The sequence below is a fragment of the Micromonospora alfalfae genome, from assembly GCF_022230925.1.
In the GTDB taxonomy this organism is placed as follows: Bacteria; Actinomycetota; Actinomycetes; order Mycobacteriales; family Micromonosporaceae; genus Micromonospora; species Micromonospora alfalfae.
The window spans coordinates 170770-228440 of record NZ_JAKKFH010000034.1; the positions used below are offsets into that span (position 1 = coordinate 170770).

Annotated in this window: 51 protein-coding genes (2 of these 51 only partly in view); 9 read left to right on the top strand and 42 right to left on the bottom strand. The window is 70.3% G+C overall.

All coding sequences use genetic code 11. From position 1 onward, the window contains the following. Window positions 1-1217, top strand: the 3' portion of a protein-coding gene (locus MED01_RS26480; protein ID WP_238671234.1) for an MFS transporter. The gene continues 28 nt to the left of window position 1, outside the view; the window shows 1217 of its 1245 coding nt (coding positions 29-1245); its start codon lies beyond the left edge, outside the window; the stop codon is at window positions 1215-1217. Window positions 1218-1328: 111 nt separating this feature from the next. On the opposite strand, the gene MED01_RS26485 is transcribed toward MED01_RS26480, so the two are convergent. From MED01_RS26485 to MED01_RS26575, 19 genes are all read right to left on the bottom strand, one after another. Next, on the bottom strand, window positions 1329-2696 hold the full coding sequence (locus MED01_RS26485) for a glycoside hydrolase family 6 protein (RefSeq protein ID WP_238671235.1): 1368 nt from the start codon (window positions 2694-2696) through the stop codon (window positions 1329-1331). A 159-nt stretch (window positions 2697-2855) separates the two neighbouring features. Beyond that, on the bottom strand, window positions 2856-5735 hold the full coding sequence (locus MED01_RS26490; protein WP_238671236.1) for an AfsR/SARP family transcriptional regulator: 2880 nt from the start codon (window positions 5733-5735) through the stop codon (window positions 2856-2858). 96 nt (window positions 5736-5831) lie between these two features. Next, window positions 5832-6809: a carbohydrate kinase family protein gene (locus MED01_RS26495; protein ID WP_238671237.1), complete on the bottom strand. Its 978-nt coding sequence runs from the start codon at window positions 6807-6809 to the stop codon at window positions 5832-5834. 14 nt (window positions 6810-6823) lie between these two features. After that, complete coding sequence (gene ahcY, locus MED01_RS26500; protein ID WP_238671238.1) at window positions 6824-8269, bottom strand: adenosylhomocysteinase; 1446 nt, start codon at window positions 8267-8269, stop codon at window positions 6824-6826. A 105-nt stretch (window positions 8270-8374) separates the two neighbouring features. Beyond that, complete coding sequence (locus tag MED01_RS26505; protein ID WP_238671239.1) at window positions 8375-9838, bottom strand: peroxidase family protein; 1464 nt, start codon at window positions 9836-9838, stop codon at window positions 8375-8377. Window positions 9839-9992: 154 nt separating this feature from the next. Further along, window positions 9993-11378, bottom strand: a complete 1386-nt coding sequence (locus MED01_RS26510; RefSeq protein ID WP_238671240.1) for an acetyl-CoA carboxylase biotin carboxylase subunit — start codon at window positions 11376-11378, stop codon at window positions 9993-9995. A gap of 4 nt (window positions 11379-11382) precedes the next feature. Further along, complete coding sequence (locus MED01_RS26515) at window positions 11383-11820, bottom strand: acetyl-CoA carboxylase biotin carboxyl carrier protein (protein ID WP_238671241.1); 438 nt, start codon at window positions 11818-11820, stop codon at window positions 11383-11385. Next, window positions 11807-13468 (bottom strand): acetyl-CoA carboxylase carboxyltransferase subunit alpha, encoded by a 1662-nt coding sequence (locus MED01_RS26520; protein WP_238671242.1) that lies wholly within the window; start codon window positions 13466-13468, stop codon window positions 11807-11809. The genes MED01_RS26515 and MED01_RS26520 overlap by 14 nt, the downstream gene beginning before the upstream one ends. Next, window positions 13465-13935 (bottom strand): SRPBCC family protein, encoded by a 471-nt coding sequence (locus tag MED01_RS26525; RefSeq protein WP_238671243.1) that lies wholly within the window; start codon window positions 13933-13935, stop codon window positions 13465-13467. Before MED01_RS26525 ends, MED01_RS26520 begins: the two co-directional genes overlap by 4 nt. A 4-nt stretch (window positions 13936-13939) precedes the next feature. After that, the gene (locus MED01_RS26530; RefSeq protein ID WP_091394916.1) at window positions 13940-14197 is read right to left on the bottom strand and encodes an acyl carrier protein; all 258 of its coding nucleotides are present in this window, start codon (window positions 14195-14197) and stop codon (window positions 13940-13942) included. Next, window positions 14194-14658 (bottom strand): cupin domain-containing protein, encoded by a 465-nt coding sequence (locus MED01_RS26535; RefSeq protein ID WP_208646634.1) that lies wholly within the window; start codon window positions 14656-14658, stop codon window positions 14194-14196. The genes MED01_RS26530 and MED01_RS26535 overlap by 4 nt, the downstream gene beginning before the upstream one ends. Further along, window positions 14658-15665 (bottom strand): class I SAM-dependent methyltransferase, encoded by a 1008-nt coding sequence (locus MED01_RS26540; protein WP_238671244.1) that lies wholly within the window; start codon window positions 15663-15665, stop codon window positions 14658-14660. The genes MED01_RS26535 and MED01_RS26540 overlap by 1 nt, the downstream gene beginning before the upstream one ends. Next, window positions 15662-16003, bottom strand: coding sequence for a TcmI family type II polyketide cyclase (locus MED01_RS26545; RefSeq protein ID WP_238671245.1), 342 nt, complete (start codon window positions 16001-16003; stop codon window positions 15662-15664). The genes MED01_RS26540 and MED01_RS26545 overlap by 4 nt, the downstream gene beginning before the upstream one ends. 4 nt (window positions 16004-16007) lie before the next feature. Continuing rightward, the gene (locus tag MED01_RS26550; protein ID WP_238671246.1) at window positions 16008-17630 is read right to left on the bottom strand and encodes an FAD-dependent oxidoreductase; all 1623 of its coding nucleotides are present in this window, start codon (window positions 17628-17630) and stop codon (window positions 16008-16010) included. Then, complete coding sequence (locus MED01_RS26555; RefSeq protein ID WP_238671247.1) at window positions 17623-17949, bottom strand: antibiotic biosynthesis monooxygenase family protein; 327 nt, start codon at window positions 17947-17949, stop codon at window positions 17623-17625. Before MED01_RS26555 ends, MED01_RS26550 begins: the two co-directional genes overlap by 8 nt. Before the next feature lie 15 nt (window positions 17950-17964). Further along, window positions 17965-19023 (bottom strand): methyltransferase, encoded by a 1059-nt coding sequence (locus MED01_RS26560; protein WP_238671248.1) that lies wholly within the window; start codon window positions 19021-19023, stop codon window positions 17965-17967. Then, the gene (locus MED01_RS26565) at window positions 19020-20240 is read right to left on the bottom strand and encodes a ketosynthase chain-length factor (protein ID WP_238671249.1); all 1221 of its coding nucleotides are present in this window, start codon (window positions 20238-20240) and stop codon (window positions 19020-19022) included. The genes MED01_RS26560 and MED01_RS26565 overlap by 4 nt, the downstream gene beginning before the upstream one ends. Further along, window positions 20237-21499 carry a beta-ketoacyl-[acyl-carrier-protein] synthase family protein gene (locus MED01_RS26570; RefSeq protein WP_238671250.1) on the bottom strand — a complete coding sequence of 421 codons (1263 nt, stop codon included), beginning with the start codon at window positions 21497-21499 and terminating at the stop codon, window positions 20237-20239. The genes MED01_RS26565 and MED01_RS26570 overlap by 4 nt, the downstream gene beginning before the upstream one ends. Before the next feature lie 81 nt (window positions 21500-21580). Continuing rightward, window positions 21581-22369 (bottom strand): AfsR/SARP family transcriptional regulator, encoded by a 789-nt coding sequence (locus MED01_RS26575; protein ID WP_091397314.1) that lies wholly within the window; start codon window positions 22367-22369, stop codon window positions 21581-21583. A 231-nt stretch (window positions 22370-22600) separates the two neighbouring features. On the opposite strand from MED01_RS26575, the gene metK reads away from it, so the two are divergent. Then, a complete protein-coding gene (gene metK / locus MED01_RS26580; RefSeq protein ID WP_091394940.1) occupies window positions 22601-23788 on the top strand; it encodes a methionine adenosyltransferase in 1188 nt (395 codons plus the stop codon). A gap of 16 nt (window positions 23789-23804) precedes the next feature. On the opposite strand, the gene MED01_RS26585 is transcribed toward metK, so the two are convergent. The 6 genes from MED01_RS26585 to MED01_RS26610 all read right to left on the bottom strand — a co-directional run bounded on the left by MED01_RS26585 (window position 23805) and on the right by MED01_RS26610 (window position 30906). Next, window positions 23805-24503 carry a response regulator gene (locus tag MED01_RS26585; protein ID WP_238671251.1) on the bottom strand — a complete coding sequence of 233 codons (699 nt, stop codon included), beginning with the start codon at window positions 24501-24503 and terminating at the stop codon, window positions 23805-23807. Window positions 24504-24632: 129 nt separating this feature from the next. Beyond that, a complete protein-coding gene (locus MED01_RS26590; protein ID WP_238671252.1) occupies window positions 24633-25754 on the bottom strand; it encodes a ScyD/ScyE family protein in 1122 nt (373 codons plus the stop codon). Window positions 25755-25842: 88 nt separating this feature from the next. Beyond that, complete coding sequence (locus MED01_RS26595; RefSeq protein ID WP_238671253.1) at window positions 25843-27918, bottom strand: multicopper oxidase family protein; 2076 nt, start codon at window positions 27916-27918, stop codon at window positions 25843-25845. Window positions 27919-28023: 105 nt separating this feature from the next. Next, entirely contained in the window at window positions 28024-28683 is a 660-nt protein-coding gene (locus MED01_RS26600; protein WP_238671254.1) for a response regulator, read from the bottom strand. Further along, a complete protein-coding gene (locus MED01_RS26605) occupies window positions 28680-29798 on the bottom strand; it encodes a sensor histidine kinase (protein ID WP_238671255.1) in 1119 nt (372 codons plus the stop codon). The genes MED01_RS26600 and MED01_RS26605 overlap by 4 nt, the downstream gene beginning before the upstream one ends. 82 nt (window positions 29799-29880) lie before the next feature. Next, complete coding sequence (locus tag MED01_RS26610; RefSeq protein WP_238671256.1) at window positions 29881-30906, bottom strand: methyltransferase; 1026 nt, start codon at window positions 30904-30906, stop codon at window positions 29881-29883. Window positions 30907-31033: 127 nt separating this feature from the next. Here MED01_RS26610 and MED01_RS26615 point away from each other — a divergent pair, with 127 nt between their 5' ends. After that, entirely contained in the window at window positions 31034-32572 is a 1539-nt protein-coding gene (locus MED01_RS26615) for an aminotransferase class III-fold pyridoxal phosphate-dependent enzyme (protein WP_238671257.1), read from the top strand. A gap of 162 nt (window positions 32573-32734) precedes the next feature. Beyond that, window positions 32735-34432, top strand: a complete 1698-nt coding sequence (locus MED01_RS26620; RefSeq protein WP_238671258.1) for an MFS transporter — start codon at window positions 32735-32737, stop codon at window positions 34430-34432. A 52-nt stretch (window positions 34433-34484) separates the two neighbouring features. On the opposite strand, the gene MED01_RS26625 is transcribed toward MED01_RS26620, so the two are convergent. From MED01_RS26625 to MED01_RS26635, 3 genes are all read right to left on the bottom strand, one after another. After that, window positions 34485-35051, bottom strand: coding sequence for a PadR family transcriptional regulator (locus tag MED01_RS26625; RefSeq protein WP_112581719.1), 567 nt, complete (start codon window positions 35049-35051; stop codon window positions 34485-34487). Window positions 35052-35116: 65 nt separating this feature from the next. Continuing rightward, window positions 35117-35791: a response regulator gene (locus MED01_RS26630; protein WP_238671259.1), complete on the bottom strand. Its 675-nt coding sequence runs from the start codon at window positions 35789-35791 to the stop codon at window positions 35117-35119. Further along, entirely contained in the window at window positions 35788-36864 is a 1077-nt protein-coding gene (locus tag MED01_RS26635) for a sensor histidine kinase (protein ID WP_238671260.1), read from the bottom strand. The genes MED01_RS26630 and MED01_RS26635 overlap by 4 nt, the downstream gene beginning before the upstream one ends. Before the next feature lie 334 nt (window positions 36865-37198). Between MED01_RS26635 and MED01_RS26640 the strand changes: the two genes are divergently transcribed. Next, a complete protein-coding gene (locus MED01_RS26640) occupies window positions 37199-38662 on the top strand; it encodes a multicopper oxidase family protein (RefSeq protein WP_238671261.1) in 1464 nt (487 codons plus the stop codon). Between the two features lie 19 nt (window positions 38663-38681). Then, window positions 38682-39116, top strand: coding sequence for an SRPBCC family protein (locus MED01_RS26645; RefSeq protein ID WP_238671262.1), 435 nt, complete (start codon window positions 38682-38684; stop codon window positions 39114-39116). Window positions 39117-39213: 97 nt separating this feature from the next. Here MED01_RS26645 and MED01_RS26650 read toward each other — a convergent pair whose 3' ends face one another. The 8 genes from MED01_RS26650 to MED01_RS26685 all read right to left on the bottom strand — a co-directional run bounded on the left by MED01_RS26650 (window position 39214) and on the right by MED01_RS26685 (window position 49786). Further along, window positions 39214-40518 (bottom strand): CE1 family esterase, encoded by a 1305-nt coding sequence (locus tag MED01_RS26650; protein WP_238671263.1) that lies wholly within the window; start codon window positions 40516-40518, stop codon window positions 39214-39216. 211 nt (window positions 40519-40729) lie between these two features. Beyond that, window positions 40730-41875 carry an alanine racemase gene (locus MED01_RS26655; RefSeq protein ID WP_238671264.1) on the bottom strand — a complete coding sequence of 382 codons (1146 nt, stop codon included), beginning with the start codon at window positions 41873-41875 and terminating at the stop codon, window positions 40730-40732. Further along, window positions 41872-43470 (bottom strand): IucA/IucC family protein, encoded by a 1599-nt coding sequence (locus MED01_RS26660; RefSeq protein ID WP_238671265.1) that lies wholly within the window; start codon window positions 43468-43470, stop codon window positions 41872-41874. Before MED01_RS26660 ends, MED01_RS26655 begins: the two co-directional genes overlap by 4 nt. Continuing rightward, window positions 43467-45095, bottom strand: coding sequence for an IucA/IucC family protein (locus MED01_RS26665; RefSeq protein WP_238671266.1), 1629 nt, complete (start codon window positions 45093-45095; stop codon window positions 43467-43469). The genes MED01_RS26660 and MED01_RS26665 overlap by 4 nt, the downstream gene beginning before the upstream one ends. Then, window positions 45092-46261, bottom strand: a complete 1170-nt coding sequence (locus MED01_RS26670) for an ATP-grasp domain-containing protein (RefSeq protein WP_238671267.1) — start codon at window positions 46259-46261, stop codon at window positions 45092-45094. The genes MED01_RS26665 and MED01_RS26670 overlap by 4 nt, the downstream gene beginning before the upstream one ends. A 50-nt stretch (window positions 46262-46311) precedes the next feature. After that, complete coding sequence (locus MED01_RS26675; RefSeq protein WP_238671268.1) at window positions 46312-47811, bottom strand: MFS transporter; 1500 nt, start codon at window positions 47809-47811, stop codon at window positions 46312-46314. Continuing rightward, window positions 47808-49079 carry an MFS transporter gene (locus tag MED01_RS26680; RefSeq protein WP_238671269.1) on the bottom strand — a complete coding sequence of 424 codons (1272 nt, stop codon included), beginning with the start codon at window positions 49077-49079 and terminating at the stop codon, window positions 47808-47810. Before MED01_RS26680 ends, MED01_RS26675 begins: the two co-directional genes overlap by 4 nt. Beyond that, complete coding sequence (locus MED01_RS26685; protein WP_238671270.1) at window positions 49076-49786, bottom strand: siderophore-interacting protein; 711 nt, start codon at window positions 49784-49786, stop codon at window positions 49076-49078. The genes MED01_RS26680 and MED01_RS26685 overlap by 4 nt, the downstream gene beginning before the upstream one ends. An 81-nt stretch (window positions 49787-49867) precedes the next feature. Here MED01_RS26685 and MED01_RS26690 point away from each other — a divergent pair, with 81 nt between their 5' ends. Then, the gene (locus tag MED01_RS26690) at window positions 49868-50428 is read left to right on the top strand and encodes a GNAT family N-acetyltransferase (RefSeq protein WP_238671271.1); all 561 of its coding nucleotides are present in this window, start codon (window positions 49868-49870) and stop codon (window positions 50426-50428) included. A 53-nt stretch (window positions 50429-50481) separates the two neighbouring features. Here MED01_RS26690 and MED01_RS26695 read toward each other — a convergent pair whose 3' ends face one another. After that, window positions 50482-51162 carry a DUF305 domain-containing protein gene (locus MED01_RS26695; RefSeq protein WP_238671272.1) on the bottom strand — a complete coding sequence of 227 codons (681 nt, stop codon included), beginning with the start codon at window positions 51160-51162 and terminating at the stop codon, window positions 50482-50484. Then, window positions 51159-53039, bottom strand: a complete 1881-nt coding sequence (locus MED01_RS26700) for a sigma-70 family RNA polymerase sigma factor (protein WP_238671273.1) — start codon at window positions 53037-53039, stop codon at window positions 51159-51161. Before MED01_RS26700 ends, MED01_RS26695 begins: the two co-directional genes overlap by 4 nt. A gap of 319 nt (window positions 53040-53358) precedes the next feature. On the opposite strand from MED01_RS26700, the gene MED01_RS26705 reads away from it, so the two are divergent. Both MED01_RS26705 and MED01_RS26710 read left to right on the top strand, forming a co-directional pair. After that, window positions 53359-53544 (top strand): hypothetical protein, encoded by a 186-nt coding sequence (locus MED01_RS26705; RefSeq protein ID WP_238671274.1) that lies wholly within the window; start codon window positions 53359-53361, stop codon window positions 53542-53544. A gap of 231 nt (window positions 53545-53775) precedes the next feature. After that, window positions 53776-54582 carry an RNA polymerase sigma factor SigF gene (locus MED01_RS26710; protein WP_238671275.1) on the top strand — a complete coding sequence of 269 codons (807 nt, stop codon included), beginning with the start codon at window positions 53776-53778 and terminating at the stop codon, window positions 54580-54582. A 6-nt stretch (window positions 54583-54588) separates the two neighbouring features. Here the strand turns inward: MED01_RS26710 and MED01_RS26715 are convergent, their stop codons facing one another. From MED01_RS26715 to MED01_RS26730, 4 genes are all read right to left on the bottom strand, one after another. Then, window positions 54589-55656, bottom strand: a complete 1068-nt coding sequence (locus MED01_RS26715) for a DUF2855 family protein (RefSeq protein WP_238671276.1) — start codon at window positions 55654-55656, stop codon at window positions 54589-54591. 97 nt (window positions 55657-55753) lie between these two features. After that, entirely contained in the window at window positions 55754-56968 is a 1215-nt protein-coding gene (locus MED01_RS26720; RefSeq protein ID WP_238671277.1) for a PP2C family protein-serine/threonine phosphatase, read from the bottom strand. Between the two features lie 156 nt (window positions 56969-57124). After that, window positions 57125-57298: a hypothetical protein gene (locus MED01_RS26725; RefSeq protein ID WP_238671278.1), complete on the bottom strand. Its 174-nt coding sequence runs from the start codon at window positions 57296-57298 to the stop codon at window positions 57125-57127. A gap of 288 nt (window positions 57299-57586) precedes the next feature. After that, window positions 57587-57671, bottom strand: the end of a protein-coding gene (locus MED01_RS26730; protein WP_238671279.1) for a medium chain dehydrogenase/reductase family protein. The gene runs 944 nt beyond the window's last position; 85 of the gene's 1029 nt are visible here — the last part of the coding sequence; the start codon falls outside the window, past its right edge; the stop codon is at window positions 57587-57589.

Here is a 57671-nt window from a genome sequence, read left to right on the forward strand (position 1 = left end):
CCCTCGCCGCGTTGTCCGCCGCCACTTTCTGTTACGTCACCACCGAGGTGCTTCCGATCGGGTTGCTCACGCTGATCGCGCCAGACCTGGGACGCTCCAGGTCCGAGGCTGGTCTGCTGGTGACCGGGTACGCCGCAGTGGTCATGGTTGTGGCGCTCCCCCTCACCCGGGTCACTCGACGCGTACCCCGGCGCCCCCTGCTCGCCGGCGCCCTCGGTGTGTTCGCCGCGGCGACGACGGTGTCGGCCTTCGCAACCTCCTACGAGGTGCTGCTCGCCGCGCGGCTGGTGTCCGCCACCACAAACGGTGTCTTCTGGGCAGTGGTGTTCCCGGTGGCGATCTCGATGTTCCCCGCGAACATCCGAGGTCGCATCGTGGCTCGGCTGTCGATCGGTAACGCCCTCGGCCCGGTCCTCGGCGTGCCGCTGAGTACCTGGTTGGGCGGGCAGGCAGGGTGGCGGGCCGCCTTCGTCGCGATGGCCATCTTCGGCTTCGTCACCTGCATCGCTGTCGCCCTGCTCCTGCCGAGCGTCGCACCGCAACAGGATGCAGGCGACACGGGGCCGATGCCGGACCGGCGCCGCTTCGTCGTGCTCCTTGTCGCCACCATCCTCGCGGTCACCGGCGCCATGGGCGCGTTCACCTACATGACCGTCTTTCTGCTCGACGTCAGCGGGTTCGCCGCGGCATCTCTCGGCCTGCTGCTCTTCGTTCAAGGATCGTTCGGCGTCGCCGGCACCTGGGCGGTCGGCCGGGTCCTGGACCGATTTCCACTCGGTGTCGTGCTCGTTCTACTCGGGCTCCTCAGCGCCGCGATGCTGGGCCTCTCTGGAGTTGGCACGAGCAAGGTACTGACGATCCCGTTGCTCGCCGTGGCGGGGATGTCGTTCAGTTCGCTGATCGCGGGAATCCAGCACCGCGTCATGCAGGTGGCCCCGTCGACCACCGACATGGCGTCGGCCAGCCTCAGCGTCGCGTTCAACTTCGGCCTCGCGGCCGGCTCGTTGATCGGCGCGGGTCTGCTGGCGACGGCCGGGGTGCGCGTCATCCCGTTGTTCGGTGGTCTGCTGACAGCCGTGGCGATCGCGTTGCTCGCCGGCCACGAAATGTCCCGTAGGAGAGGGAGGAACCATAGGCCTGACCAGAGCAGTTGGCCGGTGCGACAGACCCGCAGCCACGATGCCGAGAAACCACAGGCCGCCAGCGTGCCGACATAGCTGGCGCGGTGTTCGGTGAGCTACGCGACCTGGGCGCGTTCACCTGGGGTGGCAGAGAACGGCCCGGCACGGAGAGTGGTCCTCCGCGCCGGGCCGCCGCATTGACTGAAATCAGTTGGTTACGCAGTCGGCCAACACGCCCGGGCCGGTGCCGGTGCCCTGGAAGCCGAAGTTGGTGGACTGTCGGCCCAGGACCCGTCCGTTGTAGCTCACGTTGGTGAACCCCACGGTGCCACTGGTGCCGCTGACCTGTGCGTTCCAGGCGCTGGTGACCGCGCCGCCGGGCAGCGGGACGGTAACGGTCCAGCCGTTGATGTCCGACTTGCCGGCGGTGACCGTCACGCTCGCCGTGAAGCCGCCAGCCCACTGGTTGACCGCGATCGACGCGTAGCAGCCGTCACCGGCCGGCGGCGAGCTCGGAGGGGTGGTCGGCGGGGTGGTGGTCGGTGGAGTGGTCGTCGGCGGCGTCGTCGTCGGCGGGGTGGTGGTGGGCGGGTTGGGCGCGCCGTTGGCCAGGCTGAAGGCCAGGTCGGGCTGGAACGAACCGGCAGTGTAGCGGCAGCCGTCCGCCTCCCCCGGCGGCTTCACCCACAGGTACGCGTCGATGTTGCTGTCACCCGTGTTGGTCGTCGGGTACTGCCCGATGCGCCGGTCGGTGTTGTCGTCGCCGCACCAGTCCCCGCTGGCACCCCCGTTACGGCTGGTGTCGATGACCTGGCGCTTGCCCGAGATCCCCATGCCGTTGAGGGCGGAGATGACAGCCCGACCGAAGTTCGCCTCGTTGGAGGTGGAGTTGTAGTTCGACACGTTGGTGAAGAAGCCGTCGGCGTACTGCACGCCGGCCGCCCGGAGCCGGTTGGCCGTCTCACCAGCGCTGTTCCAGGTGGAGTGGCCGGCGTCGAGGTACACCTTGGCGTTGGGGTTGCCCGACTTGATGGTCCGGGTGGCAGTCGAGATCGCCTGGTTGCGCGCGTTGATCTCGGCGCTGCTCAGGCACGTCAGCAGAGCGAGCGAGTCGGTTTCCAGGATGATGATGACGGTCTGGTTGCCCAGTCCCCTGGCGAAGTTGGACACCCACGTCTGGTACTGGTTGAGGTCCGGCGCCCCACCGGCGCTGGCCCCACCGCAGTCCCGGTTGGTGATCTCGTAGACGGCCAGCACCGGGATCTGCTGCGCCGCGTTGGCGGCGCCGATGAACCCGGAGACCTCGGACTGCACCGTCGAGGGGTTGAAGTTGGCGAACCAGCGCGCTTGCGGCTGGCTCGCGATCTTGTCGCGGATGACGGCGGTACGCGAGTCGCCGGGGTTGGCGGCGACCCAGCGGACGACTGCCGAACTCGGGTCGCGGTAGAGCGACCCGGACAGTGTGCCGGCGGAGGCGCTGCTGACGGCGAGGCAGACGCCGACGGCGGTGGCGCCCGCTACGGCCGCCACGCTGATGGCCGCCGATCTGCGGCGGAGCGAGGAGAAGATAGCCACGACGTGTTGCCTCCAGATCACATAGATGTGTCTAAGTTCATGGGAGCGTTCCCAGGGACGTTAGCGGAGGCGCGGACCGCTGCCAAGACGTGAACACGCGTCGATGGATTGGATGTCCGTGTTTGGGGGCCCGTGTCCGGGTGTCACAACTGGCAGGAGTCAGGAGCCGTAGATGCTGACCTTCAGCTTTTCCCGAATGGCTGCCGCCTGCACCTCGTCGCGCCCGTTGTAGACATCCAAGGCCTGGTGCCACACCTTCCACGCGGCGGCCAGGTCACCCGCGGCCTCGTAGGTGTCACCGAGGCGGGCCAACGCGCTCGCCTGGAGAGTGGTCTCGCCGACCTCCGCAGCCAGGTTGACCGCGCGCCGCCCACAGGAGAGCGCCTGCGCGTGGTCGCCTCGTTGGTGGTGGACATGCGCCAGGCTGTCCCACACGTACGCCTCACCGTGGAGGTCACCCAAGCGCTGCATGAGAGCAACGGCGCGTCCGCAGTAGTCAAGAGCGCGGACGTGGTCCCCCAGCAGGCTGTGATACCACCCGACCGCGTTGAGTGCGCTTGCCTCGCCAGATTCGGGACCAGCATGCTGATGGAGGCGCAGCATCTGTTCGGCGTGCGCCAGCGCGTCACGGTAGCTTCCCTGGCGCTCGGCCAACCAGGACAGATTGCTGTGGACCTGCGCCTGTCCGGTCCGGTCCCTGATCTCGACGTACAGCCTCAAGGCAGAACCGTGGTGCTGGCGGGCACGTTCGTAGTGCCCCAGCCGGGTGTGGGCGTTGGCGAGGCCACGATGGCACCGGGCCTCGGCCCTGCGATCCCTCAGCCGCTGCGCAGCGACGAGACCGGTGGCCTCGACCGCAGCCCATTCGTGCCACCACCCGCATCGGTTGAGGAAGGTGGTCAGTGTCCAGCCGAGTTGCCAGGCGTGCGAGTCGAACCCGTTCGAGGCTGCCATGTCGACGGCCGTGACGAGTGCCCGCCGTTCGTGCGTGTACCAGGCGAACGCCGCGTCGCTGTCGGTGAGGACCTCAGTGGTCACGCCGGGCTGCGGCGCCGCGAGGTCGATCGAGTCACGCCGGTGCGGGTAGATCAGGCGATCGGCGACATGGGCGGTGTGCAGGTAGTGGTCGAGCATCCGCTGCCGCGCGGCGCGCTGATCGCGCTCGGTCTCGTGAACACCGACGAGTTCGCGCGCGTATGCGCGCAGGAGATCGTGGAGCGCGTACCGGTCGGCCGAACGCCGCTCGACCATGTGGACCGCTACCAGGTCCGCCAGCAGTCGGCTGGTCTGGTCCAGCGGCAGACCGGCCAGGCTGGCGCAGGTCGAGACGGCCATCTCCAGGCCGTGATGCAGGCCGAGCAGGCGAAACAGTCGGGCGTGTTCGGGGCTGAGAGCGCGGTAGGAACCGGAGAGCACGGTCCGGAGGTCGGACTGCGGATCGTCTCCGGCAAGGACGTCCAGATCCCCACCGCTCCCGAGGCGGCTGGCGAGGACCTCGATCGGGAGTTGGGCGTCGGTGGCCGCACGCGCTGCGACGATGGCCAGCGCCAGGGGTAGACCTGCGCACCTGCGGATGATCTGGTCGACGGCTCCCGCGTCCTGCACGACCCGGGCGACGCCGAGTCGACGGGTGAGCAACTCGTGCGCTTCCACCGCGGTCAGCATGCCGAGCGGAACGGGTTGAGCCCCTTCGTTCACGACGAGTCCGGTGAGCCGGTTTCGGCTGGTGACCACGACCAGGCAGGAAGGGTTGCCCGGGAGCAGCGGGCGCACCTGTGCCGCGTCGCGGGCGTTGTCCAGCACGACCAGCACCCGCCGGTCAGCCAGGACACTCCGGTAGAGACCCACCTGGGCGTTGATCCCGGGAGGTATCCGGTCCGGCGGAACGTGCAACGCCTCCAGGAAGTCTCGTAGGACGTCGGTGGGCTTGAGGGCCGCCGTTCCGTCCGGGCCGAACCCGTCCAGGTTCACAAAGAGCTGCCCGTCCGGGAAACGGTCGCGGACCCGATGTGCCCAACGGACGGCCAGCGCCGTCTTGCCGACGCCGGCATGGCCCACTATGGACAGGACCGTGGGGTGCGGCTGGTCGGTGGGATTGGTCGCCAGAGCCGCATCCAACTCGGCCAGGCTGGCTGAACGGCCGACGAACAGGGCCCCTTGCACAGGTAGTTGAGCAGGGCGAACAGGTGTCGCACCGGCGCCGGAGGCGAGGGTGACGCCCTCGGGACGCGCCGACGGGTCGAGGGCTCGGTCTTGCCGAAGAATCGCCTCGTACCTCCTACGCAGCTCGTCGCCCGGGTCGACGCCCAGTTCGTCGGCGAGCGTGGAAGCGACGCGCTGGTACGCCTCGATCGCCTCGGCCTGCCGCCCGGACTGGTAGAGGCCGGTCATCAGCATTGCCGCGAGCCGCTCGCGCAGCGGATGTTTCGCCACCAGATCAGTCAGTTCGGCGACCACGGCGGCCCCGCCGCCGAAGGTCAGCTCGCACTCCAGACACTCTTCGAGGACCGCTATGCGCATCTCCTCCAACACGGCCGCCTCGCGCTCCAGCACGATCCCGTTCAGATCCGCGAGCGCGGGACCCCGCCACATCGACACCGCCTGACGCAGCACGACGGCTGCCTTGCGCTTGTCATCGAGCGCTACGAGGCGTCGCCCCTCGGACACGGCGTCCTTGAATCGGGCGAGGTCCAGCTGACTCGCGTCGACGCGAAGCCGGTAGTTGGCGCGCTCACCACCCAGCAGGTGCGCCGCACCGTAGCGGTCAAGGGTGCGACGCAGCTGCCAAATTCCGCTGTGGATCTGGTTGCGAGCCGTCGCGGGCGGGTCCCCGTTCCAGGCGATGGCGGTCAGGTCAGCGGCGGACACCAGCTGACCGTGGCGGAGAAGCAGACCGGCCAGCAGCCTTCTCTGCCGCTCGCCGCCCAGCTCAACGCGTCGGTCGCCAGCGCTAACCTCAAGGGGCCCGAGCACCATGAAGTCGATCGGCACCGCCACGATGACACCCCCGTTGTGCAGATCGGCCCGTAGGGTAGTCATCTGGTGTCACTGTGTCAAGATCGAGCCCGGCTGATCGTCGTGCATCGTCTGAAGACCGCCCGGGGACGGGGCCGACTCGCCCCCGGGCTGCCCCGATCAGACCCGAGCCAGCCCCAGCGCCCGCACGTCGACGGCTACGTCCGGGCCGTAGGAGTCGACGATGCGGCGCTCGAAAGCGTCGGCGTCGACCGTGTATTCCTGCGGGCCCTCGACCTCCAGCACGTGCGCCGCCAGTACGCAGCCCACCTGCGCCGCGCGCTCGATGGGCAGGTCGGCGGCGAGTGCGGCGAAGAAGCCGGCCCGGAAGCCGTCGCCGACGCCGGTCGGGTCGACGATGCGGCCCACCCGCGCCGCCGGAACCAGGAAGTCACCCTCCTGCCCGGTGACGCGTACCCCGTTGGCGCCCAGGGTCACGACCCGCACGCCCACGCGGCGCAGGATGTCGTCTTCGCTCAGCCCGGTCTTCGACTCCAGCAGCGCCGCCTCGTACTCGTTGGTCAACAGGTAGCGAGCGCCGCTGATCATCGCCTCGATGTCGGCCGACGGCATCCGGGCCAGTTGCTGTGACGGGTCGGCGGCGAAGGGCAGGCCCAGTCGGCGGCAGGCGGCGGCGCGGGCGAGCATCGTGTCCGGGTTCTCCGCGGCGACGATGACGAGCCCGAGCCTGCCGGCCCGTGCGGCGACACCGTCGAGGCTGATCCGGTCGGGCTCGCCCATCGCGCCGGGATAGAACGACGCGATCTGGCAGAGGTCGGTGTCGGTGGTGCAGATGAACCGGGCGGTGTGTGCGCTGGAGCTGACCTGCACCTCCGAGCAGTCGACCCCGTGCCGCTCCAACCAGCTGCGGTAGTCGCCGAAGTCAGCGCCGACCGCGCCGAGCAGCACCGGCCGGTGCCCCAGTTGACCGAGCCCGAAGGCGATGTTGGCCGCGACCCCACCGCGCCGGACGACCAGGTCGTCGACGAGGAACGAGAGCGAGACGGTGTCGAGGCTGCCGGCGATGAGCTGTTCGGCGAACCGCCCCGGAAAACGCATCAGATGGTCGGTCGCGATCGAGCCGGATACGGCGATCATGCGGACGGGCCCTCTCAGTAGCGGTAGTGGTCGGGCTTGTAGGGCCCTTCGACCGGGACGCCGAGGTAGTTGGCTTGTTCCTTTGTCAGTTCGCTGAGGCGGACACCCAACGCGGAGAGGTGGAGTCGGGCCACCTTCTCGTCCAGGTGCTTGGGGAGGGTGTGCACACCGATCGGGTACTGGTCGGTGCTGGTGAACAGCTCGATCTGCGCGATCGTCTGGTTGGCGAAGCTGTTCGACATCACGAAGCTCGGGTGCCCAGTGGCGTTGCCCAGGTTCAACAGCCGTCCCTCGGACAGCACGATGATCGAGTGGCCGTCCGCGAACCGCCACTCATCCACCTGCGGCTTCACGGTGATCCGCTCGACATCACCGCGTTTCGCGAGACCGGCCATGTCGATCTCGTTGTCGAAGTGGCCGATGTTTCCCACTATCGCCTGGTGCTTCATCCGCGCCATGTGCTCATTGGTGATCACGCTGAAGCAGCCGGTGGCGGTCACGAAGATGTCAGCGGTCTCGACAACGTCGTCGATGGTCGCGACCTGGTAGCCGTCCATCGCCGCCTGGAGGGCGCAGATCGGATCCACCTCGGTCACGATGACCCGCGCACCCTGACCACGCAGACTCTCGGCGCAGCCCTTCCCGACGTCGCCGTAGCCGAACACCACTGCGACCTTCCCGCCGATCAGCACATCGGTGGCCCGGTTGATCCCGTCGATCAACGAGTGCCGACAGCCGTACTTGTTGTCGAACTTGCTCTTGGTCACGGAGTCGTTCACGTTGATCGCCGGGAACAGCAGGTTCCCCGCCTGCTGCATCTCGTACAGCCTGTGCACGCCGGTGGTGGTCTCCTCGGTCACCCCCTTGATCCCGGCAGCGATCCGCGTCCAGCGGCGGTTGTCCTCCCGCAGCGACCGGGTCAACACACCGAGGACGACCTCGTACTCCTCCGAGTCGGCGCTCTCCGGCGACGGGACAGCGCCGATCGCCTCGAACTCGGCGCCCTTGTGCACCAGCAGCGTGGCGTCACCACCATCGTCGAGGATCATGTTCGGGCCCTGCCCGTCCGGCCAGAGCAACACCTGCTGGGTGCACCACCAGTACTCGTCGAGGGACTCGCCCTTCCAGGCGTAGACCGGGACACCCGCCGGGGCGTCCGGGGTGCCGGTCGGGCCGACGGCGATCGCCGCCGCGGCGTGGTCCTGGGTGGAGAAGATGTTGCAGGACGCCCAACGGACCTGCGCGCCAAGCGCCACCAACGTCTCGATCAACACCGCCGTCTGGATCGTCATGTGCAGTGAGCCGGTGATCCGCGCACCCTTCAACGGCTGGCGCTCGGCGAACTCCCTCCGGATCGACATCAGACCCGGCATCTCGTGCTCGGCCAGCTCGATCTCCTTACGCCCGAAGGCCGCCAACGACAGATCCGCCACCTTGAAATCGCTGAAGTCGCCAGTCATGCCCGCACCCTCCCCCACCCGCGTCGAGGACCGTTGGAGTCCCGTTCAACCGGGCTCATGCTCCGCACACCGGGCCACCCGGGCCCGGGTGCGGAGCAAGCGCCGTCAGGAGTTGCGGCTGCCCGGGTCGACCCGGGCGTACGTGAGCAGGTCGGCCATCGTGAACTGGCCGGAGAAGCGGGCGGGGAGGGTCGGACGCCAGTTGGGCTGCACCTTCAGGTAGCTCGCCGGGTCGAGCTGGGCGATGCCGATGAGCACCTCGGCCACGATTCGCCCACCGACGGCGCCCAACGAACCTCCGCCGGCCTGGAGCTGCGCCTCCTTGAGGATGTAGTAGAAGAGCGGGGTGTTGGAGTCCAGGCCGAGGCCGTACCCGCTGAGCTCCGGGAAGTTGAAGCTGCCGAGCGCCGGCGCGCCGATGGTCGCGGCGATCCGCTGGCCCGACGGGATGCCGAAGGTGAGCTGCCGGAGCAGGTCGCGTCCGAGCAGGTTGGCCGACGGGGAGCCGGACGGCGGTGGTGGCAGTGGGAAGCCGAACAGCGGCGTCGAGTTGCGTACGTCGATCCACTTGCTCCAGCGCACCTGGCCGTCGAAGAACTGGAACCAGAACTGGTAGTCGAGGTAGCGGCGGGCGGCCCGCTTCCCGCCGCGCAGGTCGGCCGGGTCGGCGCCGCTCAGCGCCGGGTCGAAGAGCATGGCGTAGAACTCGTCGCCGCCGTCGCCGGTACGGTTGACCAGGTAGGCCGGTCGTGGCTGGCTGTGGCCGAACCGGAACGCCGCAGCGGTGAACTCGACCGGGATGAACGTCGCGTTCGGCTCCGGCTTGTAGAAGCGGCGGCCACCGTTGAGCACTGTGAAGACAGTGCCCGGCCCGGCGATCAGCGGAAGGAACTCGTTGAGCACGATCCACTGGTAGTGCCAGGTGACGAGTTGCCGGGCGGCGCCGAAGACCTGTGCCGCCGGTGTGCCCTGGGCGCGCACCAGGTCGACCACCCGGTTGTGGAAGAGGATGAACGCGGCAGTGATCTGCGCGATCGGCAGGTTCTCGTCGTTGCGGGAGTCGAAGACGATCGCCTTGCCACTGGAGTTGCGCGGCAGGTCTTCGAAGCGCCCGCCCGACTCGATCTTGAGTTTGGCGGGATCGGCCGAGTTGTACAGCTCCGGGTTTCCGGTCGGCCCGCCACCGTAGAGCGAGTCGAGATCCAGGGCCGGCGTCCGGGGGTTCGGCACCGTGGTCGGGTCGACCGGCGTACCCAGCGGCGCCGTCGTCTCGAAGGCCAGGTCGTGGTCGACGAACTGCCCGAAGTACGTCATGCCCTGTGGGATCGAGAAGTTGTCCGGGTTGTTGATGCTGTGCTGCTGCAGGTCGGCGAGCGCCTCCGCACCGACGCTCAACGGGTCGCGGGCGTCCATCGGGCCGCCGACGCGCGACAGGTCGATCAGTGCGTTCCGCATCTGGGTCGTCGCGGAACCGAACGCCGGCAGCGACGGGAACATCCGACCGAACCGGTTGGAGAACGCGGCCGCCGCCGGCGTCGCGTCGAGCAGGACTCCCCCGGTGCCGGCCACGAGCGCCCCCGCGCCGACTCCGGCCAATAATCGCCGTCGGCTGACACCTCGAGAAGCGTTGTCAATTGCCATGTCGGCCACCTTCCGTCCGCAGGCGCCCGCGTGGACGCACGGGCCGCAAACCCGCGAACCGGCAGCAGTGTGAACCCTTCGGCTAGTGGCGCCCTGGAGCTTCGGTGGTGTCCGGCTGGAGGCCGGTGAGCATGGTGTCGACAAGCGAGGTGTCGTGTTTCGCGGTGCGGAACAGCGGGTGGTCGAGCGTCGATCGGAGGAAGTCGCGGGTGGTGGCCACTCCTGGCCCTTCGACGGCGCACTCGTCGAGGGCGCGGGCCATCCGGGCCAGGGCCTGGGTGCGGTCGGGCGCCCAGACGACCACCTTCGCGAGCAGGGAGTCGTAGTCCGCCGGGACCCGGTAACCGGCGTACCCGTGCGTGTCGACCCTGACGAACGGGCCGGCGGGCAGGTCGAAGCGGGTCAGCTCACCCGGCGTCGGTACGAACCCGCGCGCCGGGTCCTCGACGTTGAGACGGCACTCGATCGCGGTGCCGCGTGGCGTCACGTCGGCCTGGGTCAGCGCCAGCCGTTCGCCGGCCGCGACGAGGATCTGTTGCCGCACCAGATCGACGCCGGTCACCAGCTCGGAGACCGGGTGTTCGACCTGGAGCCGGCAGTTGACCTCCATGAGGTGGAAGTCGTCCCCACCGCCGACCAGGAACTCGAAGGTGCCAGCGCCCACGTAGCCGACACCGAGCGCGCCGGTGACCGCGGCGGCGGTCATCCGGTCGACCATGTGTTGCGGCAGCCCCGGCGCGGGTGACTCCTCGATCAGCTTCTGGTGACGCCGCTGCACCGAGCAGTCGCGCTCGCCGAGGTGGATGCCGTTGCCGTAGCGGTCGGTGAGCACCTGCACCTCGACGTGGCGGGCAGACTCGAGGTAGCGCTCGATGTAGACCCGGTTGTCGCCGAAGAGCAGCTGCGCCTCGGCCCGCGCGGCGGCGAACTCGCCAAGGAACGACGCCGGATCGCGGACCACCCGTACGCCCCGACCGCCGCCACCGGCGACCGCCTTGATGATCAGCGGGAAGCCGATCTCGTCGGCGACAGCGCGGGCGTGGGCAGCCGACTCGACGGCGTCGGTCGTGCCGGGGAGTACGGGCAGGCCGAGGCCCGCCATGATGCCCCGCGTCCGGGCCTTGTCGCCCAGAGCGGCCATCACGGCGGGCGGCGGCCCGATGAACGTGATCCCGTCGGCCTCGCAGATCTCGGCGAAGTCCGGATCCTCGGAGAGAAATCCGTAGCCCGGGTGGATGGCGTCGGCCCCCGTGCGACGGGCCGCCTCGATGATGGCCGGGGCACTCAGGTAGCTGCGTCGGCTGGGACCCGGCCCGATCTGGACGGCTTCGTCGGCCAGCCGCACCACCGCCGAGTCCCGGTCCACTGTCGAGTAGACAGCCACGGTACGCAGCCCCATCTCCCGGCAGGTCCGGGCGATCCGGACCGCGATTTCGCCCCGGTTGGCGATCAGCACCGACTCGAACACTGGGTCAGCCCTCCGACACAGCTAAGGCGATCAACCGTTCGCCGTACTCGACCGGGCTCGCGTTGGGCACCAGCACCTTTACGACCTCGCCCGCGCGGTCGGCTTCGACCGGGATCATCATCTTCATCGCTTCGAGGATCGCGACCTGCTGGCCCGGAATGACCTGGTCGCCCTCAGTGACGAACGGGTCAGCTCCGGGCGACGGCGCGAGGTAGAGCGTCGCGACCATCGGCGCGCACACGTAGTGCAGACCGGCGTCGGTCTCCACCGGCGGGGCGGCCGGTACCACCGCCGCCCCCGGTGCGCCATCCGGCCACTCCACCTCGACCACCAGGTCGCCGTGTTGCAGCCGGGCGCGGCGGACCGGACCTGGCGTCGACCCGATCAGCCGCGCGAGACTGCGGACCGCGGCATCCAGCGGGTCGGCGTTACCCTCCGGCATTCGTCAAACCTCCGATCTGTCGGAAGCGGGCCCGGCGATGGGCCCGCACCTCCTCGCGGTTGAGACCGGCCAACTCCGCGAACGCGTCGACAACCGCCCGGTGTACGGCCGACGCGGTCGCCCCGGGATCGGCCGGTGCCCCGCCGGGTGGTTCGGGAACCACCCCGTCGACGATGCCGAGCGCCAGCAGGTCGCCGGCCTGGAGCTTGAGCTGCGCGGCGGCCTCGTCGGCCCGGCCGGAGTCGTTCCAGAGGATCGCGGCGCAGCCTTCCGGGCTGATCACCGAGTACGTCGCGTTGGTGAGCATCAGCACCCGGTTGCCGACGCCGAGGGCGAGCGCACCTCCGCTGCCACCCTCGCCGGTCACGATCGCGACGACCGGAACCGTCAGCCCGGCCATCAGCCGGATGCTGTCGGCGATGGCGAGGGCCTGCCCGTTCTCCTCCGCCGAGACGCCGTGGTAGGCGCCGGGCGTGTCGATCAGCGTCACGATCGGCGTGCCGAGCTTCTCGGCCAGGCGCATCAGCCGGGCCGCCTTGCGATAGCCGGCAGGTGTCGCCATGCCGAAGTTGCGGCTGGCCACCTCGGCGACCGTGTGGCCCTTCTGGTGGCCGATCACCACTGTGGGCCGGCCGTCGATCAGACCGACGCCGCCGACGATCGCCGGGCAGTCACTCGCCAGCCGGTCGCCGTGCAGCTCCACGAAACCGTCAACGAAGTGACCGATGTAGTCGAGTGTGGATGGTCGACCGAGATCGCGGGACAGCGCCACGACAGCCCACGGGTCGGCCGACTCGGGGGGCGTGGTGGCACGTACCGGGTAAGGGTTGGGCGCGGACCGGTCGGCCCCCGCGAAGGCCAGCAGCCGGCCGATGGTCGGCCGCAGGTTCGACCGGGGCACCAGGTCGTCGAGCATGCCGCGGGCGAAGAGGTACTCGGCGGTCTGGAAGCCGGCCGGCAGCGGCTGACGCAGCGTCTGCTGGATGACCCTCGGCCCGGCGAAGCCGAGGCGCGCCCCCGGCTCGGCGAGGATGACGTCGCAGAGCGTCGCGAACGATGCGGCAACGCCACCGTAGGTCGGGTCGCTGACCAGCGAGATCGTCAACACCCCGGCCTCGTCGAGGGCACCGAGCGCCGCGCTCGTCTTGGCCATCTGCATGAGCGACAGCACGCCCTCCTGCATCCGGGCCCCGCCGGAGGCGCTGACGATCAGCAGCGGCGTACGGGTTTCGAGCGCCACCTCGGCGGCCCGGGTGATCCGTTCGCCGACGCCCGAGCCGAGGCTGCCGCCGAGGAACCGGAAGTCCATTACCGCCGCGATCAGGGGCTGGCCCTCGACGGTGCCCCGGACGCAGACCACTGCCTCGTCGAGCCCGGTGCGCCGGCGGGCCGCCTCGATCCGTTGCGGGTAGGGCTTGGTGTCGACGAAACCGAGCGGATCACCGAAGGCGCCGACCGGTGGCAGCTCCTCGACCGAGTCGAGGTCGAAGAGCTGCTCGATCCGCTGGTGCGCGGTGACCTGGTCGTGGTGGTCGCACTCCGGGCAGACGCCGAGGTTGCGCTCGACCCGGCGCTGGTAGAGCAGCGCCCGGCAGCCCGGGCAGATCAGCCAGCTCTTGCCGACGGGTGTGTTGACGGTGGCGGTCATGACTGCCCGCGTTCGGCCGCGGCCTTCTCCACGATCTCCCGGATGCGTGCCTGCTGCTCACGTGTGGTCCGGTTGAGGTGGGCGGTCATGCCCTCGTCGTCGGCGTGCCCGCCCGGCCGCATCTCGAAGTCCTGTACCCACCGCATCCGCACGCCGCCGTCCGGGATCTCGGTGTATTCCCAGAACAGGTTCATGTACTTGAAGGCGCCCGTCTCCAGCCGCCGTGCCCGTACCACCCGGTCGCCGCGGTCGGGCACCCGCTCGGAGACCCAGCTCCAGACCCGGCCGGCCGGGTCGGGGTGCATGGTCAGGCGGAAGACGACGGCCCCGTCGGCGGACGTCGAGAGCACTTCGGTGCTGGCGTACTCGCTGAACAGGGAGGGCCAGTTGGGGATGTCGTTGGTGAGGTCCCAGACGAGGTCGAACGGTGCGTTGATGACGACCGCGTTGTCAGTGTGTCCGGCCATCGGGTCACCGATCCGCGAGTCGTTGGTTGACGTAGTCGACAGCGAGCCGCGGCGTCTTCATGATCGACACCGCGTCGTCGGGGATGCGCACCTCGTACTCCTGCTGCACCCGCGCCGCCAGCTCCAACAGCGCGAGCGAGTCGTAGCCGAGGTCGTCGAACGGCGCGTCGAGCGTCGCCGGATCGGCCCAGTCGGTCTGCTCGACCACACCGGAACTGGTCTCCAGGATCCGACGCAGGTCGTCGAGGGTCAGCTGGCTCATGAGTTTCCTCCCGTCGGTCGCTGCCACCCGTCGCGCACGCCGCCGACCTGCGGCACCGGCGACTCGGGGTGCGGGACCTCTTCGGTGTCGACGTGGCCCAGCTCGGGGCGCGGTGCGAGCGGGCTGATCTGGAACACGATCAGCGCGGTCTCGCCACCGGCGTTGACGATGCGGTGCCGCTGGCCGCGACGGACCATGAGAGCCTCGTCGGCAGCGAGCTTGACCTCCGCGCCGTCGACCCGGATCACCACCTCGCCGCGCACCAGATAACAGAACTTGTCCGAGTACGGGTTGTACTGCTCTGCCAGGAACTCGCCCGGCTCCAGGCGGACCGTGCCCATGAAGCCCTCCGTCGCGTCGACGGTCTTCGGGCTGAGCAGGATCCGCACCTCGCCGCCGATCCGGTTGATGCCGGGCACGTCGGTGGCGGCGACCTTCACGATCGGTTGCCGATGCATGATCATCCCTTCTCTGCGACGAGCACTCGGAACGGCAGGTCCGTCGGGTGGACGGTGGCCGGGCCGAAGCCCGCCGCGGCGAGGGCCCGGTTGTAGGCGGCGACGGAGTGCGACTCGCCCTCGAAGGTCCAGACCAACATCAACACCGAGAAGAGGTACGGAGCCGGGTCCAGTGCCGGCGACTCGTCGCCAGTGGTGAACCCGACGATGACCAGCCGTCCACCCGGCTTGACCACGGAACCGAGCCGGGTCACCAGCTCATGCACCCGCTCCTCGGAGAAGTGGTGCGTGACATTGGTGAGCAGCACGACGTCGTAGGGCCCGCCGAGATCGGTGGTGAACATGTCACCCGGCAGGAACGACGCCCGGTCGCGCACGCCGAGCCGTTCGGCGTGCTTCTCCGTCACGGCGAGCACGTTGGGCCAGTCCAGCGAGGTCACCGCCGCCTGTGGGTTGTGCTGAGCGAGCGTGTAGCCGTAGACGCCGTGGCCGCAGGCGACGTCGAGGATGTCGAGTTCGGCGCGCTCCTTCGTCCACGGCGCGAGCGCCTCGGCCATCACCTCGGCGGTTGGCTGGGCGACCTTCGTCGCGTACGCGGCGAAGTCCTCCCAGTAGGTGTACTCCGGGGTCTCGGCGTGCACGTCGAGGACGGTGCCGCCGGCCCGTACGGCGGCGCTGAGGTCGCGCAGCGCGTCCCACTCCCAGTCGCTCGACATCACCTTGACCATGCCGCCCAGGTAGTCGGGACGGGTGCTGACCAGGTGATCGGCGGCCGCCTGGGTGAGCGAGAAGTGCTCGCTGGTGCGGTCGGTGAGTCGGATCGCGGTGAGCGCGTCGAGCAGGATGCGCGCACCCCGGGGATGGATGCCGAGCTTCGGGGCGAGCCCGCTGGCAGTGGCCGGGCCCTCGGCGAGCGCGTCGAACACGCCCAGCTCGACAGCGGTACGCAGCAGGCTCGTCTTCTTGTATGCCTGCATCATGTCGTTGATGTCGCGGCGGGTCAGCGTCACGTGATGCTCCCTGTCTCGGGGCTCCAGGTGTAGAAGGGCGTGGCCTTCGAGTCCTGCAACTCGGTCATGCTGTCCGGCGCGTAGCGCTGCAGGTAGGCCGAGAGGCGCCTGTTGACCTCCTGGAAGTCCGCGCGGGCTCGGGCCGCGAGGAGCTTGTCGAAGACGTCGGTGTCGGCCTCCAGCAGGTGCATGTAGAGGTCCTGGTAGCGGAAGAGCGTGCGCCGCGAGATGCCGACGACGTAGGGCATGTCGCCCTTGTCGTGCTCGGTGAAGAGTTCGGCGACCGCGTCGGCGTGGCCGGGGGCCATCCGCATGACCATGAGGGCGCGGTAGGACATGTGCTCACGCTCCCCGCAGGATCGTGGCCAGGGCAGCGGTCAGGGTCTGGGCCTGGTCGTCGACCGGGCCGGCGCTGCGCCAGGCGACAATGCCGTCGGGGCGTACCAGCAGCGCCCCGCCGGGGCCGACTCCGCAGCTCGCGAGCCACGAACCGTCGTCGGCGAGGTCACCGTCGGGTCCGGCGGTCAGCGCCTTGATCGGAAGCCCGGTCTCCGCCGAGACCGCCTCGGCCGCGGCGAGCCAGGCGTCGTCGCCCGGAGCCGTGGCCAACGTCCAGCCCTCGGTCAGCACATCGATCGTGGAGACCCGAGCGCCGTCGTGGTCGACCCAGCCGTGCGGGGCACGCGATCCGGGTTGGCCGGTGAAGGTCAGCTCGCGGGGCAGCAGCTCGGTGTCGGCGGGCGCGCCGACTATCGCGTTGGAGGTGTACCGGTAGCCCATCGTGACGATGACGAAGTCGCGGTAGGCGGCCTTGTCCTCGTCGGCGAGCTGACCCCGGGTGCGGAAGAGCATCCACGCCTGGTCGGCGGTCGCGGCGCCGACCGGACGACGCTCGGCTTCGTAGGAGTCGAGCAGGCTCTCGTCGGCCCGCCCCTGAAGCACGTCGGCGAGCTTCCAGGCCAGGTTGTGCGCGTCCTGGATGCCGGCGTTGACGCCGAAGCCGCCGGCCGGCGGGTGGGCGTGACAGGCGTCGCCGGCCAGGAAGACCCTCCCCGACTGGTACGCGTCGGCGACCATGTGCCGCGCGTCCCAGGGCTGGGCCGACTCGACCTCGACCTCCAACTCGGGGTCGCCGGCAGCGATCCGGGCCAGTTCGACGCAGCGTTCCGGTGTGAAGTCGGCAGGCGACTGCCCGCGCTCGGGGTAGTAGTTGACGCCGAACATCCACCGTCCCGGCTCGATGAAGAGCAGCAGACCCTGGGCCAGCTGGTTCATCAGGTAGATCAGCGTGAACCGGGGTGCCGACTCGGGCAGGTCGACCTTGGCGCGGAAGATGATGCTGACGAAGTTCCCGGCGACGCCGTTGCTGCGGTTTCCGACCTGGAGCAGTTCGCGCACGGGACTCTTCACACCGTCGGCGGCGACGACGTAGCGCGCCCGGATCGTGCGTGTCGTGCCATTGTCGTTGACGGTCGCCGTCACGCCGTCCTGGTCCTGGGTCAGCCCGATCAGCTCGTTCTGGAAGCGGATCTCCGCGCCCGCCTCGACCGCGGCGTCGTAGAGCAGCGGCTCGTAGTGGTCCTGGCCGCACCAGATCGGCCAGCTCGGCGTGAACTTGTCGTAGTCGACGTCGTGCGCCTCCATCACGAACGACTTGTGGAGGTCGGCCAGGGACTGGGCGCCGAGCATGACCAGTGGCGTGGCGCGGCCGGCGCGGACCAGGTCGAGTTCGGCACCCGGTCCGACGATCTTCATGCCGGCCTGCTGCACCGCGGGCTCCAGGCCGACGGTGCGGAAGATCTCCACAGTGCGGGCGTGCAGACCGGTGGCGCGGGGGATCGTCGACAGCCGGGGCCGACGTTCGACAAGGATCGGCCGGATCCCCTTGCGGGCCAGGAAGAGCGCGGTCGACAAGCCGACCGGGCCGCCGCCGACGATCAGGACGTCGGTGCTTCCGTCAGACATGAGCGTCCTCCGTGTAGACGACTTTGTAGAGGTGGCGTTCTGGCGTGGCGATCGCGCGTACCTCGCCGAAGTGGGGGTGGACCTCGGGGTTCTTGAGCATCGCCGTGAAGTGCTCTTCGCTCTTCCACTGCGCGTAGTTGACGACCCGGGTCCCGTCGAGGCTGGCGTGGATGTTCGCCGACACGAACCCGTCCACCTTGGACATCACCGCGTCGGTCGCCTCGATCAGGATGTCGAGGAGCTTCTGCTGGTTGGCCGGCTCGACGGTGAAGACGTTGACCATCGTCACGACCGGCTGGTCGATGCCGATGTGTGCCATTGCGGGCTTCCTTTCCTAGATCGGACGCGCTTCGAGCAGGGCCCAGCCGCGGGACGCGGGGGTGTTGACCAGCTCGAAACCGGACGCGGTGAACAGCGCCTGCCATTCCCTGAGGTCGCGCTCCTTGCCGCCGAAGAGCACCAGCATGTCGATGTCGATGATCTTGGCGTGGTCCCACTGGTTGCGCGGCGGCACGATCTGGTCGATCGCGATGAGGCGGGAGTCGGCGTCGCCGATCGCCGCCCGGATCCGACGCAGCAACGTGACGCAGGTGTCGTCCGGCCAGTTGTGGACGATCGACTTCAGGATGTACGCGTCGGCACCGACCGGCAGCTCGTCGGTGAAGAAGTCGCCGCCCCGCACCTCGACCCGCTCGGTGACACCGTGCTCCTTGAGCAGTGGCTCGGCGTCGGCCACCACCTCGGGCAGGTCGAAGAGGACACCGGTGCCATCGGGGTGACGCTGGAGCATCTTGGCCAGGAAGTAGCCGTTGCTGCCGCCGATGTCGGCGATCCGGCCGAACCGCTCGGGTGCCAACTCCGCGGCGAACCGGTCGGCGAGCCGCCGGCTCCAGTGGGCCATGAAGCCCTCGAAGAACCGGTTGGCCTCCGGGTGGGCCTGGAGATAGTCGTAGAAGCCCATGCCGAAGACCTTGTTGAAGGCCGGCTCGCCGGTACGGACGCTGTGCAGGATCTCCGCGTACGGGAGGCGGTTGAAGTCGGCGCCGCTGAACTGCACCATCGGCCGCAGCCCGCCGATCCGGGCCGACGTCAGCCCCTCGCCGAGCGGGGTGAGCGCGAACGACCCGTCCTCCTGCTCGTCGAAGATGCCGACCGCTGAGGCCGCGCGCAGGATCCGCCGCAGCGCGTCCTCGTGCGACTCGGTCGCCGCCGCCAGTCGGGCGACCAGCACTGGTCCGTCGACGAGCAGGTCGGCGATGCCGAGCTCGGTGACCACGTAGATCACGTTGGCGATCTGTTTGGCGCTTCCCAGCACCGCGATCTGCCGTTCACGCAGGTCGAGTGCCTGCTGCTCGTCGAAGTTCGCGACGGCGGCGAGGCTGGCGTCGGTCATCGTCCATTCCTTTCGTCGGTCACGACCATTGCCGCGTTGAACCCGCCGTAGCCCCTGGCGAGTACGAGCGCCGCGCGTACCGGTGTCTCCCGCGCGACGTCACGCACCAGGTCGAGGTGCAGGCCCTCGGCCGGCTGGCGGATGTTGGTGGTGGGTGGGATGACGCCGTGCCGGATCGACAGCAGCGCGGAGACGAGGTCGAGCGCCGCCCCGCCCGAGTAGAGCCGGCCGGTCATCGTCTTGGGGGCGGTCACCGGCACCCCACGTGGGCCGAAGACCGCTGTGATCGCCTCGGCCTCGACGCGGTCGAGCTGCGCGACACCGGCGCCGTCGGCGAAGACGACGTCGATGTCGGCCGGTGTGAGACCGGCGTCGGACACTGCCATCTCGGCCGCCCGACGCAGACCCGGCGGGCGGCCGGAGCCGGGTCGGGGGTCGAACGTCGCGCCGTATCCGGCGATCACCCCGTAGACGGCGGCCCCGCGCCGGGCAGCGGCGTGTTCGTCCTCCAACACGAGGATCGCCCCGCCCTCGCCCGGCACGTAACCCGACGCGTTGGCGTCGAACGGCAGGAACGCCGTGGCCGGATCCCGCCCCGTACTGAGCAGGCCGTTGGCGAGCTGGGCCGTCCAGCCCCACGGGCAGAGCGACGCGTCGACACCGCCGGTCATCACGAGTTGCACGCCCTTGCGCACCTGGCGCCGGGCCTGCGCCACCGCGTCGAGCCCACCCGCCTGCTCGGTGACGAGCACGCCGGTCGGCCCACGCATCCCGTGGCGGATCGAGATCTGGCCGGTGTTGACAGCGTAGAACCAGGCGAACGACTGGTAGGCGCTGACGTGCTCAGAGCCCTTGCTCCAGAGTTTCTCCAGCTCACGGTGGCCGAACTCGAAGCCACCCGACGCGCTGGCGGTGACGACACCCATGCCGAACTCGGGCAGCGCAGAAGGGTCGACCGACGCATCGGCCAGCGCCCACTGTGCCGCCGTCAACGACAGCCGGGTCATGTGGTCGGTCTGCGCCATCAGCCGGCTCGGAATGTGATCGGCCGCCTCGTATCCGGGAACCTCGCCGGCCAACTGGGCGGGGTAACCCGAGCTGTCGAAACGGCTGATCGGCCCGATGCCGCCCACCCCGGCGACGGTGGCCGCCCAGAAGGCGTCGCGGCCCAACCCGTTGGGCGCTGCCACTCCGACACCGGTGACGACAGTGGTCATGCCACACGCGCCAGGAGCATCGCGCTCTGGAAGCCGCCGAACCCGCTACCCACGCTCAACACCACGTCGGTCTGCTGCTCACGGGCGGTCAGCGGAACGTAGTCGAGGTCGCACTCCGGGTCGCGTTCGTGCAGGTTGGCCGTCGGCGGCACCGCCCCGTGCTTGATCGCCAGGGCCGACGCCGCGATCTCGATCGAACCGATGGCGCCGAGCGAGTGGCCGATCATCGACTTGATCGAGCTGACCGGGGTGCGGTACGCATGGTCGCCGAGACTCCGCTTGAACGCCGCTGTCTCGTGCCTGTCGTTCTGCTTCGTACCCGAGCCGTGCGCGTTGATGTAGTCGACGGCGTCGCCGGGCAACCGGGCGTCGGCGAGCGCGACCCGGATCGCCTCGGCCATCTCCCGCCCGTCGGGCCGCAGACCGGTCATGTGAAACGCGTTGGAGCGCGAGGCGAACCCGACCAGTTCGGCGTAGATCTGCGCGCCGCGTCGGCGGGCGTGCTCAAGCTCTTCGAGGACGAACATCGCCGAACCCTCACCGAGGACGAACCCGTCGCGACTGTTGTCGAACGGCCGCGAGGCGTGCGTCGGATCGTCGTTGCGGGCCGTGGTCGCCTTGATCGCGTCGAAGCAGGCCACCGTGATCGGCGAGATCGGGGCGTCGGTCGCGCCGGCGATCATCACGTCGGCCGATCCCTCCCGGATCAGCTCCCGGGCGTGGCCGACCGAGTCGAGGCCCGACGTGCAGCCGGTGGAGACCACCGTCGCCGGACCCTCCGCCCCGACCGACCACGCCACCTCGCGGGCGAACGAGCTCGGCACCAGATAGTCGTAGAGGTGCGGGGTGGCGTACCGGTGGTCGGTCAGCCAGTTCCGGCCGCCGTCGCTGACCACGACGTACTCCTCTTCGAGGCTCATCGTGGCCCCGACCGCCGTGCCGACGCTCACGCCGACCCGGGTCGGGTCGGCGACCTCGAAGCCGCTGTCGGCCAGCGCCTCCCGGGTGCAGACCACCGCCATCTGGGCCGCCCGGTCCATCCGGCGGACCTCCTGCGGCGACAGGCCCTCGGCGACCGGGTCGAAGTCGGCCTCCGCGGCCACCCGTGACCGGAAGGGGGTGGCGTCGAAGAACGACAGGCTACGGGTGGCCGTGCGGCCAGCGGTCAACAGTTCCCAGAACGCCTTGGTGCCCAGTCCACCGGGGGCGATGACGCCAATCCCGGTGATGACCACCCGACGGTCGGATGTGCTCGTCATGGAAGACCTCCTGGCCGCGATGTCCGTGTGAAAGCTAGGGACGGCCGGTCGAACGGCGCTGGAGCGTCGGTCGAGGGCCTGTCACGAGGCCCTGGCAAGCCCCGGGCGCAGTGGCCCGCCGGCGGCCAACACCTCCCGCTGGAGCCGCTGGAGGTCAGGCGAAGGGTCCAGGCCCAACTCCTCACTGAGCACCCGGCGCAGGTGGTGGTATGCCTGCAACGCCTCGCCACGGCGTCCCGAGCGGCTGAGCGCCACGATGAGCTGGCGGTGGAACCACTCGTTGAGCGGGTACGTGCCCACGAGATAGCGCAGCTCGCCGATCAACTCGCGGTGGCGGCCGAGCGTGATGTCGGCCTGGATGCGCAGCTCCAGTGCGCGGATCCACTGCTCCTGGAGGTGGATCGCGTGCGCCTCCAACGCCGGCCCGAACGTCACGTTGGCGCCCACCGGCCCCGTCCACATGGCCAGCGCCCGCCGCAGCACCTCGGCGCCCTCCTCGGGCCGGTCCGACTCGATGTGCGAGCGGCCCTGGTCGAGCATCGTCTCGAACACCTCGGCGTCGAGCTGACCCGGCTCCACCCGCAGCAGGTAACCGCGGGCACGGCTCTCCAGCACGGTCCGGTCCGGGGTCTCTATGCCCTCCTTCGCGAAGAGCTTGCGCAGGTGGTAGATGTAGGTCTGGACAGTGGTGACGGCGCTACGCGCCGGATCGTCACCCCACAGCTCCCGGATTATCGAGTCGACCAGAACGACCCGATTGGCCCGCATCACCAGCAGCGCCAACACGGTCCGCACCTTCGGCGGCGTCGGCGTGCAGATCCGGCCCTCGTGGATCACTTCCAGCGACCCGAGGATCTCGTACCTGACCACAGTGGTCCCCCATTCCCCATAGCACTCGTCGAGACGCTCTCAAGCTATGGATGAGCGGGGCGTGTCGGAACGACCGCAGGTAGCGACATCGCGGGTTCTTCCGAGGATCGATGTGTGTCGAAAGTTGTACGGCGGATACCCCTTTGATCGCTCGATGCTTCCTCCAGGCAACCTCCACCAGGGGCGGGAAGACTCGCCGGGCCCCCACGCCCCTCGGGTTAGGAGTCACACATGTCGCGCCGCCTCTTCACCTCCGAGTCGGTCACCGAAGGTCATCCCGACAAGATCGCCGATCAGATCAGCGATGGGATCCTCGACGCGCTACTGGCGCAGGACCCGCACAGCCGGGTCGCCGTCGAAAGCCTGATCACCACCGGCCAGGTCCACGTCGCGGGCGAGGTCACCACGCAGGCCTACGCCGACATCCCACGCATCGTGCGGGAAACGGTCCTGGGCATCGGGTACGACTCGTCGAAGAAGGGCTTCGACGGCGCGTCCTGCGGCGTCAGCATCTCGATCGGCGCCCAGTCGCCCGACATCGCGCAGGGCGTCGACACGGCGATCGAGCTGCGCGACGGTTCGTCCGGTGGTGGGCTCGACGCCCAGGGTGCCGGTGACCAGGGCATGATGTTCGGCTTCGCCTGCTCGGAGACGCCGGAGCTGATGCCGCTGCCGATCGCGTTGGCCCACCGGCTGGCCCGTCGGCTGGCCGCCGTCCGCAAGGACGGCACGGTGCCCTACCTGCGGCCGGACGGCAAAACCCAGGTCACCGTCGAGTACGACGGCCTCCGCCCGGTCCGGCTCGACACCGTCGTGGTCTCCACGCAGCACGCCGCCCACATCTCCCTCGACGAACTGCTCGCCCCCGACATCCGGGACCACGTGATCACGCCGGAGCTGGAGGCGCTCGACCTCGACACCGAGGGTTACCGGCTGTTGGTCAACCCGACCGGCCGGTTCGAGATCGGTGGTCCGATGGGCGACGCCGGCCTGACCGGACGAAAGATCATCGTCGACACCTACGGCGGGTACGCCCGGCACGGTGGTGGCGCGTTCTCGGGCAAGGACCCGTCGAAGGTCGACCGTTCGGCGGCGTACGCGATGCGGTGGGTGGCGAAGAACGTGGTCGCCGCGGGCCTGGCCGAGCGGTGTGAGGCGCAGGTGGCCTACGCGATCGGCAAGGCCCACCCGGTGAGCCTGTTCGTGGAGACGTTCGGGACTGAGACGGTGCCGCTCGACCGGATCGAGAAGGCGATCGGTGAGGTCTTCGACCTGCGCCCGGCGGCGATCATCCGCGACCTGGACCTCCTGCGTCCGATCTACCAGCAGACGGCCGCCTACGGCCACTTCGGCCGTGAACTCCCGGACCTGACCTGGGAGCGCACCGACCGCGCCGCCGATCTCAAGGCCGCTTGTTGAGGAACGTCGCCGGTCGCTAGAACGGCGGGCGACGCGGGCGTGGCACCAACCGGTCGTGTGGCAGCGTCACCAGTGACGCTGCCACCGCCTTGTTGACGGCGTCGATGCGGGAGACCGCGCCGAGCTTCGCGAAGATGCGCCGCAGGTGGCTCTTCACGGTGGCCTCGGTCAGGTCGAGTCGCCGCGCGATCTGGGCATTGGTCATCGCCTCGGCCGCGAGTTGCAGGATCTCCAGCTCGACGGGGGACAGAATGGCGGACTCCGCGTTCTGCACCTGCACCAGGCTCTGACCGGAGACCGAGAGCAGCACCGAACCGCTGCCGTCGCGCGCCTTGCGGATCGCGGCGACCAACTCCTCCCGACCCACGCTCTTCAGCAGATAGGCGCGCACCCCGGCGGCGATCAAACGGCGCAGCAGGTCGGGGCTGTCATACATGCTGAGGATGACCACCGCGCTGTCGGGCGACACCTCACGGATGCGGCGCACCGTGACCACCGGGTCGTCGCCGGGAATCTCGACGTCGAGCAACACCACGTCGGGACGCTCCGACGCCGCCTTGGCGACAGCGGTCGCCGAGTCGCCCGCCTCGTCGACCACGTCGAGGTCGACGTGCACCTCGAGCACCCAGCGCAGCCCCTCGCGGACGAGAGCGTGGTCGTCGACTATGAGGATGGTGGTGGCGCCGGCGGGAGACCCGCCGTCGGACCGCGTCAACCTAACCCCCAGACCCCATCCCCCGCCGCCAGCGTGCACACGATTGGCACCGTATCGCGGACGTGTGACGCCACGGCTATCGTGGCGTCCTCCCGACACGAAGAACGCCACGATCGCCGCGCGACTCTGTCAGTCTCGTGTGGACAGACGAACCAACTCGCCGATGCCGAGCCCCTTGTTAGCGATGTAGAAGCTGCCGTCGGAGGCGATGGCGAACGACATCGGGGAGTCCAGGCCGGTGCTCGCCAGCTCCCGGTGGCTACCGTCGCGCTCCACCCGGATCAACGCACCCGTGGAATCCCCGGAGCTGAGCCCGTTCTTCGCGATCTCCAGCACGACCAGTCGACCCCGCTTGTCGAAGGCGATGTCGATGATGTTGGTGAAGCCGGTCGCGAAGATCGTCGGCTCCTGCCCGGGCACCAGCCGCCACACCCGGGCGCCGCCGTTCGGGAAGGGGTGCCCGGTCAGCTGCCCGATGTAGAGTGCGCCGTCCGGCCCGCGGGTGATGGTGACCGGCACGAACTGGATCGGCGTCGTCGAGCCGGGCGGCAGACCCCACTCCGGCGGTGCCGGAACCTGCTCCTGCGGCCAGACGTGTTCGGCAGTGACCACGCCACGACGGTCGATCCGGAGCACGTCGTTGGCGGCCGCGTCGAGCGCGTAGACGTCACGCCCGTCGGCGACCACGGCGTACGGCTGGCTCTCCGGAATCACCCCGTCGGGGTTGTTCTGCCCCTCGAATGCGGAGAGGTCGCCGACGACAGACCAGCGGCGCTTCCCCTCGACCCGGAGGATGGTTCCCATCGTGGCCCCGGCCGCACCGAGCAGGTCGCGCGAGACCGGGTCGGTGCTGTAGCCCATCGCCACCAGGAGCTTGCCCTGCCGGTCGAAGGCGAGGTCGTGGGCGCCGTAGACGGAGAAGCCGGCGCCGGTGCTCCGCAGCGACGGCAGACCCGTCACGACTCGCTTCTGCCAGCCGTGACGGACCGCCGTGATCGCACCGGTCGAGCCGTAGCAGAGGTTGGTGCCGAACGTGCCGGGGATGCACACGTCGTCGCCGCCGAGCCCGGCCTCGGCGACGTAGACGATGCCGGCCCGGTCGATGGCGACACCGCGAGGGTTGTCGAGGTTGCGGGCGACAACGGTCAGTCGCCCAGTGGTCGAGGTGGCCGCAGTGGCGGGCGCGGCAATGCCGGCCACCAGTACCAGCGGCACAGCCAGCGACAACGTTCGTCGCATCGCGTCGAGCATGGGTTCTCCTCAGCAAGCGGGGTTCGGATGCGAACGACGCTGCCGGCGTTGCCTCGAGGCCCGGTGGAGGAAGGCTCGACAGGTCCCCCTACTCCGGCTGGTTGGGAGTGCCGCGCCCCAGCTCATAGGGGGATGTCACGCCCTCGTAGGCGAGGTGCATCACCATGCCGTTGGCCGCGTGGTCGAGGTTGTGACAGTGGTCCATCCAGAGCCCCGGATTATCCGCCTTGAAGCCGATTTCGTAGATCTCACCGGGGATCACGTCGAGGCTGTCGATCCACCACGGTGACCCGGTCGCGCGGACCCCGTTGCGGGACAGCACCAACGCGTGATGGCCGTGCAGATGCATCGGGTGGTTCTGGTGGCTGCGGTTGACGATCCGCACCTTGACCACGTCGTCCATCCGAACCATGAGCGTCGGCGTATGGGGGAAGCTGTGCCCGTTGATGATCGGCACCAGGTGGAGCCCCCCGTTGTAGAAGGACAGCCGGTCGTCGAGAAGCTGGGTGAACGAGCGGTCGTACGACGAGCCGGCGTCGAAGGGCCGGGATCCGCCCGAGCCGTACGAGAGCGGGTCGAAGTGGTCACCGTCGTCGACGATCTTCGGCGTCGAGGCGTCACCCGGTGGCGCCAGGACCAGCCCGCCGTCGCGGTTGGCGAGGTCGGTCAGGCGCACCGGGCCTGCCGGCATCGTGAACGTCACGTCGTAGCGTCCACCGGTCGCCAACCCGAACCGCGGATCGGTCAGCGGGGTCGGACCGTTGACGTCGACCCCGTCGATCGCCGCCACCCGCACCGGCGTGCCGTTGACAGTCAGGGCCCGCGGACGACTGTCGCCTGCCGGGTTGTTGTCGGTGTTGATCAGACGCAGCCGCACCGGCGTGCCCGGGGCGACCTCCTGGCGTTGCAGTGTGTCACTCGTGCCGAACGAGACGATGTTGTCGTCAGGCGTACGCCACTCGTGGGCCTGCACGACGAAGTCCCGCTCGCCGGGTGGCGGGCCGTCGCGCGGCTCGACGATCAGCGCGCCGAACAGACCCCGCCGGATCGCCTCGAGCGGGTTCTGGTGGGTGTGGTACCAGAAGGTGCCGACCTGCTCGGCGATGAACCGGTAGGTGAAGCTGCCGCCCGGCTCCACCGCGTTCTGCGTCGCGCCGGCCACGCCGTCCTCACCGTTGGGAACGTCGAGGCCGTGCCAGTGGATTGTCACGTTCTCGTCGGGAATCTCGTTGTGCAGTGTCACCTCGACGAGGTCTCCCTCACGGACCCGCAGCTCCGGCCCGGGCGACTGACCGTTGTACGTCAGCGCCTTGATCTCGGCGCCCGACGACAGCCGTACCGTTGCGTTCTTCGCGGTCAGCGTGAAGGCCTTGTTGGGCTTGCCGGTCCGCGGTCCGCGCAGGTCGTCGACGGAGACCCCGCCGTGGCCGCCGTGACCGAACGAGGGGCCGCCGCCGTAGTCGACGTTGTCGTGGGACGTCATGGTCATGCGGTCGGGCAGCCTGCTGCTCCGGGCCACGTAGGTGATGCCGGCGGCGACGACCAGCACCACGACGGCGGCCTGAGCGGTGGCGCGCAGGGCGCTGGCACGCCGGCCACGGCGTGCGAAGTCGGTCGCGGTGACGGCCCGCAGGCGACGCCCCTGCCAGAACCACAGCACCAGCACCGACAGCAGGATCGGCGCGGCGTGGGTCGCGATGTCGTCGAGGTAGGACGGAACCGGACGGGACACGTACGCGAAGTAGACGCCAACCACAGTCGCCACCGCCGTCACCTGGACCGGCACGACGAATCGGGGATCGGCGGCGGCGGAGCGCGTCTCGACGTCGACCGGCGCGTCGGCTCTGTTGGCCAGGGCGCGCAGGCCCGGCACCGTCCAGATGACGACGGCCAGCATCGGCAGCAGCAGAAGCGGCATCTGCACGATCACGCGGTTGTCGGCGAAGATCCAGTCGACGGCGAGCATCAGCCCGATCGCGACGCACTTGATGACAAGCACCACCAGCGCGGCCACGAGCAGACGTAGCAACCGACGGGCGCTCTTGCGCAGCGCCTCGGGCGTCGGCCGCCAGGCCAGCCGCGTGGCGAGGATCGCCGCGGACAGCCAGATCAGGAACAGGACCCCGGCCAGGATCCCATCGGCGTTCTCTCCGACCTCAAACATGACGCCAACATACGAAGGATGCGCACCGCACGGCATCCGTTGAGGAACGGCCGGCACGTACGGCGATCGCCGTAGCCGACACCGCCTGCGAAACAAGGGCCGTAGTCAGTTGCCGGGCGCGACGAGCCCCGTCTGGTAGGCGAGGACGACGAGTTGCGCACGGTCGCGGACGCGGAGCTTGACCATGGCTCGGTGGACGTGGGTACGGGCCGTGGCCGGGCTCATCGACAGCCGGCGCCCGATCTCCTCGTTGGTCAGCCCGCTGGCCACCAGGCTCATCACCTCGCGCTCGCGGTCGGTCAACACCGCCAGCCGGCCGCCGTCGACAGGCGTCGGCGCGACCTTGCTGACGAACGCGCTCACCAGCCGGCTCGTCACCCGAGGCGAGATCAACATGTCCCCGCCGGCAACCACCCGCACCGCCTGGCGCAGTTCGTCGGGCTCGATGTCCTTGAGCAGGAACCCGCTCGCGCCGGCGCGCAGCGCCTCGAAGACGTACTCGTCGAGCTCGAAGGTGGTCAGGACGATGACCCGCACGGCCGGGAACCGCTCGACGATCGCGGCAGTGGCCCGCACGCCGTCGAGCACCGGCATTCGCACGTCCATCAGCACGATGTCCGGCCGGGTCGCGGCGACCATCTCGACGGCCTGGGCGCCGTTGGACGCCTCACCGACCACCTCCAGGTCGTCGCTGTGGTCGAGCAGGCCCCGGAAGCCGGCCCGCACGAGTGTCTGGTCGTCTGCCAGCACCATCCGGATCGTCACGCTGTCTCCTCCACCTCGACCGGCAGCCGCGCGGCCACTCGGAACCCCCCACCCTGCGGTCGGGGCCCGGCCTCGAGCGACCCGCCAGCGGCGGTGGCCCGTTCCCGCATGCCGGCCACCCCGTGCCCCCGCCGGCTCGCCCCGGACCCGACCCCGTCGTCGACGATCTCCACGGTGACGGCGTCACCCGCGTAGGCGATGGTGACGTCGACTGTCGTCGCTTCGGCGTGTTTGACCGTGTTGGTGATCGACTCCTGCACGATCCGGTAGACCGAGAGCGCCACCTCCGGCGGGATCGGGCGCGGGGTGCCGGCGATCCCCGACCGCACCTTCACGCCGGCCTGTTCCGCGACAGCGAAGACCCGGGCCAGATCGGGCACCTCCCCGGCGTCGCGGAGCATGCCGATCGCCGAGCGGACCTCGTGCATGGCGTCACGGGCCGCGCCCCGGATGCTCCGCAGCGCGGCCCGCGCCTCCGCCGGCTTGCTGTCGAAGATGTCGTCGGCGAGGCTCGCCTGCACACTGATCGCGGCGATCGTGTGACCGAGGACGTCGTGGACCTCGCGGGCGATGCGGAGCCGCTCCTGGGCGACCTCGTGTTGACGCTCCTGGCGCATCACGGCGAGACGCTGCTGTGCCTCGGCCAGCCGGTCCCGGCGGGTGCGGATCGTCTCGGCGAGCAGCACCACTGCCGCGAGCAGCGAGCCCTCTTCGAGGGTGGCCGAGAGGGCGGGGAAGAAACCCTCGCCGAGCAGCGTGTACCGCATGATCAGCTCAAGGACGACGAAGAACCCGGCGACGACGAGCGCCCAGGTGAACCGGCCGGCGGCCGCGACGGAGAAGAGGGCGGCGGCCAGCGGGAGGGCGGGCGGGATGCCCGGGTACTCGAGCGCGTAGTAGATCATCAGCGCGGCGACCGAGCCGACGAGCACCAGCAGCGGCCAGCGGCGCCGGAAGACCAGCAGCAGCCCGATCACCGCGCCGATCGCGTAGGCGCGCGCGTCCGGCGGCCGGGCGCCGGGCTCGTCGGCGACCCGGATCGCCACCGCCACGACGGCCGCGACGACGACCGCGATGACGGCGTCGATCGCGACTCGTCTGATGGCCGGGTTCATGTCCGCAACGGTACGACGCGCGCACGGTCCGTTAGCGAGGGCCCCTTCCCAACCGGAAACCGTCAGCAAGGGGCCCGTCGGCTCAGCCGCGACGGAGCGAGAGCAGTGTCTGCCCGGTGGGGATCACCGTGCTGCCGTCCACCTGGAGCCCGGCCTTCTCGCCCAGTTCGGCGTACTCGCGCCAGGTCCTCGCCTTGCCCGCCATGAGCGAGAGCAGGCGCAGGTCCATCTGGGTGATGAACATCAGCCGGGCCGGATCGTCGGGGAAGTTGTCGTTCTCGTCCTTCACGAGGATCTGCACGATCAGCACCTTCCCGGTGGTGCCGATCGCGTCCGCCGCCCGCTGGAGGATCTTCTCGGCGGCGCTGTCGTTCCAGTCGTGCAGAACGTTCGACAGGATGTAGACGTCGGCGCCGGCCGGGAGCGGGTCGAAGATGCTCCCGCTGACCACCTCGGCGCGGTCGGCGATGCCCGCCGCCTCGAACCGGGCCCGCCCCTGCTCGACGACGCCCGCCAGGTCGACCACTGTGCCGCGCAGGTGCGGCTGGGCCTTGAGGATCTCGGTGAGCAGGGCGCCGGTGCCGCCGCCGACGTCGATGACGTGGTTGACGGTGCTCCAGTCGTAGCCCTGGACGACCTGGTCGAAGTAGCTCGCGTGGGTGGCCATCAGCGCGCCGAACGACGTGGCCCGGTCGGGGTTGGTGGCCAGGTCGTCCCAGAACTCGATGCCGTAACGCACGGGGTACGCCGCGTCGCCGGTGCGGATCGAGTGGGTCAGCGAGCTGAACGTGCCCTCGATCCGGCCGGCCATCGAGTCGACGTCGAGCCAGGGACGTTGGGCGGCGGGGTGGTCGGTCTTGAGGAACTCGGCGGCTTCCGTCAGGGCGTACACCCGCGGCTCGGTTTCCGTGAAGACGCCGCGGACCGAGAGGTAGCGCAGCAGCCGGTGCAGCGCGTCGGGATTGGCCTTCGTCGCCGCGGCGAGCTCGTCGAGCGTGGTGGTGCCCGCGGCGATCAGGTCGGCGAGGCCGAGCGTTGCCGCGGCCCGCACTGCCCACGGCGTGATCGTGTCGGTCAGCGAGTAGAGATTGACCCGATTTTCCGTCATGGCGGCGAGCTTCGACGACGGCGCTCGAGACCGGCTCGAAGCCGCGTCGATCGACCGGTTCTCCAGCCGGGTTCGAGTGGGCGGGCGCAGGCTGCGCCTGTCACGGCCGCCATGCGAAGGGGACACGATGGGCGCCAGCCACCAGGAGCGCGGAGCGATCGAGGTCATTCAGGACCTCATGCAGCAGAAGTGGGTCTACGAGCTGTTCGGCGAGATCGGCGCGCGCCAGGGTGCCTCGGCCGCGCACGTCGAGCAACTGAGGGCGGTCGACGCCGCCGCGCACGTGTTCTGGCCGTTCCAGGCACCACCGTTTCCGGTGATCGCGGCCACCGCCAGCGGATCGACGTTGACCGACATCGACGGCAACGACTACCTCGACTGCCACATGGGATACGGCGCTCAGGCGCTGCACGGGCACAACCCGGCGCCGGTGGTCGACTTCGTCCGCGAGCACCTCGGCAAGGGCACCGGCAACGGCTACACCAACGCGTTGGAGCTGGAGCTGGCGACGCTGCTGCGGGAGATCGTCCCGCACAACGAGAAGTTCGCCTTCCAACACTCGGGCACGGGCGCCACCCAGTCGGCGATCCGGCTCTGCCGTGCCCACACCGGGCGGCGGATGGTCGCCAAGTTCGAGGGCACCCTGCACGGGTCCCACGACCTGGCCGTCCACAACACGGCGCCCTGGTACCACGGGCATCCCGCGGTGCCGTTCCCGGAGATCGGCAAGGACGGCATTCCGCTGGTCTCGGCGTTCGCCGGCGTCACCCCGGCCGAGCCGCGCGACCTGCTGATCCTGCCCAACGACACAACGCTCGCCGTCGAGTTGATCGAACGCCACGCGGGTGAGTTGGCCTGCATCCTGGCCGAGCCGGCCGCCTCGTCGTTCCCGTTCGAGGAGACGACGATCCCGATGATCCGCGAGGTGGCGGTGGCCGCCCGGCGGCTCGGGGTGCCGTTCATCCTCGACGAGGTGCTGACGGGCTTCCGTTCGGGGCTCGGCGGCGCCGCGCAGAAGTTCGACATCCCGACCGACCTGGTCACCTACGGCAAGGTGATCAGCGGGCTCGGGCTGCCGCTGTCGGCGATCGGCGGTCGGGCCGACATCCTCGACATCTCGCAGACCAGTGGGCAGTCCTGGACGGACTTCGGCCAGAAGACCGGCCTGCAGGGCAGCCACACCGGCAACTACCTGTCGGTGGCGGCGTCGCTGGCCACGCTCCAACTGCTCCGCGACAAGGGGCCCGCCTACTACACCGACCTGCGGGCCAAGGTCGACCGGGTCCAGGCGCGGCTGGCCGCGTTCCGGGCGGCCGAGGGGATCCCGCTGCGGATGGTGGGGTTCGGCGACTACATCGGGTGCTTCCAGTTCCTTCCGGAAGACTCCTACACCGACTACCGGGTCTACTCGCGGGCGCTCAACCCGGCGACGTTCATCCTCACGCTGCTGCTGCGCAAGCGCGGCATCTACACGCTCGGGATGCCGATGTTCTTCGCCGGCGGCGCTCACAGCGACGCCGACGTCGACCGGCTGACCGACGCCGTGCTGGAGAGCACGCTGGAGCTTCGCGCCAACGACTTCCCCTTCGACCTGGCGTGGCCGGCGACATCCGCGTGGGGCGCCGGTTCCTCCGAGTGGGGTTCGGGTTCCTCCGACTGGTCGTAGCCACCTCTGCGTCACCGGGCCCGGGTCAGCTGCTGACCCGGGCCCTCCTCATGTGCCGTACAGGTCATACGCAAATAGCCGTACTTGACTAATCGTACGCGGCGGCGTGTAGTCGGAGGGTGGGTCCGCTGTCGACCCCCGTCCGACTTCAGGAGGAACGCGATGACGGAGAGCTGGACCGACGAACGCAGCACCGCCCCACCCAACCCGCGCCGATGGCTGATCCTGGCCGTCATCCTGGCCGGGGCATTCATGATTCTGCTGGCCACGACGATCGTCAATGTGGCTGTCGCGCCGATCCAACGCGACCTCCAGTCGACCTACACGGCCATGGAGTGGGTCATCGCCGGCTACGCGCTCGGCTACGGCCTGTTGCTCATCCCCGCCGGTCGGATCGGCGACCGCTTCGGGCACCGCAAGCTGTTCCTCATCGGCGTCGCGGGGTTCACACTCGCGTCGGCGGCGTCGGCGCTCGCGGACACACCCGGCCAGCTGATCGCGTTCCAGGTGGTGCAGGGCATGATGGCCGGCATCCTCAACCCGCCGGTTCTGGCGCTGATCCAGACCACGTTCCCGGCGAAGGAGACCGGCAAGGCGTACGGGATCTACGGCGCGATCGGCGGCATCGCGACCGCCAGCGGCCCCCTCCTCGGCGGTCTGCTGATCGCGTGGGACCTCAACGGCTGGGACTGGCGGCCGGTGTTCCTGCTCAACGTGCCGATCGGCCTGGCCACGTTCGTCGCCGCGCTGATCCTGGTGCCCGAGTCACGCGGCCGCCGCGGTGGTCTCGACGTGATCGGCATGCTGCTCGTCTCGGCCGCCGTCCTGCTGCTGGCCGTACCCCTGGTCGAGGGTCAGCGCCTGGGTTGGCCGGCATGGACGTTCGTCTCGATGGCAGCGGCGCTGCCCGCGCTGGCCGTCTTCGCGGTGTGGGAGCTGCGCCGCGCCCGACGCGCCCAGGTCCCGCTGGTGAGCATGCGCCTCTTCGCGCACCGCTCCTTCTCCGCCGGCGTCGGCATCAGTCTCTGCTACTTCGCGGGCTTCATCGGCCTGCTCTTCGCGCTCTCGCTGCACCTGCAGATCGGCCTGGAGAAATCCGCCCTGACGACGGGCCTGATCCTGCTGCCGTTCTCGTTCGGCACACTGGTCGGCGCGGCCATCTCCGACAACGTCGCCCGGGCGCTCGGTCGTGGCGTCCTGATGCTCGGCGCGGGCATCGTGATCGTCGGCATGGTGGGCATCATCGCCACGATCCACTGGTGGGGTTCCGGCCTGGAGCTACTGCCTGCCTTGCTCTTCGCCGGCTTCGGCTCGGGCCTGGTGATCGCGCCGAGCGTCGAGATCGTGCTGGCCGGCGTGCCCTGGCAGGACGCGGGCGCGGCCAGCGGTGTGCTCGGCACCGCCCAACGTCTCGGCCAGGCGATCGGCGTCGCGGTGGCCGGCGTTGTCCTCTTCGGAACGCTCGGCTCCTACTCGGGGACGGCCGCCGAGAAGGCGAGCCCGGAGCTCCAGGCATCGCTCGTGGCGGCCGGCCTGCCGCCGGCCGAGGCGAGCGCGGCGACGACCACCTTCGCCGACTGTTTCATCCGCCAGTCGCGCGCGTCGGATCCGACGGCCACGCCGCCGGGCTGCGCGGACTCGGCGCCGGGTCCGGTGGGCGCGGCCTTCGACAACGCCGCCACGTCGGCGCTGGAGACCAACTTCAACCGGGCGGTCCAGTGGACCGTCGGCGCCGTCCTGATCGGCGTGATCCTCACGTTCCTTCTCGTCTACCTGCTGCCCCGCCGGCCCGAAGAGCCCTGGGCCGAGGCGAGCAAGCCCGATTGGAACGTGACCACCCAGCCCGAGCCCGCTCAGTGACATGCCGCCAGCCCCGACCCCGGAAATGCCACCGGGGTCGGGGCTGGCACCGTCAGGAGGTCGTCATCGAGGTCGGTTGGTTGGCCATCAGCTTGGGCAACTGGTCGAGCAGCTCGTCGTGCCAGGCGAGCTCGGTACGGAGTCGGAGCTCGGTATGACGGAAGGTCGTCCACTCCAGACCACGGATGTGCGGTGCCGCCAGCTCTCGGAGCGCGAGCCACGAGTCGAGCTGCTCGGCGAGTGCCTTCCGGCGCGCCACGATGATGGCGCGCAGCGCGTCTTCTCCGAGGTCGATCACGTTCTGGAGGGCCAGGTCGACCGGGTCGTGACGGAGCTTGGTGTCACGCAACGCCTCGTCACGGTGGTCGATCAGCTCGGCCGCGCCCGCCGAGGTGAGCGCGTAGATCGTGCGGGCGGGCCGGTTGCCCTCCTGCTCGGTCCGGACCGCCTCGATGACGCCCTCGACCTGCATTCGGTGCAGCGCGCCGTAGAGCGAGCCCGGTTTGACGTCGCTCCACAGCTCGGTACGGTCGACCTGCGCCGCCCGGCGGATCTGGTGCCCATGCATGGGGCCCCCACGCGCGAGCGCTCCGAGTACGAACAGGCGAGTGCTATTCACGGCATTAGTCCAACACGAGTGCCCGTTTGCGGGCAAGTTACCCAGAGCAATCCTTGACCAGCCCGCTATCCGTGAAACGTCGGATCGCAGAGCCTCGGCAGGACGATCAGCGAGGCCGCTATGGCCCTGTTGACAGCGTCGATCCGGGACACCGCGCCGAGTTTGGCGAAGATGTTGCGCAGGTGGCGTTTGACCGTCGCCTCCGACAGGCAGAGCCGGCCGGCGATCTGGGCGTTGCTCATCGCCTGACCGACCAACTGCAGGACCTCGCGCTCACGGTCCGACAGCGTGCTGTGCACCGGCCCCTGCACCTGGGTCAGGCTCTCCCGCGACACCGCCAGCATCACCGGCGCGTCATCGGCGCGGGCGCTGCGGATCGCCGCCACCAACTCCTGGCGGGTCGAGTTCTTCAGCAGGTAGCCGCAGATGCCAAGGGTCAACAACTCACGCAACAGCGTCGGGCCGTCGAACATGCTGAGGATGATGACCCGGCTCGACGGCGCGACGTCACGGATCCGGCGGACCGTGGTGGTCACCCCGTCGCCGGGGATCTGCACGTCGAGCAGCACGATGTCGGGCTGACGGATTCGGATCTCGTTGATCGCGGCGCCGCTGTCGCCGGCCTCGCCGACGACCACGAGGTCACGCTGGGCGTCGAGGATCTCCCGGAGGCCGTCGCGGACCACCACATGGTCGTCGACAAGCACGATGCGGGTCGGCTCGATCATCGTGACGGTCACCGGCCGGCCTCCGCCCCGACGGCCAGCAGCGGCACGACGAGCTCGACCGAAGCGCCCTGGTGGCCCGACGCGCGCACGGCGAGACGACCGCCGACGACGGCCGCGCGCTCAGCCATCGCCCGCAGGCCGGAGCCGTCGCGCACCGCCGCGAGGTCGAAGCCCACCCCGTCGTCGGCGACGGTCGCCCGCAGCTCGTGCGGGGTGATGTCGATGACCGCGTGGATCACCCGAGCGCCGGCATGGGCCACCGCGTTGCGCAACGCTTCGCGGACGACCAGGAACACCTCGTCGAGCACCTCGGGCGGCACCCACGACTCGTCGCCGTTGATCTCGGTGTGCAGACGGGTCTCGCCCGTCTCGACAGTCGACAGGAAGTTGGCCAGCGCCTCGTCGAGTGACCCGAGCGGCTGAGAGAGCCGAAGGTCGGCGATGAGCACACGCAGATAGCCGACCGCGTCGTGGAGCGACTCCCGGGCGATGACCACCCGGCGGTCCACGTCGTCGTGGCGTCGTTCCTGGGCGAGCTCGTGGGCCTCCAGGTTGCGGTACGCCGCGCTGAGGCTGTGGCCCAGCCGGTCGTGCAGCTCGCGCGCGATCAAGGAACGCTCGGCGATCTGCGCCTGGTGGACCTCGTTCATCAGGCCGGCGGCATAGCGCGAACTCGCGTCGACCAGCCGGGTCAGTGTCGTACGGGTGAGCGCGTCGGCGACCAGCGCCAGGATCGCGCCCTCGTCGGGCTGGCCGGCCAACTGCTCCAGCGCGTCGGCCAACGCGATGTCGGCCAGCGCGACGACAGCGCGAAAGCACTCGCGTGGGTGCAGCTCGACATCCTCGGTGGACACTGCCGGCGGCGGTGTCGACAGCGGGTCGGTCGCCTCACGGCGAATCTCGGCCGCCGTGTCCCGGAGCAGGACCTCGGCCTGCGCCGTGTAGTTGTCGATCAGGCCAGCGGCCCCTTCGAAGTCGTCACTCGCAGCGGCAAGACGTTGACAGTAGGCGGCAAGAATCGGTTGATGCCTGCGTTCGAGAACCTCGGCAGCGGTCCTCCGCAGCGCATCGTTTCCAACAACCATTGCGGATCCCCCGGTGTGTGCCCTATTGCTCCCCAGGTGCGGGCACGAACGGCTCTCCCCAGCGCCGGCTGCCCGCCGTGTCGCCGACTCCCCCCGTCGTGGGCGACAAAAGCACTCAGATCGGATCGGCCTTCTACGAGTTGTCACGGCCGACTACTCGCACGAGTCTACGGTCTCACTGCGCGTCGTTGGAAGCATCGAAGCTTAGCTTTTGGTAGTCACACCAAAACTTAAGGTGAAATCCATATTTGGCCGCGACCAGTTTTCGACGACGCGTCGAGGGGCCTCCCCGACAGTTCACCCGAGACCTCGACCACCAGGAGTGGAGCGACCAATGGTGAGCAGACGCAACGTCATGAAGGCCGGCGCCACCGCGGGAGCAGCCGCGCTGGTCACGACCACCGCGGCGGCAGCAGCCCGCGGGTCCACCCCGTCCGCGACACCGGCCCACGGCGCCCACACCGGCCACGGGAAGACGGCACACGTCGCGGCCGTCACCGCCCCGTTCGCTGTCCGGATGCCGATACCTCCCGTGCAGCAGCCGATCGCCTCGGTAGCCAACACCGACTTCTACGTCGTTTCCACCCGTAAGGCTCAAGTGGAGATCCTGCCCGGGACGCGTACCGAGGTGTTGACCTATGACGGGCTCTTTCCCGGCCCGACGTTCCGGGTAAAGACGGGCCGGCTCGCGGTCATCGCCCACAGCAACCACCTCGACATGCCGACCGCGGTGCACGTGCACGGAGGCCACACACCGTCGAGCAGCGACGGGTTCCCGACCGACGTGCTGGACCCGGGTAAGAGCCGGCTCTACAGCTATCCGAACAAGCAGCGGGCGGCCACGCTCTGGTACCACGACCATGCCCATCACATGGAGGCCGAGCACGTGTTCCGCGGGCTCGCCGGCTTCTACCTGATCGACGACCCAGCCCAGGCCGAACTGCGGCTGCCCAGCGGCAACCACGACATCCCGATCATGTTGCGCGACGCGCGGTTCGCCGATGACGCGAGCCTGGTCTTCGAACAGGACGACTTCCAGTTCCGCAACACGATCCTGGTCAACGGCAAGCCGCAGCCCTACTTCCCGGTGGCCGCCCGCAAGTACCGGCTGCGCTTCGCCAACGCGTCCAACCTCCGCACTTTCACCCTGCGGCTCGGCAACGACGCCGAGGTCGCCCAGATCGCTAGTGACGGCGGGCTGCTCGCCGGGCCGACGCCGATCCGCTCGTGGAGCCTGACGCCCGGCGAGCGGATCGAGATCGTCGTCGACTTCGGCGCGTTCCCGGTCGGCAGCCAGATCTTCCTCGACGACGCGGTGGCCGGGCCGGTGCTGCGCTTCGACGTCAACCGGGCCACCGCCGACACCAGTCGGGTGCCCGACCGGCTGAGCACCATCCCCGCGCTGCCGGCGGCCACGAAGGAGCGGGCGTTCACGCTCAACTTCAACCCGTCGACCGGCCAGTTCCTCATCAACGGGCAGCAGTTCGACGCCGGACGGGTGGACACCGAGATCAAACGCAACACGACCGAGGTGTGGACGGTGACGAACGGCGACACGCTCTTCGGCATCCCGCACAACTTCCACCCCCACCTGGTCCAGTTCCGGGTGCTGGACCGCAACGGTCAGCCGCCGGCGCCGGGCGAGGCCGGGGTGAAGGACACCATCGCGGTGGGACCGGGCGAGACGGTCCGACTCCAGGCGACATTCGGACCGTACCTTGGCCGATATGTCTACCATTGCCACATGATCGACCACTCCGCGAGTGGGATGATGGCACAGATGAAGATCGTTCCCTGACCCCTGAGAAAGGTTCCTTGTGCCCTCGGCAGAGAAGACTGTGCAGATCGGACGGACCCCTGAGGACGTCTTCGCCTTTCTCGCCCGCGGCGAGAACGACGCCCGCTGGCGTCCCAACGTGCTCGATGTCGCGCGCGTCTCCGGCGAGGGGGTCGGCGCTCGCTACAAACAGGGACTCAAGGGCCCCGGTGGGAGCCGCATCCCGGCCGACTACGAGGTGACCGGGTTCGAGCCGGGTCGACGTCTGGCGTTCCAGGCAACCGGCAGCGTGGTACGCACCCAGGGCGAATACACGCTCACCCCGGCCGACGGCGGCGGGACCCGGCTCACGCTGAAGCTGGCGTGGCAGCCGAGCGGGCTGTCGCGCTTCCTCGGCCCGGTCGTCGGCAAGACGTTCGAAGAGGAGATCGCCGCCCTCGACGCCCTTCGCGACCTGCTGGAGAACGAAGCCTGAGCGCAGTGTGAGCCGGTGGCGCTGGCGGCAACCGCCGCCAGTGGACGTCACCGGAGGGCCCGGAGCCAACCGGCTCCGGGCCCTCCTCCTGCCCCGGTCAGGGGCTGGTGCAGGTGACGTTGCTGGGTGCGGTGGCACCGTTGCCGGTGGCCGTGAAACCGAAGGTGGTCGAGGCGTTCGGGCCGACAGTGCCGTTGTAGGCGGCGTTCCTGACTGTGACACTGCCGGTGGTGCCCGTGTTGGTGCCGCTCCAGAGGCTGCTGATGGCCTGACCACTGGCCAGGGTCAGGCCCACGGTCCAGCCGTTCAGGGGTGCTGTGGAGTTGTTGGCCACTGTCACCTCGGCCTGGAAGCCGCCGGGCCAGGTGTTGAGCGTCCGGTAGGTGGCGGCGCAGGTGCCGGGCTCCCCGGTCGGCGGCGGGGTGGTCGGCGGCGGATCGGTGGGCGGCGGATCGGTCGGCGGCGGGGTCGTCGGAGGCGGGGTCGTCGGCGGCGTTGTCGACTCGAACTGGCTGAAGAACCTCCAGATCTCACCCGAGGTCCAGGTCCGCGAGTCGTTGGGGCTGCCCGACCCGTCCACCGGACTGGGGGTGTGATCCCCGTCGAACGCCGCCCACTGCACCGGGTAGCCGGCCCGGCAACCCGAGTAGGCGGTGGTGATGTGGGTGAGGCTGCCCCGGCTCGGCTCGCGCGGGCTCTGCGCGGTGCAGCCGTTGTTGCGCACGAACGTGTCGCGCAGCTGCCGACCCTGGGAGATGTTCAGCACGCTGTCATAGATGCCGTGGATGCCGAAGTAGGCGACCGGCTGCGTGCCCCCGTTGCATCCGCTGAGGTTGGCACCGGAGAGGACGCTGACCGCACGGATGACAGTGGGTCGGGCGCAGGCCACCGCGTAGCTCATGGCCCCGCCGTAGCTCCAGCCCAGGGCGAAGCGCTGGGTGGTGTCGACGCAGAGGTCGTTCTCGATCTGCCGGGAGATGTCGTCGAAGAGGGTCAGGTCCCGACCGTTGGTGTTGGCCCAGCCGGCGTTGAGACCCTGTGGGGCGACGAAGATCGTGCTGTTGTTCGACAGCGGCTGGAGCCCGTAGTAGCCGGCCGACGTGACGTTGTTGGCCGAGCCGTTCAACCAGTGGAAGCCGAAGATCAGCCGGTAGGGGCGGTTCCGGTCGTATCCGTCCGGGATCCGCAGGTTGTACGTACGACTCTGGCCGCTGCTCTGAATCGTCCGCGTCCCGCTGGCGAGTGTGGGGGCCTTGCCGCAGCCGGCGGTCGCCGCGAGGGTGCCGTTGGTGGCGGCCACCGCCGTCGCACCGAAGCCGCCGCTCAACGCGCCGCCGGTGGTGGCCGCGAGGAGAAGCGCCGCGGCCGCGATGGATGGGAGGAAGAACCTACGTCTCAGCATTGTTTGGGCTCCTTGCCGTTCGGCGACGATCAGTGGTCGCCTGGCATCGACGGGGGCCCGGACTGGTCACCGACCGGGAAGGCGGCGGGAGGGACGGGGCCCTCGGCGCCTCTTCTCCGACTGGCTCGGGTGACCGGGAGCGTGCCCTTCACTCCCGGGTGAAAGATAGCATGTTATCGATAACACACCGAGTCGGCCGAGCCTCCCGGGCTCACGTCCCGAGCGGCCGGGCCGCCCACTCGGCGGCCACTTTGTGCAGGTCACCGGTGCGGAAATGCGGGGGCTCGTGCAGCAGGAAGTCACGGTGGCTGATGTTCCAGGCGTACGCCCCGGCCATGGCGAAGGCCAGCACGTCGCCCACGCCGATCGGCCCCGCGGTGGCCGAGAAGGACAGCACGTCCTTCGGGGTGCAGAGCTGCCCGACCACTGTGACCGGCCCGCCGTCGGTACGGGGGCCGCCGACACCCTGTCGCGGGTGCACCGTGAACGGCTGCGCGTGCCCCTTCGCCGCCGGGGTCCGCAGGTGGTGCGTCCCGCCGGCCACCACCACGAACCACTCGCCGTAGGAGCGCTTCACGTCGACGACCTCGGTGAGGTACGCCCCGCAGTAGGCGGTGACCGACCGGCCCGGCTCGATGCGCAGCCGCACGCCCGGGTGCCTGTCGAGGACGTCCGCCAGGGCCTGGCCGTAGCCGTCCCAGTCGAACCGCGCGTCCGGATCGGTGTAGTCGACTGTCATGCCGCCGCCGACGTCGACCTCCGCCGCGTCGACAGCGGCCGCAGCCCAGCCGACCACGGCGGCAGCGACAGTTGCGGCGAGCGGTGCGTCCAGCCCGCTGGCGAGGTGCGCGTGGATCCCGCGTACGTCGATGCCGGCGGGCGGGCGGCGGGCGCACGCGACCGCGTCGGCCGGGTCCATGCCGAACGGGCTGGGTCCGCCGCCCATGACCAGGCTCGCGCCCGGTGCGTCGACCGGCAGGTTCACCCGCAGCAGCACCTGGGCCGACCGGCCCGCCGCGGTGGCCAGCGCGCCGAGTCGCACCAGCTCGGTGGGTGACTCGACGTGGATGCGGTGCACCCCGGCGGCGAGAGCGGCGGCGAGGTCCGCATCGGTCTTGCCCGGCCCTGCGTACGCGGCCGGCGCCCGTCCCGGCAGCACCTCGGCCAGCCTGCGCAGCTCTCCCCGGCTGGCGGCCTCGAACCCGTCGACGATCGGGGCGAGGGTTCGCAGCACACCGGCGTCCGGGTTGGCCTTGACCGCGTAGAGCAGCTCGACCGGCTGGGGCAGCGCCGCCCGGATGGCTCGGGCCTGCCCGGCCAGCGCGTCGAGGTCGTGGACGTAGATCGGTCGGGTCATCGTGGCTCACCCATCGGGTTCGGCACCGGCACGAACGGTGCTGCCCGGTCGGCGTCGCGCCGCCAGCGGACCAGCAGGTTCGCCTTGGCCAGCAGCGGCTCTCCGGTCAGCAGCGCGCGCAGCTCCGCCGGGTCACCGAGGTCGGCGGCCACCGCCTCGACGACGGCGCGCAGCTCCTGCCACAGCCGCCGTTCGATTCCCGGCCGCGCGTCGGCGAGGGCCCCGCTGATCCCACCGAGGTGGTTGACGAACAGGCAGTAGACGATCCGGCGGTGGGCGGCCCGGGGACCGTAGCGGACCTGGGCGGGGACGCCGTCCGGCCAGGTGCCCCACCGATCGGCGTCCAGCTTCACCCCCTCCAGGTCGCGCAGCAGCATGCGTACCGGAAGGTGATCACGGTCGAGCACGACGACCACGTTCTGCAGGTGCGCCTCGTGCACCACGCCGTGGCTGAGCCAGCTGCGCAGCACCGCCGGCACCAGCAGACCGACGTACGCGCGCCACCAGGCCACCGGATCCGGTGTCACCAGCGGTGTTGCGGCCAGCGCCGCCGCCAGCACCGGGGTGTCGCCCTGACGCAGGTGCGGGCGCAGCCCGCCGCGCAGGATCGTGCCGTACGCCTCGTCCGGGCCGGGGACGTCGACAGTGCGGTAGGCGGGCTCGGCGAGCAGCCCCACCCCGTCCGGCAGCGGCACCCGGGCCAGCAGGTCGGTCAGCGCCACCGCGCCGGTGAGTTCGTAACGGGCGTTCTTGCGCAGGCAGTTGGTGATCCGCACGTGCAGGCTGGTCTTCACGAACAGGTCGGCCTCGGGGGCGTAGAGGGTACGGACGCTCGCCGTGGGTCGTACCGGCACACCGGCCGCCCCCAGGTTGCGCAGCCGGGGGTGGGTGGGCGGAATCAGCGACAGCTGCCAGGGGTGCACCGGTAGGACGCGGTGCCCGCGCGGGGGCCGTGGCGGGTCGAGGGCGGCCACCAGTGGATCGAACGGCCCGGCGTCGGCGATCAGGTCGTCCGGTACGGCCAGCCAGTGCAGCCGGAACGCGGTGCGCAGCTCCGGCGCGTACGCCCGCCAACTGTCCGGGTCACCGCTGCGCCACTTCGGGGTGGGGTGGTGCGGGTGGCCGAAGACCAGCGACTGCTCGGAGTCGACGTACGCGTCGATGGCGGGCTCACCGGTGGGGGTCGGATCCTCGGCCGGCCGGTCGGCCAGCAGCCGGGCCACTGTGTCCCGGCTGGACCTGACCTGCTCGGCGAACTCGTCGTTCACCAGGCCGGTACGGGTGGTGAGTTCCGCGGCGACCAGGGCGGCCAACCCGTCCGCGTCCAGGTCTTCCCACCGCCCACTGCCGGACCTGCGTTGGACCGGGCCGGTGTAGCGGTGCGCGCCGAGCGGCGAGGTTCGCGCGACCTCGCAGCGCACTGTGACGTCGAGGTGCCGCAGCAGCAGCCGTACGGTGCCGTCGACCACTGTCGGGGTGTCGTCGGCCGGGGCCAGCTCGCGCAGCAGGCAGCCGAAGACGGCGTGGGCTGCGGCCAGGTCGGCGCGCTGACCGGTGTCGCTGGCCGGCCGGGAGCGCAACTGGGCGCTCGTCATCGTGTCTCCCGCAGGTAGTTCGGGCCGGTACGCAGGTAGTACTTGTTGATGTCGGCGCAGCCGAGCCGCTGTTTGGGCAGCAGGGTGCCGGCGGTGAGCATCGCCTTGATGGGCAGCTCGGTGGCGTGCAGGACCCGCTCGGTGAAGATCCGCACCGCCGGTCCGTCGCCCCAGCGGTCGCGGGCGGCGGCGAGCCGGGGCACCAGCGCCTCGGCGGGTGTCGGCACGGGCAGTCCTCGGGCGGCCAGGGCGACCAGGGGCGCGGCGGCGGCCAGGTGCAGGGTGATGGTGATGAACACGTCGGCCAACTCGTGCGGGTCGCGCGCCCACATCCGGTCGTCGTGCAGGGCGAGCCCGTTCGTGCCGCCGTGCCGCCTGTCGAGCCGGGCGCCGTCGTTGTCCTTGTAGAGCAGGCCGACAGTGCCGTCCGAGTGCACCAGCAGGTGGATGTTCTGCGGGTGCGCCTCCAGTGCGATTCCGTGGCGTAGCCAGAGGAAGACGTGCCAATCGAGCAGCAGGTCCAGGTAGGACTCCAGCAGCGCGACGGGCCGCTGCGGGCTGATCCGTTCGAGGACCGTGCCCGCCACCGGGTCGGCGGCGGCGAGGGCCGCTACCGGCACCACCTGCACGCCGGCCAGGTCGCGCGGAAATCGGCGCAGCAGGAAACCGCGGCGCTCGTCGCCGTCGACGTGCGCCCAGGTGCTCTCGTCGGCGTGCCGGATCCGACCGGCGAAGCTGGGTTCGGCGGTGGCGGTCCGGTCGAGCAGTCCGGCGACGGTCGCGCCGTCGGCGAGCGAGCCCGGTTGCAGCGTGCGTCGGTTGCGCGCGCCGAGACTCGCGGTCGGCAGCGGCAGTTTGAGGTGCAGGTACGGGTCGTGGTCGAGCGCCACAGTCCGCATGGAGAGGGTGGGTCGCACCGGGGTCACCGGCAGGTCGAGCACCGGGAGCGCGTCGCGGGCCACTGTGATCGGATGCGCCGGCAGCAGCAGCTGACCCGGTCGCGGCGCGCTCGGCCACCACGCTGGCAGCTCGCCAGCGAGTCGGACGTCGTCGACCGGGGCGGCGTACCAGCGCAGCGCGAAACGTGGGGCATGCTCCGGGGCGTACCGGAGCAGTTCGTCGTCGCGCAGACCGTGCCGGCACCGGTCGGTGGGGTAGACGGGGTGGCCGTGGTGGGCGGCGAGCACGTCATCCAGGAGGGCCGCCGGCAGGCCGGTCGGGGCGAGCGCGCGTTCGGCCGCCACCTCGGTGAGCACCAGTGCCCGATCGCGTGCGGCGAGCCGTCGGGCCCGCAGGTCGGCGCGGCACTCGACGCCGAGGTCGCGCCAGCCGGCCTCGGCCTCGGCGTTGTCGTGCGGGGCGAGCAGCGTCAACAGTCCGTCCAGCGTCTCCGTACGCCGCACGTCGCCAGCGCGGGTCACCAGCAGCACCATCGGCGCGGCGCTGCGGACTGCCTGCTGGAACCCGTCGGCGCGGATCGGAATGCGCAGCAGGCCAGCGGGGTGTGGCACCTGCCACCAGTCGGGCCCGTCCGGTCGGCCGGCGCTGCTCAGACCGAGGTGATCCTCGCGCAGCAGGGCGTCGAGCACCCGCGCGAAGACTTCCCGCTCACAGTCGTCGCTCACTCGACGATGGTCCACTGGAGGCCGTTGCGGAGGGCGGCCAGCGCCTGCCGGACGGTGCCCTCGTCGGGGCCGATTCCGTGCAGCACGGCGAGGTAGTCACGGTTCGTGCCGGTGTGCTCGGCGGTGCGGCCCACCTCGCGCAGCGGACGGCAGCCCAGCCGGACGTCGCCGTGGACGGTGTCGAGTGGGCCCGGTGCGGCGACGAGACGGCCGGACCGGTCCGCACAGACGTACTCGACCCGGGCGTGGCGGTCGACAGTGTCGGGCAGGCCGAGGGCGGCCAGCGGCTCGCCGAGGTGCAGCCGGATGACGTACTCGAACAACGGCACACCGAGCAGTTCGGCGAGGATCAGGTCCATCCGGTCGCCGATGAGGCGGTAGTTCACCTCGATCAGCCGGACCCGGCCGTCGGAGATGACGTACTCGGTGTGGCAGGCGCCGAAGCCGACTCCGAGCGCGTCGAGCCGCGTCCGCAGCTGGATGCGCGCACGCTCCGCCGGGGGCGACCAGGCGAGGCTCTCCTCGGTGAAGGTCGGCGGCGGGCCGAGGCCGGTGCGCCATCCGCCCAGGGAGGCCAGCTCGGTGCCGTCGCCCAGGGTCTCGAAGGTCCGCAGCTCGCCGGCGAGGTACTCCTCGACCACCAGCGCCACGTCCGGCCGCCGGCCACGGATCTCGGCGACCCGGGCGACCAGCTCGGCGTGGTCGGTCACCAGGTACGCGTCCTCGCTGGCCACCCCCTCGCGGGGTTTGACCACCGCCGGGAACATCCCGGTCGGCACGTCCGGCGTGACGCCGGGGTCGATGGTGCCGGTGCGTACCAGATCGAGGCCCGCGGCGGCGATAGCCCGGCGGGCCGCGGCCTTGTCCTTGCAGAGGCGGGCGGCGTCCGGGTCCTTGCCGGGCAGGCCGAGCTTTCGGGCGGCGATCGCTGTGGCCTCCTGGAGGTGGTCGCTGTTGGACAGTAGCGCCACCGCGCGGTCGGGTGCCGCCGCCGCGACCACAGCGGCCGGGTCGCGGACCGCGCAGCGCGCCACCCGCACGTCCGCCGGCCATTCGGCCGGCCGGTCGGTCAGCACCGTGGCCGACAGCCCGAGTGACGCCGCCGCCGGGAGGAACCCGTCCAGGACGGCGTCGGTGGGGTTGAGCGCGGTGATGTACAGCCGCATACCGCCTCCGTCGACTACCACGATGTGACTATTAGGGTAGCCTATCCTTATTATGCGGTTTTAGCGTGATCCGCCCGGTGCAGCAATCCGGCGGCAACCAGTCCACCGATCAACACAGCAGCCGCGCCCACCAACTGCCCCGTCTCCAGCGCCGAGGCGAAGGCGACAGTGACGGCCTCCCGTTCGGCCCCTTCACCTGCGGCGGCGAGAGCCGCCGGAAACGACCCGGCGCCCGCCAGGGCCGCCGGCAGCAGCGCCGCGAACCGGGCGTTCAACACGGCACCCAGCACCGCGATGCCGAGGCTGCTGCCGACCTCGGTCATGGTGCCGTCGACGCCCGCGCCCGCGCCGGCCTTCGCCGCCGGGATCGCGCTCATCACCGCCTCGACGATGGCCGGATTGGCCAACGCGCAACCGACACCCATGACGAGCAACCCGACAAGCAGCACCCCGTACCCGTCGGACGGAACGAGGGTGACCAGCGCGAGACCGGCCGCGAGAAGCGTCATGCCAACGGCGATGGCGACAGCCAGGCCGAGCCGACGGATCACACTCGCGACGACGCCACTGACGTTGAGCAGCACGATGGACAGCGCGAAGGGCGCCATCCGCAGACCGGCCTCCCAGGCGGGGTAACCCCTGACGAACTGGAGATGCTGGGTGAGCAGGAAGAGCGCGCCGGTGGCACCGAACGTGATCAGCACGACGCCGGAGATCGCACCGACGAAGCGCCGGTCCCGGAAGAAGCGCATGTCCAACATCGGGTGCGCGATCCGTCGCTCCCACCGCACGAAGATCCCGAGCAGGAGTACGCCGACAGCCCCCGCGCCGGTCACCTCGGTCGACGCCCACCCGCGCTCCGGCCCGGCGATGATCGCCCAGACGACCGCTGCCAGGCCGGCGGTGGAGAGCACGGCGCCGAGCACATCGAGTCGGCCGCCGGCCGTCCCGCGGGACTCGGGAACCAGCGCGCGACCGACGAGCAGGCAGACCAGCACGATCGGCACGTTCATCAGGAAGATCGCGCCCCACGGCAGATGCGCGAGGATCGTGCCGCCGATCGGTGGCCCGATGGCGAAGCCCAACGCGCTGGTGGCGGCCCAGATGCCGATCGCCCGGGACCGCTCGGCGGCGTCGAAGACCTGCATCGCCACGGCGAGCGTCGCGGTGACCAGCAGCGCGCCACCGACGCCCATCCCGGCCCGTGCGGCGATCAACTGCCCGCTGGTGCTGGCCAGACCGGCGGCCAGCGAGCCCACCCCGAACAGGGCCAGCCCGGCGAGCAGCATCCGACGGCGGCCGTACCGGTCGGCGGCGCTACCGGCGGTGAGCAGCAACCCGGACAGCACCAACGCGTACGCGTTGATCATCCACTGCACCTCGGCGGTGCTGGCACCCAACTCGGTGGTGAGCACCGGCACCGCCACGGTCAGCACCGTGTTGTCCAACACCACCACCAGTTGCGCGACGCACAGCACGGCCAGGATGAGCCATCGCTGTGGCAGTAGTGCCGATGTCGCTGTGTCGGTGGCCGGCTGGACGCTGGTCACGCCACCGCCTTGACGCCGTCCAGCGCCTGCGGATCGGTGGGCTGCCCGGCCGCCGTTTCGACGGCGGGGCCCTGCCGGTGCGGGAATCGCCGCTGGTGGGAGAGGCCGAGGACGACCCCGGCGGCCACCAGCACGATGGCTGCGACCGCTACCGCCGGATAGCCGACCCGGTCGGCCGCCGCGAGACCGATGGACGCCGCCACGAACGAGCAGACCAGGCCGAACGACGACAGCACTGTGAAGTCGGTGCCGCCGGTGTCGGGCCGGGAGTAGTCCATGTTGACCGTGTAGAGCACGACGTTGGCGATGGTGTAGGCCACCATGAAGCAGCAGAGCGCGGCGACCGTCCCGCCCAGCGGAGCGCGGCCGTTCATCAGCGGCAGCAGCAGCAACGTCGACACCGTGAGCGCCACGCCGCCGACCACGAGCACTCCACCGCGCCCGAACCGCCCGATCCCGAGCCCGGCGACCAGGCCCGCCACGATGGCCGGAGCGCTGGTCACCACGCCGGTGACGACGCCGATCCGACCCAGCGACCATCCGGCGTCGACAAGCGCCGGGGTGACCAGGGCGTACGCCATTCCCGCGCCGACGTAGACCAGTGGCACCACACCGAAGGTCCACCACCGGCAGCCCGGCTGGCCGAACACCGACAGCAACGCCCGGTACGCCGCGCCGACCCGTTCCACCCGATCGGTACGAGGAGGCTCCCGGAACCGCCACACCACAAGCAGGCCGACAGCCGTCATCCCGGCCAGCAGGCCGATCGCCGGCACCCAGCCGAACTGGTCGTAGACCAGGACGCAGGCGCCACCGCCGAGCAGGTTGCCGAGGTAGCTCGCGGCGACCTGGATGCCGTTGCCGGTCCCCCGGGCCGAGTCGGCCAGCATCCGGACCGCGACGGCGTCCACTGCGATGTCCTGGGTGGCCGAGAAGAAGACGTACGCGGCGCAGATCGCGATGATCGGGCCGAGCGCGTCGGCCGGCCTGGCGAACGGCACCAGCGCCAGCAGGGCGAGCACCAGGGCGGTCTGGAGCACGAGCAGCCAGGACCGGTAGTGGCCGCGGTGCTTCGAACCGTACCGGTCGAGGATCGGCGCCCAGAGGAACTTGATGGGCCAGATCAGGCCGACGATCTGCAACAGCGCCAGCGTGTCCAGCGAGGTGCCGCCGTCGCGCAGGATGGCGGTGAGCCCGACGGTGATGAAGCCGACGCCGAGGTACTGGGTGACGTAGAGCGCGGTAAGGGTGCCGAGCCGGCCCTTCATGCCGCTTTCCAGTAGCCGAGGGAGGTCAACCGGTCCTTGTCGACGCCCAGCGTCTTGCGGAGGTGTCGGGTGATGCCCCGGGTGGTGGCCGCCTCGCAGGCCACCCAGTAGTGGCCCGCGTCGCTGGTCGACAGGGCCGCGCAGACCGTGTCGACGAGGTGCTGACCCGCGTCGCGCCGGGGCACCCAGGTGACGTCGTGGTGCGCCCGGGCCCGCAGCGCGAGTGCCTTCTCGCCCTCGTGGGCGTACTCCAGCCAGATCGTCGCCGGGATGTCGGCACCGGCGTCGAGCAGGCTGTTCACCGCGGGCAGCGAGGCCGCGTCGCCGACCAGGTAGAGGTGCTCGGGCGCGGGGTCGGGCAGCTCGAAGGCGCTGCCCTGCACTGTCGCGCTGATGGTGTCGCCGACAGTGGCGGTGGTGGCCCAGCGGGCCGCGCACCCGTCGTGGATGGCGAATTCGAGTGTGAATCGGCCGGTGGCCGGGTCCGGGTCGACCAGCGTGTACGCGCGCTGGTGGGCCCGGCCGTCGTTGTCGAACCACAGCCGGATCCACATCGTGGGGTGCACCCCACACGTCTCCAGCAGGCCGCCCCCGTCCAGGAGGAGACGCTGGTAGTGCCCGTCGATTGACTCGGTGCTCAGGACGGTCAACCGAAAGTCCCGCCCTCCCATGGCCTTGAGGACCAGGGCCTCCCAGTTCCGTTTCACGCACCCCTCCAGGTAAGGTCATCCTTGGTTAGGGGAGGTTAACCTAAGTTGCGCCCCGGATGGAACAGAGGACAGCGCCCGATGACGTACCAGGAGAAGATCGCCGGTCTCGGCGAGCTGTCGTTGGTGACAGTGGACCCGGACCGGGACGCCGCACTCCTGCACGAATGGGTGACCCTGCCCCGCAACTCCTTCTGGGGCATGGGTTCGCACACTCTCGAAGAGGTCCGCGAGACATACGCCTTTGTGGACGGCCTCCCCACGCACCACGCGTACCTGATCACCGTCGACGGGGAGCCGGTCGGCCTCTTCCAGAGCTATCAGCCCGAGGCGGACCCGGTCGGCGAGCGCTACCCGGTCCAGCCCGGCGACGTGGGGATGCACCTGCTGCTCAGCCCCGACCGACGCCTCGCCCGCAGCCTCACCAACGCGGCCGGCCCGGCCGTCGCCCGCTTCCTGTTCCGCGACCCGGCCGCCCAGCGGATCGTGGTGGAGCCGGACGTCCGCAACCACCTCGCCCTGCGTCGGCTGGAGATCGAGGGCTTCACCTTCGACTCGGAGATCGACATGCCGGACAAGCGGGCCCAACTCGCGTTCCTGACCCGCGCCCGGTTCGCGGAGAGGCACCCGACGCCGGCCTGACCACCACGCGACCGGCACCGGCGCGACCGTGCCGCGCTGCGGGTCCGGTGCGCTCAGCCGCCCGGTGCGGCTGTGGGCGCGCCGGGCCGGTTGTCCAGCATGTTCAGCTCGGCGGCCCGCGCCTGCTGGATCCGGCCGGCGAGCGCCTTCACCTCCGGGCTTCCCCCGGCGGTCTGCTCGCCCCGGCACAGCACCACTGTCTGCGCGAGGTGCGCCCGGATCAGGCCAGTCGCCCGGGACGACACCTCCGCGTCGGACGTGGCACGTAGCTCGGCGAGGCTGGCCTCGGTGACCATGCCGGGCATCTGATGCCCCTCGTGGATGTTCAGCTCCGGCGTGTTGCCCACGGCCAACAGCCCACGCAGGTCCCGCAACTCCGCCTGATGGGCCTTCCGGACCTCGCCGAGAAGGGTCCGCAGCGACGGATCCGCCGGACGGGTGTCGAGCTGATCGATCAGCGCGAGCGCGCCCTCGTTCATCGGGATCAGCAGTTGGATGAAGGCGTCGTCGGTGCCGTTGAGTGCCACCGGCACGGCCGGCACCGCGGCGGCTGACGACGCTGCCACCGACGACGCTGCTGGTGCCTGGTTGGTGCGACCCCAGCCCTGGCTGAGCCCGACGGCCACCGCCGTGGCGACCACTGTCGCGACGACGCCGACCAGCCGCCCGGCAGGTACGCGAGGCCCTCTGCGCTCCGCCATGCCCTGTTCGTCCATCAGTTCGCCAGTGCTCACCGGGCGGCTTGGAACGCGCGGCCGACCATTGTCGCGCCGGTCCCGTCGCTGAACAACCCGGACCGGTCCTTGTCCGTGGCGGGTAGCCCGAACCAGGCGTAACGCTGGAGGTAGGGGAGTTGACCGAGCATGGCGGTGGCCGCCGTGAGGAAGGCCGCCTGCTGCTGCTGACCGGGAAACTGCGAACCGCCCCCGGCGAAGCGGATCAGCGCGAACTCGGTCAACCAGATCGGTTTCCGGTACCGCTGGTAGACGGCCTGGAGGTACTGCCGGAGTTGAGCCACAGCGGTGGCGGTCGTGAAGTCGGCGCCGAACCAGTGCAGCGCGATGAAGTCCACCCGGTGGCCGCGGGCCTCTGCGCCGGTCATGAACCTGTCCAGCCAACCCTGCGGGTCCGGCCCGCCCCAGGCGACCGCCGGGCTGCCCAGTTTGCTGCCCGTCGCCATCAGCTGCGGCCACAGGTCCAACGCCTGCTCGACCGTCATGTTCGCCTGCTCGGGCAGGTCCGGCTCGTTGAAGGTGAGCAGGTACGGCCCGGCGGCCCTGGCCCGCGCCAGCTCCGCCGCGGTGACGTTCTCCGCGCTGCGGATCATCGGCACGAACGTCGCACCACGCGGGGTGCTGATCCCCGCGTGCTGGGTGCCCCAGGTGTAGTACCAGCTGGCCCTGGAGTTCGCCAACGCCTGACTCGCTCCGGCGAAGTTCCACACCCCGACGCCCTTGCGGGCGGAGCTGACCGCCGGCGCGACCGGAGCTTTCGACGAGGGCCGTGCGCTCGGTGAGGGCGCGACGCTCGGGGTGGCGACGGCGGTGGGCGCGGCAGACGGCGGCGCCGCCCACGAGGGCGCGGACGGATCGTCCGGCAGGATCACCACAGCCATGGTGATGGCCAGGACGGCGGCGGCCACACCGGCGGCGAGGGACGGCACGAGGCCACGGGGCCGGTTCACCGCGAGGTCGACGACGCTCGGGCCGCCGCCCGCATCGGCGGACACCGCGCCGGGTGGGGTCGGCCCGGCGGCGGGTCCGGCCGCCGGGGCCGGGGGTACGACGGCCTGCGCGGCGGCGGGGGCCGCCGCGCCCGGCAGGTGGGCGCCGAGACCCGCCGGGAGCGGCAGCAGCGGCATACCGGCCAGCAGCCGGTCGATCGGCAGGAGGGTGGTTCCCAGCCGTCCGCAGAACGCGCAGTCGCGGACGTGTCGAGCCAGTCGCTTGCGCCACAGCGAGCTGGGCGTGCCGTCCCACTCGGCGGTCACGGCGCCCAGGTCCGGGCAGCCAGGGCGGGCGCGGAGCGCGCGGACGACGCCACGGGCGCTCTGGATCTGCTCCTTCATCCGGTGGATCCGCACCGCGACGTGCCCGGGTGACAACCCGAGCGCGTCGGCGACCTCGTTGCGGGTGATCTCGCCGGTCTCCTCCAGCCACCACAGCGAGAGCAGTTCCTGGTCGTCCGGGTCGAGCCAGCGGGTCGCCTCGGCCACCTCGCGTCGTTGGTCGGTGAGGCCGAGCCGGAGGATGGTCATCCCCGCGAAGTCGGAGGCCGGGTCGGGCACGTTGTGGATCGCGTCCAGCCCGGCGTCGCGGTTGAGCGCGACGCGGCGACGCGTCTCCCAGTCACGCACCTGGCGGATGGCGATCGCCACCAGCCAGGACCGGTATGCCGCCGGGTCGTTGAGCGCGGGCAGGTACCGGATCACCCGTACCAACGTCTCCTGGACCACGTCGTCGACGTCGGCGTGCCCGCGCAGCGCACGCCCGACGATGTTGTAGACCAGCGGGAGCGAGGCCGCGACGACGTCGTCGAGAGCGCGCTGGTCACCCTGCCGGGCCGCGACGACCAACCCGACATCGGGCAGTGCTCGACCGGCTGACGACATGGGTCCACTCCTTGGGTGCTCATCCGCGCGGCAGCCACGCTGGGTGTGCTGACCGCCCTCAAGATCGGAGACTCGCGGCAGCGGGTGGGATTACAGAATTCCTGGGCGGCCGGTTCGTCACAAGCGAGGCGGGTCCGTCGGCGGCGCATATGTGGCGGCGGCGCCGGGTATGGTGCGGGGTGTCGGTGTCGCCGGGCGCTCGCCCGTGCACAGGACACCAGCATTCGGGCGCCAACGTGTGCGCCGAAGCGTCACCGGGTCGCACGGCCGACGTTGCCGAGGCCCGGACGCACCCCTTTCGTAGAGACAGGATCCCTGCATGACATCGAACGACAACGGTCGACCCGCCCTGTTCCTCGCCACGTCGCAGGGTGACGTGCTGGACGGACCGGCGGTGACCTTCGACAGCAGCGAGGAGGCTATGCGGCAACTGCGTCACCCGTTCGCGGTGCAGCCGGCCCAGCCGACGCCCGGCGCTGTCGACCCCTCGGATCAGCGCGGCTGATCCCCGCCTGCTCCCTCTCCAAACGCCTAGCCTCATACTTTCGGCTAGAAACTAGTCGGTCTTTCGGGTAGTGTCCGGGTCATCAAGTGAACGACATGACGCGGTGGCGAGGCCCGTGCTCGTGGCCTTGCGACAGCGCACCTTCGCCCGTACGTGCGCCCCGGCGTCAGCCGGTTCGGAGATCCTTCCGGTCGACCCGATCGACGGGCATGTGCGGGAGGGGATCACCACATGTCCACAATCGTCGAGAACGCGACCAGCACCCGCGTCAGCCAGCGCAGCAGCGACCAGAGCCCGGATGAGCTGCTCGCCACCCTGGCGGCGACCCCGGCGGACGATCCCCGCCGCCCAGCACTGCGGGACCGTGCCATCGAGGCGTGGCTACCGCTGGCCCGGCACCTGGCGCGCCGCTACGGCGGACGCGGCGCACCCGACGACGACCTGGCCCAGACCGCCTTCGTCGGGCTCATCAAGGCAGTGGACAACTTCGACCACGACCGAGGCGTCGACTTCAGCGGGTACGCCATTCCCACGATCATCGGCGAGATCAAGCGGTACTTCCGGGACCGCACCTGGGCGGTGCGCGTGCCCCGCCGCCTCCAGGAGCTGCGCCTGTCGATCAGCGCGGCGAACAGCGCGCTGACCCAGACCCTCGGCCGCTCGCCGACAGTCGCCGACATCGCGTCCCACCTCGACGTGTCCGAGGAGACGGTCCTGGAAGGGCTGGAGGGTGCGCGTGCCTACCGGGCCACGTCGCTGTCCACCCCGACCGGGGCCGACGGCAGCCGCGAACTCGGGGACACCCTCGGCGATGACGACCACGAGTTCGATCTCGTCGAGATCCGCGTCGCCCTCGGCCCGGCCCTCGCCACGCTGCCGGCACGCGAGCGTCAGATTCTGAGCCTGCGCTTCCACGGCAACCTGACCCAGGCCCAGATCGCCGACCGGATCGGCGTCTCGCAGATGCACGTGTCCCGACTGATCACCCGCTCGCTGACCGCGCTACGCCGCCAGCTCAACCCGGACATCGCAGCCTGAGCCTGATCAGAGTTGGATGACGTGGCCCACCCGTGGCGGCGTACGACCGGCGAGAACGTCCAGCCACGCGTGTTGCAGCGCCGCCGGCCCGGCACCCACCCGAACGTCTAGCCACCCGCTCACGACGGCGGCGAAGCGTTGCCAGGCCTCGGTGAACCGCTGGTCGAGGCCGTCGCGGCCCCAGTCGTGGCTGCGCTTGCGCATCTGCACCGGCGCGAAGAACACCTCCTCGGCGGCGTCGGCGTTCGGCGTCTGGTTGGTGAGCCCGACCGCGATGTCCCGGACCAGGCGGTCGCCGAGGCGACGACGCACCGCGGCACGGGTCGAGGGCGAGCCGGACAGGTCGAGGTAGACGGTCGGGGCCACGTCGAGGGCGTCGATGTCGTCGTACGACACGACCTCGTCGTAGCAGCCGAGCGACCTGGTGAACGCCAGGTTGCCCGGTGAGGTGACACCGACCAGGCGCGGCCCTCGCCGGTGCAGCTCGAACGCGGCGGCGTACGCTGTCTTGCTCGACGCCGACGACACCAGCAGCGCCTCGGCACCGTAGAAGTCGTTGTCGACCACCTGGTCGGCCAGCATGAACGAGGTGAAGAACAGCGGCCGGAACAGGATCAGCAGATCCTCCTGGTCGCGCTGGTACGCGGGGTCGCCGACGGTGGACCGGTACGCGTTGTACGGCGACGGCAACTCGGCCCGGTGCGGGCTCGCCTCGCGGAACCCGGTCGCGTCGACCCGGTCCGGTCGCACCACGAGGTGACCGGCGGGCGGCAGGTAGCCGTAGATCCGTTGCCCCACCTCGACCCCGGCCACCGCCGAGGCGACCACCTCTGCGAAGCCCCAGAGCGGTGGCAGGCCCCACTGCGGCCCGAGGCCCTGGGCCGCCGGCGGAAAGAACTGCCAGTAGCGCATCGCGTCGCCGAGCACCGCGTAGGTCACGTTGTTGGCGGTGAGGCCGACGCGGTCCACACGCAGCAGCGCCTCGCCGTCGGCCGGGGCAGGGGTCAAGCCATCGACGAGCGTGGTCTGCCCGAGGTCGTCACGCGCCACGGCGAAGGTCCATGAGTCAGCCATGAGGTGACGCTAGACAGCCTCGCAATCGGAGACAAGTGCACTGCGAGTGCAAAATCCCACTGCGCAAGCCGGGGGGTCGGGGCGCTGCGGCGCGGGGTCAGTGTCGGAGCGCGGCGAGGTCGCGGAGGTGCGCGAGCGGCAGGTGCGGAGGCCGCCACTCCACGAAGAGGGCCGTCGCGTCGTCCTCGAGCTGGTCGTCCTGGTAGCCGACGACGGCGCGGACCAGGCGACGCATCGTCTCCGGGCTGGGCAACCCGTCGTTCAGGGCACGGTTGACGAAGTCGACGAGCCGGTCCAGCCCGAACTGCTCACCCTCGGCGCTGCGCGCGTCGGTGATGCCGTCGGTGTAGGCGAGGATGCGGTCGCCCGGGTGCAGGTCCTCGACGTGTACCCACGGTCGGCGAGGTGACAGGTGGCCCAGGCCGAGCGGCAACACTGTCGGCCCGGGAAGTTCCCGAACGGCCTTGCCGTCGCGCAGCAACATCGCACCGGGGTGACCCGCGTTGATCATGCTGAGTCGGCCGGTCTGTCGGTCCAACTCGATGAGCAACCCGGTAGCGAAGAAGTTCGGGTGCTCGGACCGCACCCAGCGGTCGATGCTGATCGCCGTGTCGACCAGGTCGAGGCCGCACCGACGGGCGTTGCGGTACGCGCTGACCACCAGCGAGGCCAGGGTGCTCGCCTTGATGCCGTGCCCACAGGTGTCGAAGAGCCCGACGCTGAGGACGTCGTCGTTCAACGCGTAGTCGAAGATGTCGCCGCCGACGTCGTAGCACGGTTCGAGGATGGCGGTGACCACAAGGTCGTCGGTGGCGAAGGTCAGCGGTGGGAGCAGGCCCCACACGATCTCGGCCGCGACCTGCATCGGCATTCGCCGCCGCATCCGCTCGACCACGTCACCGTAGAGCCGGCGGTTGACCAGGATCTGGGCGATGTTGACCGCCACCTCCCAGGCCGGAGCATCCATCGTCTCGTCGGCGGCGGCCGGCGAGACGATCTCCAGTACGCCCATCCGCTCACACCCGAGCAGCAGTGGCACCCACACCCGGTCCGGGTTGTCGGGCGCGCGCTGGATGTCGAGGGTGGTGAAGGCCCGGCCGGCGAGCGTCGTCTCGATAGGCAACTGGCCCCGGTCGAGACCCGCGCGGAGCAGCGGCACGAGGAGAGTCTGCGTGTAGTCGGCCAGATAGATCACCATCTCGCTGGCGTCGATCGCGGGCGCCGCACGGGAGACCAGTTGCGACACCTCGTCCGGGCCGCCCCGGGGCGCGTTGAGCTGCAACCAACGCACCACCTCGCCAACGTCGGCCATGCTCCACCTCCCCCTGTCCTCCCGGATCGCGGGAGCACGTAGCGCGAGCGGTGAGGCTACCTCGCCCGCCGCGCACCGGCGCCTACCGAGTCGCCTCCACGCCAGGGCGCGCCGCGATCATCACACCACCGGCGGCCGGCCCGAGCCGCGCCACCCTCACGAGGATGGCGCCTCGGCGAGGTCAGCCGGGTTGAGGTCCAGGGTGGCGAGCAGCCCGGAGTGCTTGGCCGGGTCCACCCACTCGGGCAGTTCACGCTCGACCCAGGCGGCCCGAGCCAGTTGACCCCGGTCGCGAAGTGCGGCGACGATTCGGTCCCTGGCGATCCTCATCTGGTACTCCCCTAGTTGAGCGTCGAAACAATGTGCACTGAGGATGAACTCGAGTGCGCGTCGGGCAACCGACCGCCGGACGCCGACGACGCGCCGACCTGTCGGTCGGGACGCGGTCCGCGGTCAGCCGACACGGCCGGTACGTCGCGGCGACGGAGAAGATGAGCGCTAACGCCCTGGTGGGCTGGTGGCGACGGCGTCTCGCGGCCACCGGGGTCCCCCGGGCGACATGTTCACCGTACGCCCTCACGGCGGCCAGCCGCACCAGCGCCCTGGATGGGCCGGAGGTCAGGGCTCCAGCACCACCTTGCCGGCCCGGCTGCGGTTCTCGGCGAACACCAGTGCCGCGGAGACCTCGCTGAGCGGGTAGCGG

What these genes read in the sequence shown, in the direction of transcription:
- MED01_RS26490 (WP_238671236.1), bottom strand. Translation starts at nt 5,735, where the DNA reads ATGACTACCCTACGGGCCGATCTGCACAACGGGGGTGTCATCGTGGCG.
- MED01_RS26495 (WP_238671237.1), bottom strand. Translation starts at nt 6,809, where the DNA reads ATGATCGCCGTATCCGGCTCGATCGCGACCGACCATCTGATGCGTTTT.
- ahcY (WP_238671238.1), bottom strand. Translation starts at nt 8,269, where the DNA reads ATGACTGGCGACTTCAGCGATTTCAAGGTGGCGGATCTGTCGTTGGCG.
- MED01_RS26515 (WP_238671241.1), bottom strand. Translation starts at nt 11,820, where the DNA reads ATGCCGGAGGGTAACGCCGACCCGCTGGATGCCGCGGTCCGCAGTCTC.
- MED01_RS26520 (WP_238671242.1), bottom strand. Translation starts at nt 13,468, where the DNA reads ATGACCGCCACCGTCAACACACCCGTCGGCAAGAGCTGGCTGATCTGC.
- MED01_RS26525 (WP_238671243.1), bottom strand. Translation starts at nt 13,935, where the DNA reads ATGGCCGGACACACTGACAACGCGGTCGTCATCAACGCACCGTTCGAC.
- MED01_RS26530 (WP_091394916.1), bottom strand. Translation starts at nt 14,197, where the DNA reads ATGAGCCAGCTGACCCTCGACGACCTGCGTCGGATCCTGGAGACCAGT.
- MED01_RS26545 (WP_238671245.1), bottom strand. Translation starts at nt 16,003, where the DNA reads ATGTCCTACCGCGCCCTCATGGTCATGCGGATGGCCCCCGGCCACGCC.
- MED01_RS26550 (WP_238671246.1), bottom strand. Translation starts at nt 17,630, where the DNA reads ATGTCTGACGGAAGCACCGACGTCCTGATCGTCGGCGGCGGCCCGGTC.
- MED01_RS26555 (WP_238671247.1), bottom strand. Translation starts at nt 17,949, where the DNA reads ATGGCACACATCGGCATCGACCAGCCGGTCGTGACGATGGTCAACGTC.
- MED01_RS26560 (WP_238671248.1), bottom strand. Translation starts at nt 19,023, where the DNA reads ATGACCGACGCCAGCCTCGCCGCCGTCGCGAACTTCGACGAGCAGCAG.
- MED01_RS26565 (WP_238671249.1), bottom strand. Translation starts at nt 20,240, where the DNA reads ATGACCACTGTCGTCACCGGTGTCGGAGTGGCAGCGCCCAACGGGTTG.
- MED01_RS26570 (WP_238671250.1), bottom strand. Translation starts at nt 21,499, where the DNA reads ATGACGAGCACATCCGACCGTCGGGTGGTCATCACCGGGATTGGCGTC.
- metK (WP_091394940.1), top strand. Translation starts at nt 22,601, where the DNA reads ATGTCGCGCCGCCTCTTCACCTCCGAGTCGGTCACCGAAGGTCATCCC.
- MED01_RS26590 (WP_238671252.1), bottom strand. Translation starts at nt 25,754, where the DNA reads ATGCTCGACGCGATGCGACGAACGTTGTCGCTGGCTGTGCCGCTGGTA.
- MED01_RS26595 (WP_238671253.1), bottom strand. Translation starts at nt 27,918, where the DNA reads ATGTTTGAGGTCGGAGAGAACGCCGATGGGATCCTGGCCGGGGTCCTG.
- MED01_RS26605 (WP_238671255.1), bottom strand. Translation starts at nt 29,798, where the DNA reads ATGAACCCGGCCATCAGACGAGTCGCGATCGACGCCGTCATCGCGGTC.
- MED01_RS26610 (WP_238671256.1), bottom strand. Translation starts at nt 30,906, where the DNA reads ATGACGGAAAATCGGGTCAATCTCTACTCGCTGACCGACACGATCACG.
- MED01_RS26615 (WP_238671257.1), top strand. Translation starts at nt 31,034, where the DNA reads ATGGGCGCCAGCCACCAGGAGCGCGGAGCGATCGAGGTCATTCAGGAC.
- MED01_RS26620 (WP_238671258.1), top strand. Translation starts at nt 32,735, where the DNA reads ATGACGGAGAGCTGGACCGACGAACGCAGCACCGCCCCACCCAACCCG.
- MED01_RS26635 (WP_238671260.1), bottom strand. Translation starts at nt 36,864, where the DNA reads ATGGTTGTTGGAAACGATGCGCTGCGGAGGACCGCTGCCGAGGTTCTC.
- MED01_RS26640 (WP_238671261.1), top strand. Translation starts at nt 37,199, where the DNA reads ATGGTGAGCAGACGCAACGTCATGAAGGCCGGCGCCACCGCGGGAGCA.
- MED01_RS26650 (WP_238671263.1), bottom strand. Translation starts at nt 40,518, where the DNA reads ATGCTGAGACGTAGGTTCTTCCTCCCATCCATCGCGGCCGCGGCGCTT.
- MED01_RS26655 (WP_238671264.1), bottom strand. Translation starts at nt 41,875, where the DNA reads ATGACCCGACCGATCTACGTCCACGACCTCGACGCGCTGGCCGGGCAG.
- MED01_RS26660 (WP_238671265.1), bottom strand. Translation starts at nt 43,470, where the DNA reads ATGACGAGCGCCCAGTTGCGCTCCCGGCCGGCCAGCGACACCGGTCAG.
- MED01_RS26670 (WP_238671267.1), bottom strand. Translation starts at nt 46,261, where the DNA reads ATGCGGCTGTACATCACCGCGCTCAACCCCACCGACGCCGTCCTGGAC.
- MED01_RS26680 (WP_238671269.1), bottom strand. Translation starts at nt 49,079, where the DNA reads ATGAAGGGCCGGCTCGGCACCCTTACCGCGCTCTACGTCACCCAGTAC.
- MED01_RS26690 (WP_238671271.1), top strand. Translation starts at nt 49,868, where the DNA reads ATGACGTACCAGGAGAAGATCGCCGGTCTCGGCGAGCTGTCGTTGGTG.
- MED01_RS26700 (WP_238671273.1), bottom strand. Translation starts at nt 53,039, where the DNA reads ATGTCGTCAGCCGGTCGAGCACTGCCCGATGTCGGGTTGGTCGTCGCG.
- MED01_RS26705 (WP_238671274.1), top strand. Translation starts at nt 53,359, where the DNA reads ATGACATCGAACGACAACGGTCGACCCGCCCTGTTCCTCGCCACGTCG.
- MED01_RS26710 (WP_238671275.1), top strand. Translation starts at nt 53,776, where the DNA reads ATGTCCACAATCGTCGAGAACGCGACCAGCACCCGCGTCAGCCAGCGC.
- MED01_RS26715 (WP_238671276.1), bottom strand. Translation starts at nt 55,656, where the DNA reads ATGGCTGACTCATGGACCTTCGCCGTGGCGCGTGACGACCTCGGGCAG.
- MED01_RS26720 (WP_238671277.1), bottom strand. Translation starts at nt 56,968, where the DNA reads ATGGCCGACGTTGGCGAGGTGGTGCGTTGGTTGCAGCTCAACGCGCCC.
- MED01_RS26725 (WP_238671278.1), bottom strand. Translation starts at nt 57,298, where the DNA reads ATGAGGATCGCCAGGGACCGAATCGTCGCCGCACTTCGCGACCGGGGT.